The organism is Herbiconiux sp. 11R-BC (assembly GCF_049472555.1).
Taxonomy (GTDB): domain Bacteria; phylum Actinomycetota; class Actinomycetes; order Actinomycetales; family Microbacteriaceae; genus Herbiconiux.
The window spans coordinates 170,661-226,897 of the sequence record NZ_JBCEBO010000001.1 but is presented as its reverse complement, the minus strand read 5'-3'; the positions used below and the strand labels follow the sequence as shown (position 1 = coordinate 226,897).

The following is a 56,237-nucleotide window of genomic DNA, read 5'->3' as shown; positions in this document are numbered from 1 at the left end:
ATGACGTCGCCGAGGAGTACCTGGCCGTGTTGCGCGCGCTCTGGGACAGCTGGAGCGACGACGCCTTCGTGGCCGACGCCGCCTCCGCGACCCTCGTCGACCCGGCCGGTGTGTCGGCGCTCGACCACGCCGGCCGGTACTTCCGGGTCGCGGGCCCGGGGCTCGCGCCCCGCCCGCTGCAGGGGCAGGTGCCGATCGTGCACGCCGACATCTCCTCGCGCGCCCGGCGATTCTCCGCGGAGCACGCCGAGGTGCACATGATCTCCCCCGGAGGCCTGCGAGAAGGCGCCGCGATCGTGCGGGAGGTGCACGCCGCGGCCGCCGCGGCCGGGCGCGAGCCCGGCGCCGTCACCGTCGTCGTGCCCCTCCTGCCCGTGGTGGCGCCCAGCCGCGCGGAGGCCTGGGAGATCTACGACCGCCTGGTCGCTCTCGTGCCCGTGGTGGAGGCCGGCGCTCCGCCGGAGGTGCCGGCCGATCGCACGGCCTCGCACATCCGGCGCATCGTGGGCGTGCCCCTGCTGCCACGCGAGCTCGACGACGTGGTGAGCGCCGCGGATGCGGAACGCTTCAACGCGGCGGGGGCACGCCTTCTCGAGACGGCGCGTCGGCGCTCCGGGCGCACGCCGGGCGGCTCCCGGCCCGTGAGCTACCGGCACCTCCTGGTGGCGCGCCTGTTCGCCCTGCCGATCGTGGTCGGTTCCCCCGCCGACATCGCCGACCACATCGAGACCTGGTTCCGCGCCGGCGCCGCCGACGGATTCACCGTGCAGAGCGCCTACCTGCACGAGCAGTTCGAGGCCTTCACCCGTCTGGTGGTGCCGCTGCTCGTGGAACGGGGCCTCTTCCGCGCCGACTACGACACCCGCACCCTGCGCGGTCATCTCGGGGCGCCGCATCCGGAGCGCGTCGCACCGCGGCCGGCCGCAGGGTCCGCGACCGCCACGAACGAGACCCCGCCGAGGGCCGGTGCCTTCGACGGGGTCGTGGGGTTGTTCGCGAACTGACGAACGCTGCGCTCAGCTGTTGTCGAGCGGGAGTCCGGGCGGGTTCACGAGCGAGGTCTTGACCGCTTCGTTCTTGAGGTCGTAGGCCTCCAGCCACTGCTGGTACTGGCCGTTCTCGATCAGGTAGTTGATCGCGTCCGCGATCGGCTGCGCCAGACCCGAGCCCTTCTTGGTGGTCGCCGCGATGAGGCCGTCGAGGGTCTCACCGGCGCCGGAGAAGACGCCGGCCGTGCGGGTGGGGTTCGCGCCGCCCTGCGAGAGCGTGTTCTGGTAGGCGATGCCCGGGTTCGGGTTGAACTGGGCGTCGATCTGCCCCGAGTTCAGCGCCAGGGTGACGGAGTTTGCGTCGGGGAAGTACACGACGTTCAGCGTCTTGCCCTCGGCTTCGAGCTTGGACTTCCAGGCGAGCAGGATCTTCTCCTGGTTGGTGCCGGAGCCCGTGGCCACCGTGAGGCCGGCCAGGTTCTCGTAGTTCCCGTCGAACTCCCACTTGTTCGAGGCCAGCACCTGGAACGCGAGGTTGTCGCCGCGGTAGGAGGCGAAGTCGTACTTCTCCTTGCGCTTCTCGGTGACGGTGATGTTCGAGAAGCCGGCGTCGGTGGCGCCGGTGTCGATGCCCACGAAGAGGTTGTCCCAGGTGGAGTTGCTCACGACGGGCTTCAGACCCAGAACCGCGGCGACGAGTCGGCCGAGGTCGGGCTCCGAGCCCGTGAGGGTCTCGTTGTCGTCGCCCGTGAAGGCGAGCGGGGGGAAGCCGGCCGGGAGCGCGCCGACTCCGATCGTGAGCTCGCCGCTGTCGAGCACGGCCTGAGGGAGGGTCTTGCGGATCGAGTCGACGGTGGAGACCGAGATCTCGGTCTCGGTGGCGGCACCGTTGGAGTGCGCGCCGACGGTGACGGTGCCGGAGGCGGCGGCGGTCTCGTCGGTGGCCGAGGCCGAGCCGGAGCAGGCGGCGAGGCCGCCGGCCAGGAGCGCCACGGTGGCGAGCGCTCCGATCGTTCGGAGCCGGGAGGCGGTGACGATGGTCATGAGTGGTTCCTTGCTGTGTGTGGGGGATGGACGGTGCGCGCGGGCTCCGCGCGCCTTCAGAACACAGGGCTCAGGCGAGCACCTTGCTCAGGAAGTCTTGGGTGCGGCGGTGCCGCGGGTTCGAGAGCACTTCGTCGGGAGTGCCCTCCTCGACGATCACACCCTCGTCGACGAACACGACGCGGTCGGCCACCTCGCGGGCGAAGCCGATCTCGTGCGTCACGACGATGAGGGTCTTGCCGCTGCCCGCGAGGGTGCGGATGACGCTCAGCACCTCGCCGACGAGCTCCGGGTCGAGCGCCGAGGTGGGCTCGTCGAAGAGGATGACCTCGGGCTCCAGCGCCAGTGCACGGGCGATGGCCACGCGCTGCTGCTGGCCGCCCGAGAGCTGCCGGGGGTAGGCGTCCTCCTTGTCGGCGAGGCCCACGCGGGCGAGCAGCGTGCGGGCGTGCTCCCGCGCATCCTTCGCCTTCACGCCCTGCGAGATCGGAGCCTCGCTGACGTTCTCGATGATCGTCAGATGCGGGAACAGGTTGAAGTTCTGAAAGACGAAGCCGATCTTCGCGCGCTGTCGCAGGATGTCCTTCTCACGCAGCTCCTTCAGCCGGTCGCCGTGCACCCGCACGCCGATGAGCTCGCCGTTCAGGGCCACGTAGCCCTCGTCGAGCTTCTCGAGATGGTTGATCGCCCGCAGCAGCGTCGACTTGCCGGAGCCCGACGGCCCCAGGATGACGGTCACCGTCCCGGCGTCGACGGTGAGGTCGACGCCCTTCAGCACGGTCTTGTCGCCGTAGCGCTTGGTGGCGTTGTGGATGTCGATGGCGACGGTCATGCGAGGGTGTTCCCTTGAACGGTGCTGCGGATGCCGGCGAGCCTGCGGCGCACGCGCTGCAGCGGCGTGAGGGGCAGCTCCCGCACCGAGCCGCGGGAGTAGAACCGCTCGATGTAGTACTGCACGATGGAGATCGCGCTGGTGAGCACCAGGTACCAGATGGTGGCCACCACGAGCAGCGGGATGATGTCGGTCGGGTAGGTGCTGCCGAGGTTCTGCACCACGCCGAACAGGTCGAGCAGCGACACGTAGAACAGCAGCGAGCTCGCCTTGATCAGCCCGATGATCTGGTTCACATAGGCCGGCACGATGGAGCGCAGCGCCTGAGGCAGCACGATGCGCGAGAACTGCCGGCGGCTGGGGATCCCGAGGGCCTTCGCGGCCTCGAGCTGCCCTTGGTCGACGGCGAGGATGCCGGCGCGCACCACTTCGGCGCTGTAGGCGATCTCCGACAGGCTGAGCCCGATCACGCCGAGCACCAGCGGGGACAGCACCGTGAAGGTGGGCACGGCCCACTGCGGGCCGAACGGCACGCCGATGCCCACCGTCGGGTACAGGTTGCCGAGGTTGAACAGGAAGATCAGCACCAGGATCAGCGGCACGGAGCGGAACAGCCAGATGTAGAGCCAGCTCAGCGTGCTGAGCACCGGGTTGCCGGAGAGCCGCGCGAGCGCCACGACGATGCCGCCCGCGAAGCTCACGACGGCGCTGATCGCGGTGGCCAGGAGCGTGAGCTGGAGGCCCTTCAGGATGGCGGGGCTGAACAGCCACTGGCCGACCTTCTGCCACTCCCAGGACGGGTTGGTGAACAGTGTCTGGCCGAAGTTCAGCAGCAGCACCAGAACGAGCGCGGTCACCACCCAGCGCAGCGGATGCCGCAGCGGCACCACCTTGCGCTCGGCCAGTTTCCGGAGGTCGATGCCGGGAGGGACGGATGCCGCGGTGCCGGCCTCGGGCGGGGCGTCGGCGATCTCGGGGCGCTCGAGGGCGGAGGTCATGAGCGGTCTCCTTCCGGCCGGCCCGGGAGCGCGTCGCGGAAGCTCTCCTGCGAACCGGGCAGGCCGGCGTAGAACTCCGCGAGCGACTCGTCGTGGCGGCGCTGGATGCCGCTCACGTCGAGGGGCTCCTCGGTGAGGGACTTGGCGAAGCCGTGCACGATCACCTCGTCGGGGGTGAGCGTGATGTCGAACAGCGGCGTGTAGCCGGACTCGAAGTAGAGCCGCTGCGCCTCGGGCTGCCGCGGGCCGGTGGTGAGGTACACCACGCCGAAGCCGCGGCGCCGCGACTCCTCCTCGAGCTCGCGCACCACGCGCCGGGCCAGCCCCTGACGGCGGTGCTGCGCCGAGGTCCAGATGCGCTTGAGCTCGCTCGTGTTCTCGTCGAAGGTCTTGAACGCGCCGCCCGCGACCGGAACGCCGTCGCGCAGCAGCAGCAGGAAGGCGCCGCGCGGAGGGGCGAACTCCTCCACCGGATAGCGGTTGATCTCCACCGACGCCGGTTCACCCCAGGCGCTGCCGTAGCGGGAGTCGTACTCCTCGGCCAGCTGCTCGAGCAGGGGGCGCGCCAGCGGGTCGTCGGCGGCGACGTAGACGAATTCGTCGGTCACGGGCGGATGCTCCGGCTTCTCGGTCGGCGACCCGGCGTTCCGTGCCGGCCGGTTCTCAAGCAGCGACACGACCCGGCTCCTTCTCGCTCGCGACGCCCGTGGATTCCGCGCTCTCCGCGGCCGCCGCGGCGTCGCGGCGGGCGACCTCCTCGCGCACGAGCGGGATGACGTACCGTCCGAAGTCGATGGTGTCGTCGACGTAGTCGTAGCCGCGGGCCGAGATGATGTCGACACCGAGGTCGATGTAGTCCAGCAGTGCGGCGGCGACGGTCTCGGGGGTGCCGACGAGGGCGTTGGAGTTGCCCCGGCCTCCCGATGCGGCGGAGACCTTCGTCCAGAGCGCCCGATCGAAGCGGTCGCCGCGGTCGGCGATCGACAGCAGCCGTTGCGAGCCGGCGTTCTCGGGCGAGCGGAGGTCGCCGAGCTGAGCGGAGAGCGCCTGCGTGCGCCCTTCGATCCGGCCGAGGATGCGCTCCGCCTTCGCCCAGGCGAGCTCCTCGGTGGCGCCGAGGATGGGGCGGAAGGCAACCTGGATGCGCGGTCGCGACGGCCGGCCGGCCGCGAGGGCCGCATCCGTGATCGTGGCGATCTGCTCGGCGGTGTCGGCGAGCGGCTCACCCCAGAGGGCGTAGATGTCGCTCTCGGCGGCGCCGATCGCGTAGGCCGCGGCGGAGGACCCGCCGAACGACACCTGCGGTCGCGGCTGCTGCACGGGCCAGACGTCGCTCACGAAGTTCTCGAGCCGGTAGTGGGCGCCCTCGAAGTCGAAGGGCTCGCGGCTCGTCCAGGCCTGCTTGAGGATGCGGATGTACTCGCCCGTGCGGTCGTAGCGCTCGTCCTTGGGCAGGTGGTCGCCTTCGGCCGCCTGGTCCGCGGTGGATCCGCCGGTGATGATGTGCACGTTGACCCGGCCCGCGCTCAGCTGGTCGAGGGTCGCGACCACCTTGGCGGCATGCGTGGGCGCCGACACGTTGGGGCGGTGGGCGAGCAGGAGCTGGAGACGGTCGAGCTCGGTGGCGATGAACGCGGCGACGGTCGCCGGGTCGGGCGAGCCGGAGTGGTAGGCGAAGAGGATGCGGTCCCAGCCGTTGTCCTCGTGGGCCCGGGCGAGCCGCAGCGTGTAGTCCTTGTCGAAACTCGGGCCGCTGCGTGCGCGCGTCTCGCTTCCGTCGTTGGTCGCGGCGATGCCGAGGAATTCGATGGGCACGGTGCGCTCCTTTCCATGGGTGGCGACCGCCGGCGGGCCGAGGGGTCTGCGGCGGGATCGATTGCCCGACGCTAGGTCGGCGTCCGCCTCGGCGCCAACGGCGGAGGTTCACAATTCGTCATGCGCGTCACGCTCTGTCACATAGCCCACGCCGGGTGGAAGCAGTGACGACAGTTGTGGCATGCCCGACGCACTCTCGCCCTCGCTCGCCCCTGCCCCGCGCACCCCCTCCATCGCGGTCGTCGGCGCCGGTCCCCGGGGAGTGGGCGTGCTCGAGCGGATCGCGGCCAACCTGCAGGAGCTGTGGCCGAGCGGGCAGCCGCTCGCCGTGCACCTCATCGACCCGCATCCGGCCGGCCCGGGGCGCATCTGGCGCTACGAGCAGTCGCCGCTGCTCAAGCTCAACTCGATGGCCGCCGACGTGACGATGTTCACCGACGAGAGCTCGGTCATCGACGGCCCGGTGCTGCCCGGCCCCTCGCTCGTCGACTGGGCGGCCGAGGTGCGTGCCGGGCGCATCGGGATCCCGGCGGGAAAGCTCGACGAGCGCCTGCGGGCCGAGCTCGAGCACCTGCAGCCCTCGAGCTTCCCCACTCGCCGCCTGCAGAGCCTCTACCTCCGCTGGTTCCACGAGCACGCCCTCGAGCTGCTCGGCGACCGCGTCGAGGTGCACGAGCACCGGGCCTCGGCGGATGCCGTGATCACGGCGCCCGACGGCAGCCAGCTGGTCGAGCTCGACTCGGGGGAGCAGCTGAGAGTCGACCTCGTGCTCTACTCCCTCGGCCACACCGGCGCCGACCCCGAGCCCGAGCACGCCCGGCTGATCGACTTCGCGAGCCGGCACGAGCTCTACTATCTGCCGCCCGCCTTCACGGCCGATGCCGACACCCGGGCTCTCGCGCCGGGCCAGCAGGTGCTCGTGCGCGGCTTCGGACTCGCGGCGGTCGATCTGGTGGTGCTGCTCACCGAAGGCCGGGGCGGGAGCTTCGAACGCGAGGGCGGCCGGTTGCGCTACCGGCCGTCGGGCGCGGAGCCGCGGATCGTCGTGGGGTCGCGGCGGGGAGTGCCCTACCACTCGAAGATCGGCTCCTCCCTGGCCGGTGCGCCGCCGGCGCCCCGTTTCTTCACGCCCGCCGTCGCCGCGCGGCTCGAGGACGAGCTCGACTCGCTCGACTTCGCCGCCGACGTGTGGCCGCTGATCGCCCAGGAGATGCTCTGGGGCTACTACCGCGAGCTGTTCACGGGCCACCCCGAGCGGGTCTCGCTCGGCTGGGAGGAGTTCGCCGCCCGCTTCGAGCGCCTCGACCCCCGAGCGGCCATCCTCGCGCAGGCCGGTCCCGCCTCCAGCCGGTCCGAGGCCCCGGGCCCGCGCCCGCGCCGGGCGACGCGGGGCCACGCCCTGCCCGAGCTCTCCGACGGCGAGCGGGCGAGGGTGCTCGCCGATGCGGCTGTGCTCACGGCGCTGATCGAGGAGTCCGTCACGCACGAGATCGACCGCCTCTTCCTGCCGGAGCTGGACCGCCCTCTCTCCGGTGCCGTGTTCGACGGCGTCGACGCCCTCCAGTCCGCGGTGCGCGAGTACATCGAACGCGACCTCGAGCTCCGCACCCTCCCCGAGCACAGCGCCACCCTGGGGCTGTTCATCGCCCTGCTGAACGCCCTCTTCGCCTTCGCCGACCTCGTGGCCTCGCCCAAGTGGACGGCCCGCTCGCGCGTCGAGGACATCCACGGCTGGTGGCTCGGCTACTTCAGCTTCATCGCGAGCGGGCCGCCCGCGCACCGGCTCGAGGAACTGCTCGCGCTCTCCGAGGCCGGTGTGGTGCGCTTCCTCGGCGGCGAGATGACGGTCGAGACCGATCCGCAGAACGGATGCTTCCGCGCACGCAGCGCGAACCACGGCGAGGTCGTCACGGCTGCCGCCCTGGTCGATGCGAGGCTGCCCGACACGAGCATCGCCCGCAGCGACAACGCCCTGCTCCGGGTGCTGGTTGAATCGGGGGCCGCCCTCGAGGAGATCGCCCGCGACGCCGAGTACGCCGTGCCCACCGGGCGCCTCACGGTGCGGCAGCGGGATCGCCGGGTGGTGCAGGGCTCCGGCGACGCCGCCGAGCGCAGCTACGCCGTCGGCCCCTACACGAACTCGCCCTTCGTGGGCGCGTTCTCGCGGCCGCGCACGAACGCCGTGTCCTTCCGTGAGAACGACCGGGTCGCGCGTGCCCTCCTGACCCGGCTCGCCGGACTGGCGAGCGACGGCAGCGACCGCGACCCGCAGGCCGAGCCGGCCGGGTTCCGCGATCCCCGCCCGCTCGAGTTCGCGGGGCAGCCGGCGCTGGCCGGCTCCGAGCCCGGAGACGACCGACGATGACGCAGTACCTCGACACCATCGTGGTCGGCGGCGGAGCCATGGGGTCGGCCGCGGCCTACGAGCTCGCGCGCCGCGGAATCGAGGTGGCGCTCTTCGAGCGCTTCGCCCCCGGGCACCGCCAGGGGGCGTCGCACGGTGCCTCACGCAACTTCAACCTCTCCTACCCCGATCCGGTCTACCTGCGGATGCTCGCCGAGGCGCTCCCGGCCTGGCGCGAGCTCGAGGCGGAGACGGGCACGCGGCTGCTCGAGCAGGTCGGCATCGTGAACCACGGGCACCTGCCGGAGTTCGACCGCGTCGCGCGATCCCTTCCGGGGTTCGGCTTCGACGCCGAGGTCCTCGATGCGGTGGAGGCCGGCCGACGGTGGCCGGGCATCCGCTTCGACGGGCGCGTGCTGCACACCCCGCAGGCCGGGCGCCTCGACGCGGATGCCGCCGTCGCCGCCTTCCAGAACGCGGCCCGGGCGCAGGGGGCCGACGTCCACCATCTCGCGCGGGTGACGAGCATCCGCATCCTCGGCGACGAGCTGGCGCGCATCGAGGTGCAGCGCACGGATGCGCGGGGCGAGCTGCTCGGCGAGCCCGAGGCCTACGAGAGCCGCCGGCTGGTCGTGACCCTCGGCGCCTGGACCACCCGGCTGCTCGGGCGACCCCTCGTCCTGCCGCACCTCACCGTCACCCAGGAGCAGCCCGCGCACTTCGCCGAGCGAGACGGCGGCGCGTCGGTCTGGCCGGGGTTCAACCATGCTCCGCGTCCCGACGACGCCTCCTACGGGTACTGGCGCTCACCGGTCTACGGCATGCAGACCCCGGGCGAGGGGATCAAGGCCGGCTGGCACGGCAGCGGGCCCATCACCGATCCGGATGCGCGCACCTTCACGAGCGAGCCGCGGCAGCTCGCGGCCCTCCGCCGCTACGTGCGGGAGTGGCTGCCGGGCGCCGACCCCGACGCGTTCAGCGAGATCAGCTGCACGTACACCACCACACGCGACGGCAACTTCGTGATCGATCGAGTGGGCCCCGTGGCCGTCGGTGCGGGCTTCTCCGGGCACGGGTTCAAGTTCACCCCGGTCGTCGGCCGCTACCTCGCCGACCTCACGGAAGGCGTGCGGGCCCCGGCGCAGTTCTCGTTGCGGGCCGAGCGCCGCACACCCGAGCCTTCGCGCTCCTGACCCTGGCGACCCCGTGGAGGGGTCGGGACTACGTACCCATCCTCGATGCACTACGTATTCCGACGGTGGAAGCCGCATCGCGGTGCGATTCGTGAGTAGAACCTACTCAGGAGTACGCGTCGACCCGACGGCCCGACCGACGAGCTCCTCCGCCCGATGGGTCGCGACGAACCCGGTCGCGACGTGAAGAGAAAGAACTCATCCCATGTCCCACCGACCCATTCCGAAGATCTCCTGCGGGCGCCGGCTGCACGGCCGCGACAAGCAGTTCAAGCAGGCACTCGCGTGCCTTGACCGCACCTCGCCCCGGGCGGTCGTGCTCGTGTCGGGGCGCCCCGGAGTGGGCCGCACGGCCTTCGCCGAGGCGCTCGCCGCCTCCCTCGCCGACCGCCGGGAGATCGTCTGGGTGCGCGGCAACGCCGATCTGGCCGAGCTGCCGATCGGGGCGCTGGCGCCTCACCTCGCCTCGCTCGGCGGCAGCGAGATCGACGGGCCCGCGATCGTGCGGCTGCATCGCGCGCTCAGCCGCCCCGAGGTGCTGCTCGTGGTCGACGACGTCGAACTCCTCGACGCCGCGAGCCTCGGCGTGCTCGAGCAGGTGGCCGCCACCGGGGTGGCGGGCATGCTCGTGGTGCGCGCGACCCGCGGCATCGGCGGCGAGCCGTGCGCCAGCAGCTCCGCCCTGCTGCGCCACGCCGGCGTCACGATCGAGCTGCCGCCGCTCGCCGCCTCGGATGCACACGCCGTCATCACCGACCGGCTCGGCCCGAGCGTCGGCCCGCTCGCCGCCGACGAGATGGTGCGACTGGCCGCCGGCAGCACCCGCACGCTCGTGCATCTGGCCGACGCCGCCGTCGGCGCCACCGACCTCTGCGACGACGCGGGCGCCTGGCGGGAGAGCTGGCCCTACGTGTCGGAGGCCGTGGTGGAGTCGCTGCCGGGAGATCCGCTGCGCACGGCCCCGCTCGTGGCCGACCTCATCACGGTGCTCGCCGTCGCCGGCGATCTGCCGGTCGAGCAGGGCGGCACCTCGGGCGTCTCGGAGCGCGGCACCCAGCAGGCCGAGGCGGCCGGCTTCGTCACCACTCGCCTGGAGGACGGCCGCGTCTGGGTGAGCCTCGCGCATCCGCTCTACTCGCCCGTGGTGCTCGCCACGCTCTCCGCGCTCTGGCGGTCGAACTTCTGCGCCGCCGGCGCCGACATGCTCGACGGCTACCCGGAGCACCGGGTGCGCCGTTCGCTGCTGCAGCTGAACGCCGGCCAGCGGGTTGCGCCACGCCTGCTGCTCGACCTCGCCCACGGCGAGCTGCGCGACCGCCGCTACACCACGGCGATCGCGCTCGGCCGGCACGCCGTCGGCGCCTGCGACGACGACGCGATGCTGCGTGCCGCCGGCGAATACGTGCAGGCTCAGTCGCTCTCGCAGGTGGGCCGCGCGGGCGACGCCTCGGAGCACTTCACCGCCGCCTGGGCGGCGCTCGCCGCGGCCGGAGACAAGCCCGACGAGGGCTTCCTCGCCCGGCTCGCGCAGGCCGAGGGCAACCACCTCGCGTTCCGCATGCTGCGGCCCGACCTCGCCGTGGCGCGGATCGAGCCGATGCTCGACGAGATCGCTGACACGGCGCTGCGGGCGCAGCTCGAATCCGACCTGGTGAAATGGCGGCTGATGGCCGGCCACGGGGTGCCGGCCGACGTCGGCGAGCTCTCGGTGCTCGGCCCGGTCGCCACGGCGGGCGACCTGAACCTGCTGATCATGACGGCGACCATCCACACCATGGGCGGCAACCTCGCCCTGGCCGGGCAGGCCGTCGAGCGCGGCCTCGGCGAGTGCGACCGCTTCCTCGACGTGCTGCCGAACGCGCGCGACCTGCTCGAGCTCTCGGAGGTGCTCGTGCTCTCGTTCACCGGCCGCTTCTCCGAGGCGCGGGCCGAGGCGCGGGAGAACCTGCGCCGGGCCGACGACGTGAACCCGAGCGCCCGCGGCATGTGGAAGTTCGTGCTCGCGATGATCGAGCTGCACACGGGCTCGCCCGCCCGCGCCTGGAAGCTCATCTCCGAGGGGCGCCGCGACCTGGTCTGGCGCGACATCGCCGGGCTGCTGCCCTCGGCGGATGCGCTCTCCGCCGCGATCGCGGCCCGCACCGGCCGGTTCGCCATCGCGCGCAGCTGGCTCGACCAGGTGACGCCGGCCGAGACGGGCGATCCCAAGGTCGAGCTCTACGCGGCCCTCGCCCGGGCGTGGGTGTCGGCCTCGGCCGGCCGGCCGGGCTTCGCCATCCGGAGTCTCGGGCCGGCGCTGCACCGCGCGGTCGAGAACGGCCACCTCTACCTCGCGGCTCTCACGGCCTACGAGGCGGTGCGCATCGACCCCGCGGTCGGAGCCGCGGTGATGCTTCCCCACCTGATGGCCGCCGGGCACGCCTTCCCGCTGTGCGAGTCGCACGCCCGCGCGATCGTGGCCCGGCAGGACGTGCTGCCGATCGCGAAGCAGCTCGCCGAGGCAGGCCTGCTCGGCCCCGCGATCGACGCCGCGCGCTGGGTGGCGGAGCATTCCGGCGCCGATCTGGTGCGAGCCTCGCACGCGCACCGGCTGGCCGACTCCTGGACGGTGCGCACCGGGGTCTCGATGTCGCACCGGCGCGGCTCGTCGCACCCGCGGGTGATGCCGCTCACCGACCGGGAGTGGCAGCTCGCCTCCGGTGCGGCGGCGCACCGCACGAGCGCGGAGCTGGCCGCGGAGTACGGCATCTCGGTGCGCACCGTCGACAACCATCTGGCCCGCATCTACAAGAAGCTCGGCATCACCGGCCGGCGCGAGCTGATGGCGGAGCTCACCGAGCTGCGCGTCGCTGAGTAGCAACTACTCATCACGGTGGGCGGCGCGGGGCGCGGAGAATGAGATCGGCCTTGTGCCAGATCATCACGGTTCCGGGAGTTCGTCGCGTTCGGTTGGTTCACTCGTCAGTTCCTCCTGCCGGCTCCCGAAGTGATGATCAGCGAGCAGGGGCGGCCTTCGGGTGGTCGCCTCTGCTCGTGCTCCGAGCCGGCCCGACGGCCCGTCCGCGTGTTCACCCGTCGGTCTTCCCGGCTGGGCTACTGTGACAGCTATGACGCAACGGGTCGACACGCTCCTCATCTTCGGCGCGAGCGGAGATCTCACCGCCCGCCTTCTGCTCCCCGGTCTCGGGCAGCTGCTCACCGCGCAGCCCGAGCGCACCCTCGAACTCATCGGGGTCGGTGGCCTCGACTGGACCGACGAGCAGTGGCGGGCGCTCGTGACGAAGTCGTTCGGCGAGTGCCAGGCATCCGGCCCCGCGGTCGACGCTTTGCTGACGTCGACCCGCTACGTGAACGCCGACGTCACCGACCCGGCCGAGCTCGAGAAGGTGCTGGGCCTGGCATCCGGAACTCCCGCGATCTACTTCGCCCTGCCACCTGCGGTGGCCGCCGAGGTGGTCGTGACGCTGCAGAGCGTGCCCTTCCCGGCCGGAATCACCCTCGCTCTCGAGAAGCCGTTCGGTATGGACGTGCCGAGCGCCGAGAAGCTCAACGCCGAGCTCGCGAAGCTCGTGCCCGAGAACCAGATCCACCGCGTGGATCACTTCCTCGGCCGCTCGACGGTGTTCAACATCCTCGGCCTGCGCTTCGCCAACCGCATCTTCGAACCGGTGTGGAATGCCTCCCACATCGCCTCGATCGACGTGATCTACGACGAGGAGCTGGGTCTGGAAGGACGCGCCGGCTACTACGACAAGGCGGGTGCGCTCGTCGACATGATCCAGAGCCACCTGCTGCAGGTGATGGCCGTGCTCGCGATGGAGCCGCCCTCGACCCTCGGACAGGCCGATCTGCGCGACGCGAAGGAGATCGTGCTGCGGGCGACACACCTGTACGACGACGACCCGAAGGCCTCGAGCAAGCGCGCGCGCTACACCGCGGGCACGATCGACGGCCGCGAGCTGCCGAGCTACGCCGACGAGCAGGGCGTCGACCCGGCGCGCGAGACCGAGACCCTCGCCGAGGTCGTGCTCGAGATCAACACCTGGCGCTGGAAGGGGGTGCCGTTCCTGCTCCGCTCCGGAAAGGCGCTCGGCCAGCGCCGCCGCGAGATCGTCGTGACCTTCAAGCCCTCGCCCCAGCTGCCCGTCGGCCTCACCGGCGCGAACACGCCCACGGTGCTCCGCATCTTCCTGGCGCCCGACGCGATGTCGCTCGAGCTGGACATCAACGGCCCCGGCGACCCCTACGAACTCGAGCGGGTGAGCCTCGACGCCACCTTCGGCGACGGTCAGCTCCTGGCCTATCGAGAAGTGCTCGCGGGCATCCTCGACGGCGACCCGACCCTGAGCGTGCGCGGCGACTCCGCGGTGGAGGGTTGGCGCATCCTGGCCCCGGTCATCGCGGCCTGGCAGGCCGACGAGGTGCCGCTCGAGGAGTATCCCGCGGGCAGCGAGGGGCCGGATGCCTGGGGTGCGGTCGGCTGAGCCGCCGGTGGTGAGCGCGGTGCGCCGCGCCGCCAGGCTGCAGCGTGCCGTGCTGCGAGTGCTGTCCTGCGAGACCTCGGGGCCTCAGATGGCGATGTCGGAGGCGGCGGCCTTCTGAGCCATCGCCTCGGTCACCTCGGCGTGGTGGGCCACGAGCGAGCGCAGCGCGTCGTCGTCGCGCGGGTCGGGGCCGTCGATGAGTGGGGCCGCGCCGATCGCGATGCCGGGCGCCACCGCCGGGTAGGCCGGCACGGCTCGCGAGACGGCCCGGGCCAGCTGGCGCGGCACGAAGACGTTCTCGACCGGCGCGAGCGGGAGCGGGGCCGGCCCCGCGTGGGCACTCGCTGCGCGCATCGCGATGCCGTGCTCGGCGAGGTTCGCCACGATGTCGTGGGAGACCGACTTGGCGAGCGCGGTGTGGAAGATGTCGTCGGTGTCGCTGACGCTGCGCATGGTGATGGCGTAGGAGCCGAGCGGCCCGAAGTTCTCCATCAGCGTCTGGTTCACGAGCTCGTAGAGCCGCTCCGGGCTGACCGTGCTTTCACGAGCCGCTTTCGCGCGCCGCCTCCAGCCGATCATCGCCGCTCCTCTCGCAACCCCGCCGTGTGAACAGTGTGCGTCCTGGGGGTTGCCTGCGGGGAATCGACACGCCGCGTTGCGATGAGCAATGCGCTGATTAGGCTGGAATTTCGGTCACCGGCGCCCGCGTCGTCATCCGCCCTCCCGGAAAGGACACCATGCCCGTCGAACGAACCTGGCTCGCCCTCGCGATCGCCGCCGCCCTCGCCCTCGTGCTCGCCCTGGCGGTGACCGCGCTCGTCGCCCTGATCGTGCGGCTCGCCGCGCGCAAGACGAAGTGGCCGAACGCCCTCATCCGGCGGGCGCGGGTGCCGTTCCGGCTGTTCCTGCTCGTGGTGTTCCTCTGGTCGGCGGTATCGGTCACCCTCCCGGATGGCGACTGGCTGCCGGCGGTGAACCAGGCCTTCCTCATCGTCACGATCGCCATCGGCGCGTGGCTGCTCTGCGCGCTCGTGCTCTTCCTCGAAGACGTGGCGCTCGTGCGGTACACCATCGACCGACCCGACAACCGCATCGCCCGGCGCCTGCGCACGCAGGTGCTCATCCTGCGCCGCCTCGCGATGGTGGTCGTCGTCGTGCTCGCGCTGGGCGCCATCCTGCTCACCTTCCCGGGAGCCCAGGCGGTGGGCACGAGCGTGCTGGCCTCGGCGGGCCTGGTGTCGATCATCGCGGGCCTCGCGGCCCAGTCGACGCTCGGCAACGTCTTCGCCGGCATGCAGATCGCGTTCAGCGACGCCGTGCGCGTCGACGACGTGGTGATCGTCGAGGGGGAGTGGGGCCGCATCGAGGAGATCACCCTCACCTACGTCGTCGTGCACATCTGGGACGACCGGCGCATGGTGCTGCCGAGCACGTACTTCACCTCGAAGCCGTTCCAGAACTGGACCCGGCGCAACTCCGAGCTGCTCGGCTCGGTGGAGTTCGACCTCGACTGGCGGGTGACGCCGGGGGAGATGCGGAGCGAGCTCGAGCGGGTCCTCGCCCGCACGGAACTGTGGGACCAGCGGGTCTCGGTGCTGCAGGTGACGGATGCGGTGGGCGGCTTCGTGCGCGTGCGCATCCTGGTGACCGCGGTCGACGCCCCGACGCTCTTCGACCTGCGCTGCTTCATCCGCGAGGAGATGATCGCGTGGCTCTACCGCAGCTCGCCGCAGTCCATCCCGCGGCAGCGGGTGCGGGTGATCGACGAGGAGCCCGACATCGCGCGTCGGGCGCACGCCGGCGACCCGGATGCCTCGGGCCTGTTCCACGGAGACCGCGACGCCGACAGGCGCGCGACCCTGTTCACCGGACCGATCGAGACGGCCGGGCGCGACGAACGGCGGCCGTAGCGGCTGCTACGCGCCAGGCGTCTCCGGCGACTCGCCGGCTTCCGGCGCCGCCTTCGGCTTGCGCGGGGCACGGGCGGGGGAGCCCGGCGCTGCCGCCGGGGGAACCGGCGCCGCGTTGTCGGGAACCGGGGGCGCTGCATCCGCCACCGGCCCTGCGGCGCCCGTCTCGGCGGGTGCTTCTGTCGTCTGCTCGCCCACGGGCGTCACAGGCCACTGGAACTTCGCCGGCTCGCCGTTCTTCAGCAGGTAGAGCTGAGCGGCGCGGGTGCCGAACCAGAGGAAGCGCACGAGGAGGAACAGCAGCCCCACCACCACGATGAACGCCACGGCGGCCGCGACCACGGAGATGACGCCGCCGACGACGCTGAGCAGGAGCTGCAGGACGCCGGGCCCGCCCCCGTACATCATCAGGCCTCCTCGAGCTCGCGGGCGTCGTCGTCGGCCTGGAGGACGCTGCCGACGGCGAGGGCCACGGTGATGCCCCAGCTCACCCACATCAGGATGAGCCGCCAGTCGCGCGGCCCCTTGCGTGTGGCCTGCACGGCGGAGAACCCGCCGATGACCGCTCCGATGATGCTGCTGTTGAGGATGTACTTGCGCACGATCTCCCCGTCCTCTCGCGTCGTTGCCACTACGGTACCGCGCTCGGCCCCCGATCGCGCCGGAGCGTGCCCCTGGTAGACTCGGGGCTGGACGCTCGGGCCGGAATCTCCGCGAATCCGCCCTTCACCCGGGCTCAGCCGAACGGAAACATGCCTTCTTCAGACAGTCAGTCCGCCTCCTCCGACACCCCCGCCGCGCCGATCGGGGGCGAGTTCCCCTTCGTCGTCGTCTCGAACCGCCTTCCTGTCGACCGCATCACGGATGACGACGGCAATCCGTCGTTCCGCACCTCGCCCGGGGGTCTCGTCACGGCGCTCGAGCCGGTCATGCGCGAGGCCGACGGCGCCTGGATCGGCTGGACCGGTTCGGCCGACGACCACGTCGATCCCTTCGAGAACGACGGCATCCACCTCATCCCGGTGGCCCTCTCGGCCGAGGAGATCGAGCTCTACTACGAGGGCTTCTCGAACGACACGCTGTGGCCGCTCTACCATGACGTGATCGCGCCGCCGGCCTACCACCGCGAATGGTGGGACAGCTACGTCATCGTGAACCAGCGCTTCGCCGACCGCGCGGCCGCCGTGTCGGCCGAGGGCGGCACGGTGTGGGTGCAGGACTACCAGTTGCAGCTCGTGCCGCGGATGCTCCGCGAGCAGCGGCCCGACCTCACCATCGGCTTCTTCAATCACATTCCCTTTCCGGCATACGGCATCTTCTCGCAGCTCCCGTGGCGCCGGCAGATCATCGAGGGGCTGCTCGGTGCCGACGTCATCGGCTTCCAGCGCACCGCGGATGCGGGCAACTTCACCCGCGCGGTGCGCCGGCTCACCGGGTTCCAGACCCGCGGCACCGTCATCGACGTGCCGGTGACGGCGGAGGCCGAGGTCGCGAGCGCGAAGCACCGTATCGCCACGGTGCGCGACGACAAGCTCGTGCGCGCCGTCGTGGCGAAGGCCTTCCCGATCTCGATCGACGCGGCGAGCTACGAGGAGCTCGCGCGCCGCCCCGACATCCAGGAGCGGGCGCGCCAGATCCGGGAGGACCTCGGCAACCCGGCCGTCGTGATGCTCGGCGTCGACCGCCTCGACTACACCAAGGGCATCGGCCACCGCCTCAAGGCCTTCGGCGAGCTGCTGGCCGACGGCGCCCTCAAGGTCGAAGACGTCACACTGGTGCAGGTGGCGAGCCCGAGCCGCGAACGCGTGCGCACCTATCAGATCCTGCGCGACGAGATCGAGCTCACGGTGGGCCGCATCAACGGCGACTACTCCACCATCAGCCACACCGCCATCAGCTACCTGCACCACGGGTACCCGCGCGAGGAGATGGTGGCGCTCTACCTCGCCGCCGACATCATGCTCGTCACCGCCTTGCGCGACGGCATGAACCTCGTGGCCAAGGAGTACGTGGCCTCCCGTTTCGACAACGACGGGGTGCTGGTGCTGAGCGAGTTCGCGGGCGCCTCCGACGAGCTGCGCACGGCGCTGCGGGTGAACCCGCACGACATCGAGGGCCTGAAGGAGGCCATCCTGCAGGCGCAGGCGATGCCACGCAGCGAGCGGGCCCGCCGGATGCGCGCCATGCGCAAGCGGGTGCAGGAGAACGACGTGGCCCGCTGGTCGTCGACGTTCCTCGCGACGCTGGCCACGCCGTCGGACGACCTGGCGCTGCCGCGGGTGAGTTCGCGGGTCACGCGCAGCGAAGCGCGGGCCGAGGAACGGGCCGAGGCGCGCGCGGTGGAGGAGGCGCGGTGACCGGCGTCGAGGCGCAGGGCCACGCCACCGAGGCCGGCCCGGAGCTCGAGCCGGCGCTGACAGAGGCACTGCGGATGCTCGCGGGCACCGACATCCTGCTCGTCGCGCTCGACTTCGACGGCACGCTCTCGAACGTCGTCGACGCCCCGGGCAGTGCGCGGGCCATCCCCGAGGCGCGCTCGGCGGTGCTGCGGCTCGCCGCGCTGCCGCGCACGCGGGTGGCGCTCGTCTCGGGCCGCTCGCTCGCGAGCCTCGAGCACGTGGCCGAGGTGCCTGACAGCATCCTGCTGGTGGGGTCGCACGGCGTGGAGGTGCGGCTCGACGGCCCGGCCTCGCTCGAGCTCGACGACGCCGAGCGGAGGAGGGTGGATGCGCTCCGCCGGCTCCTCGACGACGTCGCCGCCCCGTACGAGAAGGTCTGGGTGGAGGAGAAGCCCGCGGGCTTCGCGCTGCACACCCGGCTCGCGACGCCGCACGACCGCGAACGCGCGGACCAGGCCGCGCTCGACGCCCTCGCCGGCGACGACGAGCTGGCCGGGCTCTCCGTGCGCCGCGGCAAGAACGTGCTCGAGTTCTCGGTGCGGCACGAGACCAAGGGCGAGGCCGTGAAACGCCTGAAGGACTACACCGGCGCGACGGCCGCGCTCTTCGCGGGCGACGACGTGACCGACGAGGACGGCTTCGCGTCCCTCGTGCCCGGAGATCTCGGGCTGAAGGTCGGGCCGGGCGACACCCTCGCGGGGTTCCGGGTGGGGGAGCCGCGGGAGGTCGCATCCGCTCTCCATCTGCTCGCCGATCTGCGCGGCTGAGTTCTGCACAGCCGGGCGTTCGCCGGGTGTTGTCCACGGCCTTCGCCGGCAGTGCATGAGCACCCTCCGGGCGGCTCTAAACTCGTAACATGCCGGAAATAGACATGAAGCCGCGGAGCCGCACCGTCACCGATGGAATCGAAGCCCTCACCTCCCGCGGAATGCTCCGCGGCGTCGGCATGGGCGACGGCGACTGGGAGAAGCCCCAGATCGGTATCGCGAGCTCGTGGAACGAGATCACCCCCTGCAACCTCTCGCTCGAGCGCCTCGCCCGGGCCTCGAAGGAGGGCGTGCACGCCGGCGGCGGCTACCCGCTGCAGTTCGGCACCATCTCGGTCTCCGACGGCATCTCGATGGGCCACGAGGGCATGCACTTCTCGCTCGTCTCGCGCGAGGTCATCGCCGACTCGGTCGAGACGGTCATGATGGCCGAGCGCCTCGACGGCTCAGTGCTGCTGGCCGGCTGCGACAAGTCGCTGCCCGGCATGCTGATGGCGGCGGCCCGCCTCGACCTGGCCTCGGTGTTCCTCTACGCCGGCTCGATCGCGCCCGGCTGGGTGAAGCTCTCCGACGGCACGGAGAAGGACATCACGATCATCGACTCCTTCGAGGCCGTCGGCGCCGTGCGCGCCGGGCGCATGTCGATGGAAGACGCACACCGCATCGAGTGCGCCTTCGCCCCCGGCGAGGGCTCCTGCGGCGGCATGTACACCGCGAACACCATGGCGAGCGCCGCCGAGGCGATGGGCATGAGCCTGCCCGGCTCCGCCAGCCCGGCCGCGGCCGACCGCCGTCGCGACTACTTCGCCCACCGCTCCGGCGAGGCCGTGGTGAACATGCTGCGCCTGGGCCTCACCGCGCGCGACATCATCACCAAGAAGTCGCTCGAGAACGCGATCGCCGTGGGCATGGCCTTCGGCGGCTCCACCAACCTCGTGCTCCACCTGCTCGCCATCGCCGCCGAGGCCGAGGTCGAGCTCACGCTCGCCGACTTCAACAAGATCGGCGACAAGGTGCCCCACATCGGCGACCTCAAGCCCTTCGGCCGCTTCGTCATGAACGACGTCGACCGCCACGGCGGCGTTCCGGCCGTCATGAAGGCCCTGCTCGACGAGGGCCTGCTGCACGGCGACGCGATGACCGTCACCGGCAAGACCATCGAGGAGAACCTCGCCGAGATGGACATCGCGCCGCTCGACGGCGAGGTGCTGCGCCCCCTGAACAACCCGATCCACAAGTCGGGCGGGCTCACCATCCTGCAGGGCTCCTTCGCCCCCGAGGGCGCCGTGGTGAAGTCGGCCGGCTTCGACGCCGACGTGTTCGAGGGCCCCGCGCGGGTGTTCGAGCGCGAGCGCGAGGCGATGGATGCGCTCACCGAGGGCCGCATCAACGCCGGCGACGTCGTGGTCATCCGCTACGAGGGCCCCAAGGGCGGCCCGGGCATGCGCGAGATGCTCGCCATCACCGCGGCGATCAAGGGTGCGGGGCTCGGCAAAGATGTACTACTCTTGACCGACGGCAGATTCTCAGGCGGCACAACCGGCCTGTGCATCGGCCACATAGCACCCGAAGCGGTCGACGCAGGTCCGATCGCCTTCGTGCGCGATGGTGATCTAATACGGGTCGATATCGCCGCTCGCTCGCTCGATCTACTTGTCGACGACGCTGAGCTTGCAGCTCGCCGAGACGGCTGGGCTCCACTTCCCCCGCGCTATACCCGTGGCGTTCTCGCGAAGTACTCGAAGCTCGTGCACTCTGCCGCAGAGGGCGCGATCACCGGGTAATCCGCGCATCCATCAACCGCGCTCTCTCATCTGAGGAAAACACACATGTCCACGGACGCTTTCCCCGTGCCAACCAAGAAGAATCCACCGACCGCTGAGCCAGAGATGCTCACGGGCTCGGGCGCCGTTCTCCGTTCGCTCAAAGAGCTCGGCATCACCGACGTCTTCGGCCTGCCAGGCGGCGCCATCATCCCGTTCTACGACGAGCTGATGGTGCAAGACGACATCCGGCACATCCTCGTGCGCCACGAGCAGGGCGCCGGCCACGCGGCCGAGGGCTACGCCGCCGCATCGGGCAAGGTCGGCGTCGCGATCGCCACCTCGGGCCCCGGCGCCACGAACCTGGTGACGGCGATCGCCGACGCCTACATGGACTCGGTGCCGCTGCTCGCGATCACCGGCCAGGTCTTCTCACACCTGATGGGAACCGACGCCTTCCAGGAGGCCGACATCGTGGGCATCACGATGCCGATCACGAAGCACTCCTTCCTCGTCAAGCGTGCCGAAGACGTGCCGGCCACCATCGCGGCGGCCTACCAGATCGCCACCACCGGCCGCCCCGGCCCGGTGCTCGTGGACATCACGAAAGACGCCCAGCAGAACTCGGCGCCCTTCGTCTGGCCGCCGAAGATCGACCTGCCCGGCTACCGGCCCATCACGAAGGCGCACGGCAAGCAGATCCAGGCCGCCGCCCAGCTGCTCGTCGAGGCCAAGAAGCCCGTGTTCTACGTGGGTGGAGGCGTCATCCGCGCCGGTGCGACCGCCGAGTTGCTCGAGCTCGCCGAGGCCACGGGCGTGCCCGTGGTCACCACGCTGATGGCGCGTGGCGCGTTCCCTGACTCCCACCCGCAGCACCTCGGGATGCCCGGGATGCACGGCACCGTCCCCGCGGTGCTCTCGCTGCAGGAGAGCGACCTGCTCATCTCGCTCGGCGCCCGCTTCGACGACCGCGTCACCGGCAAGGCGAGCGAGTTCGCGCCCAACGCCAAGGTCGTGCACGTCGACGTCGACCCGGCCGAGATCTCGAAGATCCGCATCGCCGACGTGCCGATCGTGGGCGACGCGAAAGACGTGATCGCCGACCTCATCAAGGCCTACGCCGATGCCTCGGCGGGCGCGAAGCTCGACCTCGACGCCTGGTGGGAGTACCTCCACGGACTCCAGGCCGAGTTCCCCCTCGGCTACTCCGAGCCGACCGACGGGTTGATGGCGCCGCAGTACGTCATCCAGCGCATCGGCGAGCTCACCGGGCCCGAGGCCGTCTACGCCGCGGGTGTCGGCCAGCACCAGATGTGGGCCGCGCAGTTCATCAAGTACGAGCGCCCGCACGCCTGGCTCAACTCCGGCGGCGCCGGCACCATGGGCTACGCGGTTCCGGCCGCGATGGGCGCCAAGGTGGCCGAGCCCGACCGCGTGGTGTGGGCGATCGACGGCGACGGATGCTTCCAGATGACCAATCAGGAGCTCGCCACCTGCACGATCAACGACATCCCGATCAAGGTCGCGATCATCAACAACTCCTCGCTCGGCATGGTGCGCCAGTGGCAGACCCTGTTCTACGACGGCCGTCACTCCTTCACCGATCTGAACACGGGGCACGAGACGCGCATGGTGCCCGACTTCGTGAAGATGGCCGACGCCTACGGCGCCCTGGGCATCCGGGTCACCAAGGCCGAAGACGTCGACGCGGCCATCAAGCTCGCGCTCGAGACGAACGACCGCCCCGTGGTGATCGATTTCGTCGTGTCGGCCGACGCCATGGTGTGGCCGATGGTGCCGCAGGGCGTCAGCAACAGCTTCGTGCAGTACGCGAAAGAACGCGCACCCGAGTGGGATGAGGAGTAGGCCATGTCGACACACGTTCTGAGCCTCCTCGTCGAGGACAAGCCGGGTCTGCTCACCCGCGTCGCCGGCCTGTTCGCACGCCGCGGCTTCAACATCGAGTCGCTCGCGGTGGGTCACTCCGAGATCGACGGACTTTCGCGCATCACCGTGGTGGTCGACGTCGAAGAGCTCCCGCTCGAGCAGGTGACGAAGCAGCTGAACAAGCTCATCAACGTCATCAAGATCGTGGAGCTCGATCCGGCGCAGTCGGTGCAGCGCGAGCACCTGCTCGTCAAGGTGCGCGTCGACAACACCACGCGCTCGCAGGTGCTCGAGGCCGTGAATCTCTTCCGGGCCCGCGTGGTCGACGTGTCGACCGACGCGCTCGTGATCGAGGTCACGGGCGACTCCGGCAAGATCCAGGCGTTCCTGCGTGTGCTCGAGCCCTACGGCATCAAGGAGCTGGCCCAGTCGGGTCTGCTCGCGATCGGCCGCGGCAGCAAGAGCATCACCGAGCGCGTCTTCAAGAGCTGACCCGCGAGGCCGGCCGGCCCCGCGCATCCGATTTCCGCAATTTCAGCACAACAACAAGGAGAGAAACACGTGACCGAGATCTTCTATGACCAGGACGCCGAGCTGTCCCTGATCCAGTCCAAGAAGGTGGCCGTCATCGGCTACGGCTCGCAGGGCCACGCCCACGCGCTGAACCTTCGCGACTCCGGCGTCGAGGTCGTCGTCGCGCTCAAGGAGGGGTCGAAGTCGATCGCCAAGGCCGAAGAGGCGGGCTTCACCGTGCTCTCCGTGGCCGAGGCCACCTCGTGGGCCGACGTCATCGTCATCCTCGCGCCCGACCAGCACCAGCGCGGCATCTACGCCGCCGACATCCAGCCCAACCTCACCGAGGGCAAGGCGCTGCTGTTCGGCCACGGCTTCAACATCCGCTTCGGCTACATCCAGGCGCCCGAGGGCGTCGACGTGATCATGGTCGCCCCCAAGGGCCCGGGTCACACCGTGCGCCGCGAGTACGAGGCCGGCCGTGGCGTCCCCGTCATCGTCGCCGTCGAGAAGGATGCGACCGGTTCGGCCTGGGACCTCGCCTGGAGCTACGCCAAGGGCATCGGCGGCCTCCGCGCCGGCGGCATCAAGACGACCTTCACCGAAGAGACCGAGACCGACCTGTTCGGCGAGCAGGCCGTGCTCTGCGGCGGCGTCTCGCAGCTGGTGCAGTACGGCTTCGAGACCCTCACCGAGGCCGGCTACCAGCCGCAGATCGCCTACTTCGAGGTGCTGCACGAGCTCAAGCTGATCGTCGACCTGATGTGGGAGGGTGGCATCGCCAAGCAGCGCTGGTCGGTCTCCGACACGGCTGAGTACGGCGACTACGTCTCCGGCCCCCGCGTGATCGACCCGCACGTGAAGGAGAACATGCAGGCCGTGCTCGCCGACATCCAGTCGGGTGCGTTCGCCGAGCGCTTCATCACCGACCAGGACGCCGGAGCCCCCGAGTTCCTCGCCCTCCGCGAGAAGGGTGCCGCGCACCCCATCGAGGCCACCGGCAAGGAGCTGCGCGCCCTCTTCGCCTGGAAGCAGCAGGACGCCGACTACACGGACGGCTCCGCCGCCCGCTAGTCTCGCGCCCTGAAACGACGGAGCCTCGCACCCGAGACGGTGCGAGGCTCCGTCGTTTCTGGGTTCGGGGCCGAAAGCCCGTCGTTTCCGGCGCCTCTGCGTAGGTTCCGGCGGGCGGACACGGCCGGGTGCGCGTCGGTGAGGTGGACGGACGCGCGCGGTAGGGTGAGGGGATGAGCGACTCCCGCGACCGCGACGCCCTCGGGTGGGCGGGCGACGACGACCCGACGCTCGACCCGGTGGGGGTGCCGGGCGACGACGAGCTCGACGCCGTCGACGAGGTCGACGAGACGGATGCGCGGGGCGCCGCCTCGGCCACCCGCACGGCACCCGGGGCGCCGGCCACGCCCGCGACGGCCACCTCCGCGCGCGCAGAGCCGGCCCCGCCCGCTGCGACACGGCATTCCGGCCCCGACGCGCGCGCCGCGGCGGTCGCCACCACCGCGGCGGCCCCGCGCCCCACCGTGCTCGACGAGGCCGAGGAGGCCGACGACCGCGCCGCCGAGAAGGAACTCGAGGAGGCCGAAGCCGCCGCCGCGCAGATGAGCTCGGTGGCGTTGATCTCGCTGGGTATCCTCGGTGGGATCTACCTGCTCTACACGATCGGCTGGATCATCAGCTTCGCCCGCTACTCCGTGCCGATCACCGTCGACTTCACCGTGGTCAGCGCCCGCATCGCGCAGTCGCTCGCCGTCGCCGCCGCGCCGCTCTGGTTCGTGGCGACCCTGCTGCTCACGCAGAAGCGGCACGCGGCCTACCGCTTCCTGTGGCTCGTGGTGGGCGTGCTCGTGCTTGTGCCCTGGCCGTTCCTGAGGGGGTTCTGACGTGACGACCGCATCCGGTGCCACCGCCAAGCCGGCGAAGCCCGCCAAGACCGACCCGGCGACCGGCTCGCCCAAACGCGGTTTCCGCACCTACGGCCGCTCCGGCTGGGCCGTGGCACTCGTCTTCGCGTTCCTCTACGCCTATCACCTGTGGGGCGGGGTGGCGAACCTGCTCGGCGTGGTCTCGAGCTTCTCGAGCTTCGGGGTCGACGTGACCGGGGGCATCTGGGCGCTGCTCATCGCCTACGCCGCTGTGCCGCTGCTGGTGTACGTCGCGGCGCTGCTCGTGGGCCGCACGCTCTCGACCGGTGCTCGCATCGTCGTCTTCGCCGTGGGCTTCGCGGTGGTCTCGGTGATCTCGCAAGACCTGCTCACGCTCAGCTGAGCGGCAGCGCCACCAGCAGCACGAGCGCGGCGAGCACGACCTGCCCCGCCAGGCGCGGCCAGAACGGGATGGCGAGCGCTCCGAACCTGTCGCGCCGCCCGGCGGCGTAGGCGTTCGCCGGGAACACGCAGGCGAGGAACAGCACGAGCGCGATGCCCGCCGCGAGCCGGGTCTGCGGCACGAGCAGGCCGATGCCACCCGCGATCTCGCACACGCCGGTGATGTACACGAGCGTGAGCGGCGTCACGCGGCCGTCGGGCCGCAGCCAGGGCGGGATCATCGCCGCCATCGTGCGCGCCGAGCGCGGCACGAAGTGGTTGACGCCCATGCCGATGAACACCAGGGCGATCAGGATGCGCAGAACCGTGAGGATGACGTCGAGCGTCGCGGGGGACATCCGTTCATCCTGCACCCAGTACAGTGGATTCGTTCCCCCCACGCAGAACCAAAGGATCCGTCCGTGTCGAAGCCGGTCGTGCTGATCGCCGAAGAACTCTCACCCGCCACCGTCGACGCCCTTGGGCCCGACTTCGACGTGCGCAACGTCGACGGCACCGACCGCCCGGCTCTGCTCGCGGCGCTCGCCGACGCGAACGCCGTGCTCGTGCGCTCCGCCACGAAGGTCGACGCCGAGGCCATCGCCGCCGCACCCAAGCTGCAGGTGGTCGCCCGTGCGGGCGTCGGCCTCGACAACGTCGACATCAAAGCGGCCACGACCGCCGGCGTGATGGTGGTGAACGCGCCCACCTCGAACATCATCTCGGCCGCCGAGCTGACCGTGGGGCACATCCTGAGCCTCGCCCGTCACATCCCGGCCGCGCACGCCGCACTCGCGCAGGGCCTGTGGAAGCGCTCGGCCTACACCGGCGTCGAGCTCTACGAGAAGACCGTCGGCATCATCGGCCTCGGCCGCATCGGCGCGCTCATCACCGCGCGCCTGCAGGCCTTCGGCGTGAACGTGATCGCCTACGACCCCTACGTCACGAGCGCCCGTGCCCAGCAGCTCGGCGTCACCCTGGTGACGCTCGACGAGCTGCTCGCGCAGAGCGACTTCATCACCATCCACATGCCGAAGACCCCCGAGACCACGGGCATGATCTCGGATGCGCAGCTCGCCCTGATGAAGCCCACCGCGTTCATCGTGAACGTGGCCCGCGGCGGTCTGATCGACGAAGACGCCCTCTACCGCGCCCTCACCGCGAACGTCATCGCCGGCGCCGGCCTCGACGTGTTCGTGAGCGAGCCGCCCAAGGACTCGCCGCTGCTGGCGCTGCCGAACGTCATCGTGACGCCGCACCTCGGTGCCTCGACCGACGAGGCCCAGGAGAAGGCCGGTGTCTCGGTGGCCAAGTCGGTGCGTCTCGCGCTGTCGGGCGAGCTGGTCCCGGATGCCGTCAACGTGGCCGGCGGGGTCATCGACCCCTACGTGCGCCCCGGCATCCCCCTCGTCGAGAAGCTCGGCCAGGTGTTCTCCGGTCTCGCCGGCAGCCCGCTGACCTCGATCGACGTCGTGGTCAAGGGCGAGCTCGCCGACTACGACGTGAGCGTGCTGAAGCTCGCCGCCCTCAAGGGCGTGTTCACCAATGTCGTGAGCGAGACGGTCTCCTACGTGAACGCCCCCCTGCTCGCCGAGCAGCGCGGTGTCACCGTGCGCCTCATCACCGAGCCCGTCTCGGAGGAGTACCGCAACGTCATCACGCTCTCCGGCGCCCTGAGCGACGGCTCGCAGATCTCGGTGTCGGGCACGCTGACCGGCACCAAGCAGATCGAGAAGATCGTCGAGATCAACGGCTACGACGTGGAGGTGCCCTTCGCCGAGCACCTCATCGTGATGCTCTACACCGACCGCCCCGGCATCGTGGCGATCTACGGCAAGGAGTTCGGCGAGGCCTCCGTCAACATCGCCGGCATGCAGATCGCCCGCCACGAAGCCGGCGGCAAGGCGCTCAGCGTGCTGACCGTCGACTCGCCGGTGCCCGACGGCCTGCTCGAGACCGTGCGCGTGGCCATCGAGGCCGACCTCCTGCGCGAGATCGACATCGTCGAGGAGTAACCGCCCGGCTCTCCCGCGCGAAACGACGGAGCTTGTGCGCCTTGACGGGCGGACGCTCCGTCGTTTCTGTTTCTCGGCCTGAAACTCCGTCGAGCCCGAGCCGATCAGGAGATCGGAAAAACTTCTTCCCGGCTGTCGATTGCGGCGGCTACCGTTCGTCGTAGGGGTGTCGCATGACACAACACCTCGAAACCAGGAGAAGACATCATGACCAAGGAATACATCATCCTCATCCGCGAGCCGGAGTGGAACTCCTCGGAGGTCACCGAGGAGCAGTGGGCCGAGGCGATGCAGCAGCACGGCGCCTTCATGCAGGCCGTCGCGGCCGCCGGAGCGCAGCTGCTCGGCGGCGACGCGCTCGAGTCGAGCGACAAGGCCGTGCGCATCGAACCCGCCCGTGACGGGCGACCCGCCGTCTACACCGACGGGCCGTTCACCGAGACGAAGGAGGTCGTGAGCGGCTTCTACAAGATCGGCGTCGAGAGCGAGGCGCAGGCTCGCGAGCTCGCGGCGCTCGTGCCGACGGGCGGGTGGCTCGAGCTGTTCCCCGTGATGGACACGGGCGGCCAGGCCAACCAGGGCTGACACGCGGATGCCGCAGGGCCGGAGCGAGCTGGAGGCCGCCTTCCGGGAGGAATGGCCGCGCATCCTCGGGAGCGTGCTGCGCTTCACGGGCGACCTCCAGCTCGCCGAGGACTGCGTGCAGGAGGCCTTCGCGCGTGCCGCGGCGGAGGCGGGCCGGCGCGCTGCCGAGCGCGCCGAGCCGCTCCGCAATCCCGCGTCGTGGATCACGACCACCGCCAAGCACCTCGCCGTCGACCAGCTGCGCCGCGAGGCGAGCCTGGCCCGCAACTTCGGCAGACTCGCGGCCGAGGCGGCCGAAGCCTCCGCCCGGGCCGCCGAAGAGTCCGGCGCCGATCCCTTCGCGGTCTCGCTCGACGACGACCGTCTGCACCTGCTGTACATGGTGTGCCACCCGGGCCTCAGCGAGGAGGCCCGGCTGTGCACGGCGCTGCGCGCGGTGTGCGGCGTGCCGACCGCCGAGATCGCCGAGCTGTTCCTCGTGAAGGAGTCCACGATGGCGGCGCGCTTGACGCGCGCGAAGAAGCGCATCCAGGGCGGTTCCGAATCTTCCGCGGATGCCGGAGCAGCCCCGGTCCCGGGCATCCGACTGGAAATGCCGGATGCGGTCGAGCTCGCCGAGCGCACCGGCGACGTGCTCACCACGATCTACCTGCTCTACACCACGGGTCACACGGCACCGGCCGGGCACGAACTGAGCCGCTCGGTGACCACCCGCGCCGCGGTGTCGCTCGCCCGCTCGGTGGTGCGACTCGTGCCGCGCCATCTCGAGGCGCGCGGCCTGCTGGCCCTGCTGCTGCTCTCGGAGGGGCGGGCGCCCGGCCGCGTCGACGCCGACGGGGCCGCCGTGAGCCTCGAAGACGCCGACCGCTCGCTCTGGAACCGTGCCCTCATCGACGAGGGCCTCACCCTGGCCACCATCGCGCTCGCCGGCCGTGGGCGCTTCGCCCTGCAGGCCGGCATCTCCGGCCTGCACGCCGAGGCGCCGAGCTGGGAGGCGACCGACTGGGTGTCGATCGTGTCGCTCTACGACGTTCTCGCCGCATCCTGGCCCTCGCCCGCCGTGCTGCTCAACCGCCTCGTAGCCCGCAGCTATCTGCCCGCCGTCGGCCCCGCCGCTGCGCTGGCCGAGCTCGAGGTCCTTGCCGCTGCGGCCGGCAGCGGTTCGTCCGAGGGGGCCCTCCGCCGTCAGACGCACGCGGTACGCGCCGACCTCCTGCGCCGCTCCGGCCGCCCGGATGCGGCCCGCACCGCCTATGAAGCGGCCCTCGTCGGCGAACCCAACGCCGCCATCCGCGCATTCCTCGAGCGCCGCGCTGCAGCCTGCCGTGAGTGAAAGCCGCGGGCCGTACTCGACGACCCACGGTGAGCGCGCGGCCGCGACAGCGACCGCACGGGAACATGTCGCGCGGCGCCGGGCGGGGACCGGCGCCGCCCGGGCCGGCCGCGCGCAGCACGGCTGGCCCGGCAGTCAACACGGCTGGCCCGGCAGCCAACACAGCTAAACTCGACCCATGGCACGAACGATCAAGCTCGCACTCATTCCCGGCGACGGGATCGGACCCGAAGTCGTCACCGAGGCCGTGAAGGTGCTCGACGCCGCCACCGCGGGGAGCGACGTGGAGTTCGCGAAGACGCCCTTCTCGCTCGGCGCGGCCCGCTACCTCGAGACGGGCGACGTTCTCACCGACGCCGACCTGGCGGCCATCGCCGAGCACGACGCCATCCTGCTCGGCGCCGTCGGCGGAGTGCCCGGCGACCCGCGCCTGAAGAACGCGAACATCGAGCGCGGTCTGCTGCTGAAGCTGCGCTTCTCGCTCGACCACTACGTGAACCTCCGCCCCACCACGATCTACCCCGGTGTGCCCAGCCCGCTCGCCCAGCACGGCGACGTGGACTTCGTGGTGGTTCGCGAGGGCACCGAGGGCCCCTACGTCGGCAACGGCGGCGCCATCCGGGTGGGCACCCCGCACGAGATCGCCAACGAGGTCTCGGTGAACACCGCCTACGGGGTGGAGCGCGTCGTGCGCTACGCGTTCGAGAAGGCCGCGAGCCGGCGCCAGAAGCTCACCCTCGTGCACAAGACGAACGTGCTGGTGTTCTCGGGCAGCCTCTGGCAGTCCACCGTGAACCGGGTGGCCTCCGAATACCCCGGAATCGCCGTGGACTACCTGCACGTCGACGCCGCCACGATCTTCTTGGTCACCGATCCTGCTAGATTCGATGTGATCGTCACGGACAACCTCTTCGGCGACATCCTCACCGACCTCGCCGGCGCAATCAGCGGCGGAATCGGATTGGCGGCCTCGGGCAACATCAACCCCGACGGCACGTTCCCCTCGATGTTCGAACCGGTCCACGGATCCGCTCCCGACATCGCAGGACAGCAGAAGGCCGATCCCACCGCCGCGATCCTCTCCGTGGCCATGCTCCTCGACCACCTCGGTCTCGCCGGCGCGGCAACTCGCGTGCGAGACGCCGTGGTCGCCGACATCGCCGCCCGAGACGGCTCGGCCCGCACCACGGCGCAGATCGGCGACGCGATCGCCTCCGCCATCGGCGCTCCTGCACTCGACTAGCCACTCTCGACGAAAGACAGACCCATGACCATCGCACCGACCTCCACCTTCCCCCTCCAGTTCGAGCTCACGCCGTCACAGGATGCGCGTGCGGAGGCGGAGCGGGAGGTCATCCTCGCCGACCCCGGGTTCGGCAAGCACTTCACCGACCACATGGTGCAGATCGACTGGACCGTCGCCGAGGGCTGGCACAACGCCCAGGTGATCCCCTACGGGCCGCTGCTGCTGGACCCCTCCGCCGCGGTACTGCACTACGCGCAGGAGATCTTCGAGGGTCTGAAGGCCTACCGGCACGCCGACGGCTCCATCTGGACGTTCCGCCCCGAGAAGAACGCCGAACGCCTGCAGCGCTCCGCCCGTCGCCTCGCCCTGCCCGAGCTCGCGGCGGAGGACTTCGTGGAGTCGCTCAAGCAGCTCATCGCCGTCGACGGCGCCTGGGTTCCGGATGCGCCCGAGACGAGCCTCTACATCCGCCCGTTCATGATCGCCAACGAGTCGTTCCTCGGCGTGCGCCCCTCGCAGAAGGTGGGCTACTACGTGATCGCGAGCCCCGCCGGCGCCTACTTCACGGGCGGCGTGGCCCCGGTGTCGATCTGGCTCTCGACCGAGTACTCCCGCGCCGGGCGTGGCGGAACGGGCGCGGCCAAGTGCGGCGGCAACTACGCCGCCTCGCTGCTGCCGCAGCAGGAGGCCTACGAGAACGGATGCGCACAGGTGCTCTTCCTCGACGGCGAGACCGGCGAGCACGTCGACGAGCTCGGCGGCATGAACATCTTCTTCGTGCACGCCGGCGGCAAGATCGTCACTCCCCGGCTCACCGGCACCATCCTCGAGGGCATCACCCGCGACAGCATCATCCAGCTGGCCAAGGACCGCGGGCTCACCGTGGAGGAGCGCGACGTCACCATCGACGAGTGGCGTGACGGTGTGGCATCCGGCGACATCACCGAGGTGTTCGCCTGCGGCACCGCCGCCGTGATCACGCCCATCTCGGCCCTCAAGTCGCCCGACTTCACCATCGGCGACGAGAACGCCGCCGCGGGCGAGCTCACCATGTCGATCCGTCAGGAGCTCACCGACATCCAGTACGGCCGCACCCCAGACCGTCACGGCTGGCTGACGCGGCTCGACGCCTAGGCAAGAAGGGCTTCCATGAAGATCGCACGGTTCAGTCACAACGGCGCCATCAACTTCGGCATCCTCGACGACTCCGAGGGCGGCGCCACCGAACTCGTGGTGCTGAACGGCGACCCGATGTTCGCCGGGTTCGACACCACGGGGGAGCGCGTGCCGCTCGCGCAGGCGACCCTCCTGGCTCCGGTGATCCCGCGGTCGAAGGTGGTGGCGGTGGGCAAGAACTACCGTGACCACGCCGCGGAGATGGGCGGGGAGGCGCCGGCCGAGCCGCTGCTCTTCCTGAAGCCGAACACCGCCGTGATCGGCCCGGGCGACCGCATCGTGCGGCCGCCGCAGTCGAACCGGGTCGACTACGAGGGCGAGCTCGCCATCGTGATCGGCTCGATCGCCAAGAACGTGGCGGCGGCGGATGCGTCGAGCGTGATCTTCGGCTACACCATCGCGAACGACGTGACCGCTCGCGACCTGCAGAAGAGCGACGGCCAATGGGCGCGCGCCAAGGGTTTCGACACCTTCTGCCCGCTCGGGCCCGTGATCGAGACGGAGTTCGATCTCGCCGCGGCGAACCTCGAGACGCGACTCAACGGCGTGCTCAAGCAGAGCGCCCCGCTGACCGACATGATCCACTCGGTGGCCGACATCGTGGCCTACGCCTCGGCAGTGTTCACGCTGCTGCCGGGCGACGTGATCCTCACGGGCACCCCGGCGGGCATCGGTTTCATGGAGGCCGGCGACACCGTCGAGGTGGAGATCTCGGGCATCGGAGTGCTCTCGAACCCGGTGCTCTGACGCGCGTCGAGCGGTCGCGCGGGGGTGCCGGTGGGTACACGGGCGAGCAGCGCGGCCTGCCAGCCGCCGGAGACCGGTGCCGGGGCGGTGACCGGTGCCGAGGCGACGTCCGGTGCCGATGAGCGGGTTGCAGAGGCGGAGACGCCGGATGCGGGCGCTCCGGATGCCGTGACGACCGGCGAGACCGTCGCGCGCTCCGAGGCCGGGTCGGCCAGCGCATCCCGCACGATGCGCCGCGGGTCGTATCGGCGCGGGTCGAGGGCCTCCCAGTCGGTGTCGTCGACCCCGATCTCGGCCACCACCCGCTCCCGGGCGGTGTCGGCGAAGCCGCGGACCGCTCTGACGATCGCGGCCAGCTTCGCGGCGTAGCCGGGGAGGCGCTGCGGCCCCACGAGGAAGGCCGCGATGACGCCGATCAGCAGCAGCTTCTCGAAGGTCAGGCCGAACACGGCGAGCTCCGGCGTGCGGGGCGTCGGCTATGCATCGCGCGCTCCGGCAGGCGCCGGCTCCGGGTCGAGCGCCTCGGCGCGCGCCGGCTCCTCGGCCGCCACCTCGGTGCGGAGGATGCGGGCCGACTGCCCGAGGCTCCGGGCCAGGGTCGGCAGCTTCGTGGCGCCGAAGAACAGCAGCACGACGGCGAGCAGGATGAGCGCGTGCCATCCGGTGAGGTTCTGGAGGATTCCCATGGGGGTCTCGCTTTCTGGGGGGAGTAGGGGAGTGCTGGACGGGTCAGGCGCCCGGCGGGTTGCCGCCGGGGGCGCCTCCTGAGGGTGCGCCGCCCCCGCTGGGCGCCGAACCCGCGGTCGGCGTCGTGGAGGTGTCGACGCGCACGGTGAGCGACACCTGGTAGCCGGATGTCGCATCCCCGCTCACGGTCGCGAGCTGGAGCACCCCGCCGTCGTCGCCGAACACGTTGTCGCTGGTCAGGCTCACCTGGGCGAGGTTGGCGCTCGACCCTGCGTAGTCGGAGAGCGCGTACACCGTCTCGCAGACATCCTGCGGGAGGGCCACCTGCGAGGTGGCGATGGCGTTGGCGGAGTCGGAGATGTCGTTCACCGTGGGGTAGACCTCGAAATGGATGTGCGGCCAGCGCCCGGAGTAGCAAGCGGGGAAGATTGAGGTGTACGACACCGAGCCGTCGCTGCCCGCCACCTGCACGCCGCGCAGGTAGGTCTCGTTCTCGATCCCCGAGGAGTACATCGAGTACCCGCCGGCCGCGTTGCAGTGCCACACGTAGACGGCCGCGTCGGTGAAGGGCGCGTCGCCGTTCGCCATGTCGAGGATGGTCAACGTGAGCGCCATCGGCACTCCGGCGGCCGTGGTCCCGCCGCCGATGCTCGAACGGATGTCGCTGCGCACGATGCCGGAGTCGGCCAGGGCGTCCGCGCCGTTCGAGCCGTCGCCCGGATAGGGGCCGGCGGTCTCGTCGGGGATCTCGGCCGACGGCAGCGTTCCGGATGCGGTCGATCCGCTTCCCGTCGCGGCGGGCGAGGGAGTGGCGGTGGTGGCCGCGGCGCCGCCGGCCGCAGCGGTGCTCCCACCGCCGGTGGTGCACGCGGCCAGCGCCACGGCGCCCACACCGAGGCCCACGAGGCTCAGCACGGTGCGCCGGTTCACCAGGGTGCGGATGTCGAACGCGACGCCCTGGTCGACCACCTCCTCGTCGGCGCGGTCGAGAAGGCGGCCTTCGTAGGCGGGCCCATCGGGGGTCTGGTCGGGTTCGGGGATTCTGCTCATTCTGGCCTCCGTTGTCGGTCGCGGAGAGGCCAGTCTCTGGGCGCGATCAGTGGGGTTCCCCTGACCCACCTACGAGGAGTCTATGAAGGCGGAGCGTTCAGCCCTCGCCCGGCCCCGACATCCCGGCGGCCTTCTCGAGCCCGTCGAGCGCGGCGGCGAGCCGGTCGATCTGCTCGGGCTCGAGGTCTTCGAAGAGTTCGAGCACGCGGTCGGCGCGTTCGGCCCGGGCCCGTTCGATGGCCTCGGCCCCCGCCGCGGTGGCACCCACGAAGAAGGAGCGGCCGTCCTCGGGGTCGGCCGTGCGCGCCACGAAGCCGCGCGTCTCGAGGTCGGCGAGCAGGCGGGTTATGGTGGGGGCGGCCACTCGTTCGACCCGGGCGAGATCGCCGGGCCGGATGGGGCCCTGCCGCACGATGGTGGAGAGCGCAGACACCTGCCCGGGGGTGAGCGTGTCGCTGGTGGCGCGGATGCGACGGTTCAGCCGGCCCACCGCAAGGGCGAGGCGGGCGGCGACGTCGGCGCGTTCAGAGCCGGTAGGTGAGGTCATCGAGGCTGGCTTTCGGTCAGCTGGTGCGTGGGTACCGACGAGTCTTCCACATGCACGTACTTCTTGCCCCGGCTGAACGAGGCGACGGCGGCGATCACCGACATCGCCGCTGCCGCGAGGAACACCACGACGAGCCCGGAATGGAAGGGTCCCGAGATGAGCTGGGGGAAGAACTCCTGCCCGGTGAGCGCCGCCGCGTTCGAGGGCGAGAGGTGGTCGAGCACCCCGCTGGGGCCGAGCAGGCTCTGGATGGGGTTGTACCCGAGGAAGGCGGCGAACAGGCTGCCCACGGGCGGGAGCGACGCGATCTGCTGGGCCGAGGCATCCGGAACGCCGTGCGCGATCAGGCCGTCGTGCAGCGTCTGCGGCAGCGTGGCGGCGAGCCCCACGATCATCAGCGAGAAGAAGATGCCGATCGAGAGCGAGGTGCCCGCGTTCTGCACGGTGCCGGCCATGCCCGAGGCCGAGCCGCGCTGGTTGGCGGGCACGCTGTTCATGATGGCGGTGCGGTTCGGGGCGCCGAACATCCCGGAGCCGATGCCGGAGACGCCCGTGATGATCGCGAACTGCCAGTACTCGAAGTCCACCGGGATGAGCAGCAGCGCCACGAAGCTCGCGGCCGTGAGCAGCAGGCCGAAGGTGGCGAAGAAGCGCGCGCCGAAGCGGTCGGAGAGCACGCCGGAGAGCGGGCCGGCGATGAGGAAGCCGATGGTGATCGGCAGCAGATAGATGCCGGCCCAGAGCGGGGTGTCTTCGTAGGCGTAGCCGTGCAGCGGCAGCCAGATTCCCTGCAGCCAGATGATGAGCATGAACTGCAGGCCGCCGCGTGAGACCGAGGCGAGCAGGCCGGCGAGGTTCGCCATGGCGAACGCCCGGATGCGGAACAAGCGCATCTCGAACATCGGCGCCTTGCTCCGCAGCTCGATCACCACGAACAGGGCGAGCACGGCGATGCCGCCGATGATGGCCGTGAGCACCCAGGGGTTGCCCCACCCGGTGGAGCTGTCGCCGTAGGGCTGGATGCCGTAGGTGATGCCGGCCAGCACGGCGGTGAGGCCCACCGCGAAGGCGAGGTTGCCCGGCCAGTCGAGCTTGCCCGGGTTGCGGGCGCCCACCTCGTGCAGCGACTTGTACGACCAGATGGTGCCGATGATGCCCACGGGAACGCTCACGAAGAACACCGCGCGCCAGTCGATCACCGAGAGCAGGCCGCCCACGATGAGGCCGATGAAGCTGCCCGCGATGGCGGCGACCTGGTTGATGCCGAGCGCCATGCCCCGGCGGTTGGCGGGGAAGGCGTCCGTGAGGATGGCGGTCGAGTTGGCGAACAGCATCGCGCCGCCGACGCCCTGCACGAGCCGCCAGACGATGAGCCACATCGCGCCCGCGCCGCTCTGGAAGGGGTCGAGGGCCAGGGCGATCGAGCCCACCGTGAACACCACGAAGCCGAGGTTGTAGATCTTCACTCGCCCGTAGATGTCGCCGAGGCGCCCGAAGCTCACCACCAGCACCGCGGTGACGAGCATGTAGCCCATCAGCATCCAGAGCAGGTAGCTGATGTTGCCGGCCTCGAGCGGATCGAGGTCGATGCCCTGGAAGATGGCCGGCAGCGAGATGATCACGATCGAGGAGTTGATGGTGGCCATCAGCATGCCGAGGGTGGTGTTGCTGAGGGCCACCCACTTGTAGCGCGGGTGGTCCTTGCTGAGGAAGCGGGAGGGGGTGCGGGCGGATGCGGTCACCCAGTTAGTTTACATCGGCTAACTATATGACCGCATCCGCTCGTGCGATCCCGTGCTAGTCGTTCGCGGTCTGCTTCGTGAGGAAGACGAGGGTCTCGTCGGCCACCTCTTTCCAGCCGCTGTCGATGGTGAGGGAGTGGCCGCGGCCGGGGATCACGAGGTACTCCGTGGTGCCCGGGTTCTTGGACTGGATCTTGTAGGCGGCCTCGGTCATGGCGGGCGGCACGGTGTTGTCGCGCTCGCCGGCGATGATGAGCAGGGGGCCGCGGGCGGGGTTCTTCGAGTCGACTTTGGTCTCGGTGAACGGGTTGAAGTTCGCCGTCGCCGCCTGGAACAGCGGCACCCCGGAAGCGGCCACGTGGTACTTCGTGTACAGCTCCTCGGCCTCCGCGGCGTCGAGGTTGTTCGCCCAGCCGAAGGTGAACTGCTCGAGCGTGAGGGCGACGGCCTTGCCGAAGTTCAGCGGGTTGGCGAGCACCGGGGCCGACGACTTCAGCGACGAGACCGGCAGCGGCAGCACGCCCTGGAACGGGGCCGGGTCGATGGCCACCGTCGCCTCGGAGGCGCCGGTGCCGGCGATCTTCTGGGCGATCAGGCCGCCGAAGGAGTGGCCCACCACAGCGGGCGCGAGCGTCAGTGCGTCGATCGCCTCGAGGTAGTGGTCGGTGACCTGCTTCACCATCTTGTGGGCGAAGACGTCGGGGTCCTTGCGGGCCTCCTCGACGCTCTCCGGGTCGTCGGGCCAGCCGGGGGCGATGGTGCTGAAGCCGTTCTCCTCGAAGAGGGCGCGCCACGGCGCCCAGCTGCTGGAGAGCAGCCAGAGTCCGTGAATGAAGACGACGGGCTGGAGACCCGAGGCGTTGGCCTTCTCGATCTCGCTGATCTCGGTGTCGGTGAGGGTGCTCATGGTGACCTTTCGAACTGTTCGGTGGAGCAGGGCGGCGAAGTCGGGTCGGTAGTCGTGACGCTATCCGCGCCGGTGGCCCCGCACAAGTGGGAGAACGAATGTTCATTCAACGTTGTGGTGAGGCAGGCTGAGGGGATGTCGTCGCACGCGGGCCCCGCCTCCGGCTGGCGCGGCTTCGAACGGGGCGAACGCGAGTACTCCCGCATCGTGCTCGCCCTCTTCGCCGCCGGCTTCGCCACCTTCGCGCAGGTCTTCGACGCGCAGGCCGTGCTCCCGGCGGTGCGCGCCGAGACCGGGCTCCCCGCGGCGACGGCGGCCCTCATGGTGTCGGCCACCACGATCGGCCTGGCGATCTCGGTGCTGCCCTGGGCGAGCGTCGCCGACCGCGTCGGGCGCATCACGGCCATGAAGGTCTCGCTCGTCTCGGCCACCGTGATCTCGTTGCTGGTGCCCCTCCTGCCGGGTTTCGAAGCGGTGCTCGTGGCGCGCGGGCTGGTGGGCCTCGCTCTCGGGGCGGTTCCCGGGGTGGCGGTGGCCTACCTCGCGGAGGAGCTGCACGGCCGATGGGTCTCCGTCGCAGCCGGAACCTACGTGGCCGGCAACACCATCGGCGGCGTCTGCGGCCGTCTCCTCGCGGGCCCGTTGTCGGAGGTGGCCGGCTGGCGGGTGGGTATGCAGGCGGTGTCGCTCCTCGGTGTCGCCGCTGCCGTGCTCTTCCTGCTCCTGGTGCCGGCGCCGCGCGGCTTCCTGCGGGCGCCGCGAGGCGGGCCGGGCGTGCGCACGCGCATCCTGTTCCAGCTGCGCGACCCGACGATGCTCGCCCTGTTCGCCCAGGGGTTCCTGCTCATGGGCGCCTTCGCGGTCGTCTACAACTACCTGGGCTTCCACCTGGCGGGAGCGCCGTTCTTCGTGCCCGAGGCCCTGGTGAGCCTGCTCTTTGTGGCCTATCTGGCCGGCACGGTCGCCAGTCGCGCGTCGGCCTCGCTCGCCGTGCGCTTCGGCCCGCTGCGGGTGGTGCTTGCGGGCATCGGCGTGATGATGCTCGGCCTGGCCCTGATGTTCAGCGCGGCGCTCGCGGTGGTGATTCTGGGGCTGATGGTGTTCACCGTCGGCTGCTTCAGCGCGCATCCGGTGGCCAGCGGGCTGAGCGGGCGCTGGGCGCAGCTCGGCCGGGCCCAGGCCACGGCGCTCTACCAGCTCTCCTGGCTGGGAGGAACGGCCTTCTTCGGCTGGCTGATCGGGCTGGTCTACGACGGGTCCGGCTGGAACTCCACGCTGTATTCCCTCTTGGGCATGTGCTTCGCGTCGGCCGTTCTCGCCGTGGTGGGCATCCGGATGCTCGCGCGGCATAGACCGGCGCCCCCGGGCTGAGCAGAATGAGGGGATGACCCCGTCGCCTGAGTCGCCCGCCTCGCCCGAGTCCGTCACGCGTGAGTTCACCATCGTGGTCGAGGCGCCCCCCGCTCGCGTCTGGGAGGCGCTCCTCTCGCCGGAGTACACCACGGAGTGGTGGTTCGCGAACACGGTCGAGTCGAGCTGGGAGGCGGGCGCGCCCGTGACCTACCTCGATGAGGACGGCCTCGCCTCCGTGGCCGGGGTGGTGCTGGAGTGCTCGCCGCCCGAGCACCTCGCCACCACGTTCCGGCCGGTGTGGTCGGAGGAGGCTGCCCGGCACGTCGAGACGCGCGTGGACTGGATGCTCACCGTCGCCGACGGGGCGGCCGACCCGGAGAGCACGAGGGTGAGGCTGCGGCACTCGGGTCTCGTGCCGGGCAGTGTGCTCGACCACGAGACGGCGCCGGGGTGGGAGTACCTGCTCGAGAGCCTGAAGGCGCTCGCCGAGCGCTGACCCCTCGTGCCCGTCACCGTCGATGTGTACACTGTTCACATCGATGAGGGCAGCGGGGGATCTCCTCTGTCGGTGGAATACGCAAGACTCGTTCCGACGTTGACCTCGAGGTACGCCGCTTCGCGCCTCGCGCCGACCGTCTCCTCCTTACCTCCGCACATTTCGCCACTACGCCGACGGGATCCTCCGTGACCGAAACCTCCTCACTCACCGCTGCGGCCGCCCCGGCCGAGGGCGGGGTCGAGCGCCGCAACTCGCTCGTCATCAACCTGCTGCTCGTCTCGGCCTTCGTGGTCATCCTGAACGAGACCATCATGGGTGTGGCCATCCCGCACCTCGTGGTCGACCTGAACATCACCGCGGTGGCCGCGCAGTGGCTCTCGACCGCGTTCATGCTCACGATGGCCGTCGTCATCCCGATCACCGGCTTCCTGCTGCAGCGGTTCAACACGCGGCCCATCTTCATCGCGGCGATGTCGCTGTTCTCCCTCGGCACGCTCATCGCGGCGATCGCCCCCGGCTTCGAGATCCTGCTGGCCGCCCGTGTGGTGCAGGCCAGCGGAACCGCCATCATGATGCCCCTGCTCATGACCACGGTCATGACGCTCGTGCCGCCGGCGATGCGCGGGCGCAAGATGGGCAACATCTCGATCGTCATCTCGGTGGCCCCGGCCATCGGCCCCACGATCTCGGGGATCATCCTGAGCACGCTCTCCTGGCGCTGGATGTTCCTGATCGTGCTGCCGATCGCCGTCGGCGCCCTCGTGCTCGGCGCCATGCGGGTGCAGAACGTCACCACGCCCCGCGCCGTGCCGATCGATGTCGTGTCGATCATCCTCTCGGCCTTCGGCTTCGGCGGGCTCGTCTACGGGCTCAGCAACCTCGGCGGGGCCTCGGCCACCTTCCTCTCGAGCTGGATGCCGCTGCTGGTCGGGCTGGTCGCCCTCGCCGTGTTCGTGCTGCGCCAGCGGGTGCTGCAGCGCGGCGACCGGGCGCTGCTCGACCTGCGCACCTTCCGCTCGAGCACCTTCACGCTGTCGATCGTGCTGATGGCCATCAGCATGCTGGCCCTGTTCGGCACCATCATCGTGCTGCCGTTCTTCATGCAGAACGTGCTGCGGCTGGATGCACTGACCACCGGCCTGCTCCTCCTGCCCGGCGGCCTCGTCATGGGCGCTCTCGCCCCGCTCGTGGGCCGTCTCTACGACCGGTTCGGCCCGACGCCCCTCGTGGTGCCCGGCGCGATCGTCGTGAGCGCGGCGCTGTGGGGCCTCACCATGGTGAACGAGTCCACCTCGATGTGGTTCGTGCTCGCGGCTCACGTGACGCTCTCGGCGGGTCTCGCCTTCATGTTCACGCCGCTGTTCACGGCGAGCCTGGGCTCCCTGCGTCCCAAGCTCTACTCGCACGGCTCGGCGATCGTCGGCACCGTGCAGCAGCTGGCCGGTGCGGCCGGAACGGCCCTGTTCATCGCCGTGATGGCGGGTGTCACCGCCTCTCAGCAGGCCGCGGGCGCGGCACCGATCACGGCGGCCGCCTCGGGCATCCAGGCGGCCTTCCTCTGCGGGGCGATCATCTCGACGATCGGCGTCGTGGCGGCCTTCTTCGTGCGCCGTCCGGCAGGGGTCTCAGCCGACGACGAGCACGCCCTCGAGGGCGAGGCCGGCGTCGCCGCCGAGGGGGCGCCGTTCGCGGGCCACTGAGCCACCGGTGAGCTTCTGTTCGACTGTCGCGTCCGCCGATCCGATCCGTCAGATCTGCGGACGCGGCGGCGTCGGAGGTGCTTCGGGCAACCCGATGTCGAAGATGCGATCGATCAAACGCACTGTTCGCTCGGTCAGCGAGTCGCCGGGGTAGTACGCCTCGAATAGAGCTTCGGCGCCCGCTGTCGTGGTGATGCCGACGAGGGCGAGCAGGCGGGCGATGTCGTCGGTGTCGCGCCCTGGGCGACCGGCGAGCAACTTCATCGCGAGCAGAGCTTCGACCGGTGCGACGGAGATCGAGACCGTCCCGTCGTCGTAGAGGGTCAGCCAATCGACCTCCTTTCCCCAGCGCGGGATGAACATCGCCGCGTCCGCATTGAGCCAATCAGGCGGCCAATGGCGGTCGGCGCCGATCGCGGCGGCGATCTTCCGGATGTCGTCCAGCGGAGTGATCTCTGCGTCGATGTCGGCCGTCGTGTCGCGCTCGAAATAGGCGAGACGGAGAGCCGCGCCGCCGATGAGGCGGATACTCGTCTGAGCCAGCCCGGCCTCGTGGGCGCGGAGCACCACCTCGCGGAGCCCGGTCACGAGGTCGTCGCGATCGAGGAGCCCGGCCATCAGACGCTAGCCAGCGTGGCGTACTCGAGCAGCACGTTGCGTCGGAGCAACTCCCGAGGGATCTGCTCCGTCTTCGGCTCGAGATCGTAGTGCGAGAGATGCGGAGCTGTCGGGGACGCGAGCGTTCGGCTGCCGTCCGTCAACCATGACGCGGCGGGCAGCGCCTCCTCGTTGAGCCAGTGCTCGGCCACGCCGGCGATCGCGGCATCCCAAGCGACCGATCCGGTGGGGAATGGTTCGGTGATGGTCAAGGCCACCCGATTCACCCCGTGCGCTTTGCGGAGCCCGTCGGAGTAGTCGAGGAGTCGTCGGAGGGCGCTCTCGCGCTCGTCGACGCCCGAGCGCAGAGAGCGGGAGATGCCCTCGGCGGTCGTCGGTGCATCCGGCGCGATCACGGGAACGGCGATCAGTGAGTATCCCGCGGTGTTGAGCAGGCGCTCGAGCGTGCTGACGCTCGGGTTCTTCGCGCCGCGTTCGATGTGCGAGATCTCCGCCTGGCTCGTCTGCGCTCGCGCGGACAGTGCGGCCTGGGTGATCTTGCCGCCGTGCCGGCCCGCGCGCAGGAGGGCAGCTGCGGTCATGATGTGCTCCTTGGGTTGGTCAGACTATATCTGATCAGACATATATTCGATAGCGAAGTTCCAATGAAAGGCCAGATTATGCGGCGGCCGGAAGCGAAACGGGCCGTCCGCGCGATCTGTGGAGAGCGCATCCGTTGTCCACAGGAGGTGGGGGCGAGGGCCCGTGTCGGCGGGCGGCGCTAGGTTGGCTGAATGAGCGAAGCGATCTCCCGTGACGACGTGCTCCAGGTGTGCCAGGAGCTGCCGGCGACCACCGACGAGCGGCCGTTCGGCCCCGAGACGGCGGTGGCGAAGGTCGTGGGCAAGGTGTTCGCCATCACACCGCTCGACGCCGAGCCCGCGAGCGTGACCCTCAAGGCCGCTCCCGCCCACGCCGAGGCGCTCGTGCGAGACCACGCCTGGATCACCCCGGGCTATCACATGAACAAGCGGCACTGGGTGACGGTGACCCTCGGCCCGGATGCGGATGCCGAGCTCGTGAAAGACCTCGTCGTCAACTCCTACGACCTCGTCGTGGCCGGCCTCCCGCGCCACCAGCGGCCCTGAGGCAGCAAGAGGAACGGGGTGCCGGCCCGATCGGCCGACACCCCGTTCCTCAGACGCGAGTGGTCACTGGCATTCGTTCGCCTGCTCCGAGACCCCGAGTCCCAGGCTGTTGAGGCCGCCCAGGAGGATCAGGATGTCGGGGTCCAACGAACTGTTGAAGATCCCGTCCCAGGAGGGCTGCGGGTAGCAGTACTGCCGGGCGAGGAAGAGCGGTGCGCCGATCGCTGCAGCGACCGGGCCCCCCGAGAGAGCATCGGCGAAGCCGCTGCCGGACGCGACGAATGCGAACTTGTGGTACCCCGGGAAGAAGGACGCGTTGATGGCGGCAGCGACCGCGAAGCGGTCTTGGCCTCCGAACCGGAGGACCTGCTGCGAGAAGGCCTCATCGAGAGCCGCTTCGATTCCGGCGCTCACGGTGTTCACTCCACCGGCGATGAACGCCGAATGCGCACCCAGCCGACTGATCGACTCGCGGGTGGCGAGGTCGAGGTCGCTGCTCGACCCGGGCACCAGCAGCACGGGACTGTTCGTCGTGCCCGCGGCAGGTCCTGCGGCGAGTGCGTCGGGGAAGTTCGATCCGGTGGCGACGAACACAGATTCGGCGCCGCCGACGCAGGCGCTTCTGGGGGCGTCGGGCGCCAGCCCGCAATACGCGTAATCGGCGATGTTGCGGGAGACCTCATAGCGGTCGGCGCCGCCGATGCGGAGGATCGAGGACTGGATGCCGGCCAGCTGGGTGAAGACGGCGTCGGAGATCGTGGCCGAGCCACCGACGACGACGATCTTGTGAGGTTGGAGGTAGTTCAGCGCATCGAGCGTGGTCGCCGGGATGCTGTCGTGCGTGACGAGGAGCAGGCCACCCTGTTCCTTGGCGGCGGCCGGTCCTGCGCTCAGCGCATCCGGGTACTTCTCGCCGCTGGCGATGTAGATCACGGGGACGCCCGGGTCGAAGACATCACGATCGAGCTGGGCGGCGACGTCGTAGCGGTCGGTGCCGGCGTACTGAACGTAGTAGAACGAGCCATCGGGCTCGATCAGCGGATGCACTCCGGATCCACCCGACGGCGACGTCGACAGGGGCGAGGGCGCCGGAGGGAACGAGTTGGCGACGACGGCGTTCGCGGGCGCGGGGATCGCCAGCAGCGTGCCGACCAGGATCGTCACCGCCCCGACGGCTGTGGCGCCGCGTCGAATTCGTGCTGTGATGGCGCGCGCGCCGGGACGTGTCTGCATGCATTCCCCCCAAGGGATCCGGCGCACCCGGGCACCGCGTGCCCTGTCGACAAGTGTCGCCAGGCAGAGTTTATGACATTCCTATGACCGGCAGATGACGCCGCCGTCAGAGCCGCGCGATGCGCGCGATGTCGTCGAGGAATTCCGCCGCCACCTCGTCGGAGACCGTGCGGCGGGTCGACCGCACGGCCTCGAGGTAGTCGCTCGTGAACGGCCCGTCGGCACCGGGCCCACCCGCCCCGCCGGCCCCGTGCAGCGCCCGCTCGAGCGCCGCCTGCGAGGCCTTGCGCGCCGCGAACTCGATGTCGGCGGGCGTGAAGCCCTCGGTGTGCGCCACGAGCTCGCCGACGTCGACCGAGGCCGCGGCCGCGACCTCCCGGGGCAGGTAGCCCGACCAGATGGCCCGGCGCGCATCCGCGTCGGGCAGGCCGATCGGCACCACGTAGTCGAAGCGCCCATGGCGCAGGAAGGCCGTGTCGACGGCCCGGATGAAGTTGGTGGCGCAGATCAGCAGCCGCCCCGACTGCTCGCGGAACTCGGGGATGAGCTTCAGCAGCTCGTTCGTCACCCCTTGCGTGGGCGACGGCGGCTCGCCCTGCCGGTGCGAGGCGATCTCCTCGACCTCGTCGATGAACACCACGGCGTGCTCGAGCTCCGAGATCTTCTGGAAGGTCTCGCGCAGCGCCCCGGCGAGACCCTTCGGGTCGCCGGCGAGCCGCGAGGGGAACACCTCCACGAACGACCACTCCAGACGCGAGGCCACGGCCTTCGCGAAGGTGGTCTTGCCGGTGCCGGGCGGCCCGAAGAGCATCACGGCGCGCGGCGGCACCACGCCGAAGCGCTCCGCGAGGCCGGGCTCGGCGAGCGGGGTCACCAGCCGCAGCTCGAGCATCTCCTTCTCGGTCTGCATGCCGCCGACGCCCTCCCACAGCCCGCGGGGCAGGATGCGGCCGCCGAGTTCGCGCAGCACCACCAGTTCTTCGCGCTGCACCGGGAGCTCGCGCTCGACGTAGCGCAGGTTCTTCTTCAGCTCGAAGCCCTGCGCCACGAAGTCGTCGAGCCGGGTCTGCGACTCCGGCATGAGGGCGGAGAGCTTGGCGAGGCCGAGCGGGGCCATGTGCCGTTCGAGCGCGGCGAGCATCCGGGCCCCGACGCCCGTGTCGCGCACCGAGTCGTCGGTCGCGAAGAAGACGATCCAGCCCTGAGCGTGTGCAGCGCGACCCACGGCGGCGCCCACCAGCCGGTCGCCCTCCACCGCCACGACCGAGTGGTCGAACTGGCAGGAGGCGATGACCTCCGAGAGCGCGTAGACGGGCTCGGCCCCGGATGCCCGAGCCTGCTCCCACAGATGCAGGATGCCGTCGAGGTCGTCGGGGTGGAAGTCACGGATGTTCGGGGTCGCCATTGATCCCTCTCCCGCGCGCGGCGCGCGGCGCTAGTGGTGGGTCAGGCGTACCAGACCTTGATCTTGCCGACGGTCGAGTAAAGCGGCGCGAGCAGGGCCAGGAACGGCACGAACATGCGCAGGAAGTAGACGAGCGCGGTGATCTCGATCAGGTCGCCCACCGCGAACAGTGCGATGGCGAGCACGCCCGCGATCAGCGAGTTGGTGAAGGCGCGCAGGCTCGTGATGGCCGTGGCGGCGAAGCCGACCGAGGCGAAGACGAGGCCGGTGTCGACCACGAGGGCGCCCCAGCGCGGGTCGGCGATGTGCGGCGCGATGATCCACAGCACGATCGCGATCACCCAGAACAGCACGAACACGCCGCCCTTCAGCGGCTTCGGCAGTTCTTTCACCGGCGGTTCAGGCAGAACAACGGTCGTCACGGCGGATGCTCCTTCTCGAGTGGCGCGACCGGGTGGGGTCACGCGTGTCTGAGACGACTCTACCGGCTCGTCAGCCGTCGAAACGGCTGCGGCTGTCGAGGATCTCCTGCTCGTGCGCCTGCGTCCATCGCACGAAGGCCTCGACGGGCGACATGAGGGTGCGCCCGAGCGCGGTGAGAGCGTATTCCACCCGCGGCGGCGACTCGGGGTAGCTCGTGCGCGAGACGAGTCCGTCGCGTTCGAGCGAGCGGAGCGTTCGGGTGAGCATCCGGTGCGAGATCCCCTCGATGGCGGCCATCAGCCCGGTGAAGCGCACCGGGCCGTCGCCGAGGGCCCGGATGACGAGCATCGACCATCGGTCGGCGGTCATGGTGAACACGTCTCGTACGAGGGTGCGGATGCCGGGCTCGAAGCAGAGGGCGCCTCGCGCGTGCCCGTCGGCGGTCGCCCCGACGGAATCCGGTTTCGGCGAGGTGCTCGTGGGGGCCTGCGTCATGGCGCGAGACGTCCTCTCGTGTTCGTGGGGCACATCGAAGTGCGCGACCGCGGGCGGGATTATTCCGCGCATCCGCTGGCTTCGCACTACTGACAACGCGCATCACGCACGAAAAGTTCCTTAGGAGAAGACATGACGAAGATCGGCATCATCCTCGGTTCGACCCGCCCCGGACGCAAGGGCGAGCAGGTGGCGAAGTGGGTGCTCGACATCGCCCGAAAGCGCAGCGACGCCGAGTTCGAGCTCATCGACCTGGCAGACTTCCCGCTGCCGCACTTCGACGAAGCCGGCTCGCCGAAGCTGGGAAGCTACCAGAACGCGCACACCAAGGCGTGGTCGGCCGAGATCGCGCGCTTCGACGGCTACGTGTTCGTGACGCCGGAATACAACCACTCCACCTCGGGCGTGCTGAAGAACGCGCTCGACTACCTGTACACCGAGTGGAACAACAAGGCGGCGGCCTTCGTGAGCTACGGCGGCGTCGGCGGCGCCCGGGCGGTGGAGCACCTGCGGCTCGTGGCCTCCGAGCTGCAGCTCGCCACCGTTCGCGCGCAGGTGGCCATCTCGTTGATGACGGAGTTCGAGAACTTCTCCACCTTCGCGCCCCACGACTACCTGCTGCCCCTGGTCGACGAGATGCTCGACCAGCTCGTGGCCTGGACGAAGGCGCTCGAGCCGCTGCACGCACCGGTCGCGGCCTGAGCCCCGTCCGCACTCAGCGCAGCGAGAGCGCCGTCCACGACACCGGGGGCAGCGTGACCGTGAGGGTTCCCTCGCCGAGTTCGACACTGTCGCTCTCGGCGAGGCCGACCCGCTCGGTGTCGCCCAGCACGTTCTTGGCGTAGACGTCGTCGTCGGCGAGGGTCAGCGCCTCGAGAACGGCGACCCCGCCGAGCGCGGCCGTGTCGATGGTGACCGTGGCGGCATCCGTCTGGCTGCGGTTGACGAGGAACACGGAGGTGAGCCCGGTCTCGCGGTCGTGCGTGGCCACCGCGTCGATGAGCGGCACCACGCCGTAGCCCGCGGTCTCGTAGCTGTCGGCCTCGAGCTTCACCGAGAGCGCCTCGCCGGTGGCGAGCCGCGAGGTGACGGCGAAGGGGAAGAAGGTGGTCTGGCGCCAGGCTGGGCCGTCGGGCTCGGTCATGATCGGGGCGATCACGTTAACGAGCTGGGCGAGGGATGCGCTGGTCACCCGGTCGGCGTGCCGCAGCAGCGAGATGAGCAGGTTGCCGAACACCACGGCGTCGGCCACGGAGTACGAGTCCTCGAGGAGGCGCGGGGCCACCGGCCAGTTGTCGACGCCTTCGATCTTGTCGACCTGGTGGTAGCGGTCGAGGTACCAGACGTTCCACTCGTCGAAGGAGATGTTGATCGTCTTCTCGCTGCCCAGCACAGCCTTCACGTGGTCGGCCGTCGCGACGACGGTCTCGATGAAGTGGTCCATGTCGACGGCCGAGGCCAGGAAGCTCCCGAGGTCGCCGTTCTTCTCCTCGTAGTAGGCGTGGCAGGAGATGTAGTCGACGTCGTCGTAGGTGTGGGTGAGCACCACCCGCTCCCACTCGCCGAAGGTGGGCATGTGCGCGCTCGACGAGCCGCAGGCCACGAGTTCGAGCGAGGGGTCGATCTGGCGCATCGCCTTCGCCGTCTGCGAGGCGATCTTGCCGTAGTCGTCGGCCGAGCGGTGCCCGAGCTGCCAGGGGCCGTCCATCTCGTTGCCGAGGCACCACATCTTCACGCCGAAGGCATCCTTCTGGCCGTTCGCCACCCGCTGGTCGCTGAGCGCGGTTCCCGAGGCGATGTTGGAGTACTCGAGGATGTCGAGCGCCTCGAGCGTGCCGCGGGTGCCGAGGTTGATGGCGAGCATGAGCTCGCTGTCGACCTTGCCGAGCCAGTTCGAGAACTCGTGCAGCCCCACCTCGTTGGTCTCGGTGGAGTGCCAGGCGAGGTCGAGCCGGCGCGGGCGGTCGGCGACCGGGCCCACGCTGTCCTCCCAGCGGAACCCCGACACGAAGTTGCCGCCGGGGTAGCGGATGGCCGAGACGCCGAGCTCCTTGACGAGGGCGATGACGTCTTCGCGGAAGCCGTCGGCATCCGCGGTGCTGTGCCCGGGTTCGTAGATGCCGTCGTAGACGCACCGGCCGAGGTGTTCGACGAACGAGCCGAAGAGGCGGCGGTTGACCTTTCCGACGGTGAAGTGGGGGTCGATGGTGAGGCGTGCGTTGACCATGGGTGTCTTTCGGAGTCGGCGCCGGGAGCGACGCAGGAGAGAAGAGGGAGAGGAGGGGACTGCTACTTGAGGGCGCCGAGCGAGAGGCCGCCCTGCCAGTACTTCTGCAGCGACAGGAACGCGATGATCAGCGGGATGATCGACACCAGCGAGCCCACGACGATCAGCGTGTAGAGCGAGGTGCCTCCGCCGTTGTTCGAGGCGGCGAGGGCCTGCCAGCCGCCGAGTCCGACCGTGACCGGGTAGAGGTTCTGGTCGCTCAGCACGGCCAGGGGCAGGAAGTAGTTGTTCCAGGTGCCCACCACCGAGAGCAGCAGCACGGTCACCACCGCGGGTCGCATGAGGGGCAGCCCCACGCGCAGGAAGGTGCGGAACTCGCCCGACCCGTCGACCCGCGCGGCGTCGAGCAGCTCGTCGGGGATCGCATCCGCGGCGTACACGCGCATCAGGTAGACGCCGAACGGACTGAGCAGCGACGGCAGGATGACGGCCCAGATGGTGTTGGTGAGGTGCAGCTGCGACATCAGCATGAAGGTCGGGATGACCAGGGCCGTGAGCGGCACCATCACCGAGCCGAGCAGGATGGCGAACGAGAAGTCGCGCCCCTTGAACCGGTACTTGGCGAAGCCGTAGCCGGCGAGCACGGCCAGCACGGTCGCGCCGACGCCCCCGACCAGCGAGTAGAGCGCCGAGTTGCCGAGCCAGCGCAGGTAGATGCCGCCCTTGTAGGTGAACAGCTCCTGCAGGTTGGCCCAGAGGTTGAAGTTCTTGTCGAACCACAGCGCCCCGCCGGTGCCGGTGAACAGGCCCTGAGGGTCTTTCGTCGAGGCCACGAACAGCCACCAGAGCGGCAGCAGGAAGTACAGGATGAGGGCCACCAGGAAGATGTGCGCCGTGATGTTGCGGCGGGGCTTCGGCCGGCGCAGCTCCCGGGAGCGTTCGCGGGCGGCGGTGAGACCGTCGGAGGACGGGGTGACGAGTGCGGCGGTCATGATGAGAACCCTCCCCGGCGCTTGCGGGTGGTGAAGAGGAAGATGTACACCGCGGCGAACACCACGATGCCGAGCGCGAACGAGATGGTCGACGCGTAGTTGAACTGCGAGAACTGGAACGCCAGGTTGTAGGCGTAGATGTTCGGCGTGAAGCTGGCGGTGATGGCGCCGTTGGCGATCGGCTTCAGCACCTGCGGCTCGGTGAAGAACTGCAGCGTGCCGATCAGGGCGAACACCAGGATGAGCACCAGGGCGCTCGAGATCATCGGCACCTTCACGCGCAGCGCGATCTGCCGCGGGTTGGCGCCGTCGATGCGCGCGGCCTCGTAGACGCTGGGGTCGATGCCGCGGAGCGCCGCGTAGATGATGATCATGTAGTAGCCGGCCCACTGCCAGACCACGACGTTGAGCAGGCCGCCGAAGATGTTGCCCGAGCTCAGGATGTCGGGCGCCGACTGGTTGAAGGCCCCGAAGATGCTCGTCAGCGGCCCGAACACGGGGCTGTAGAGGAAGCCCCACATGAGCGTGCCGATGACGGCGGGGATGGCGTAGGGCACGAAGATCGCGAGGCGCGAGAACTTCGCCAGCCGTGTGGTGAGGGAATCGAGCACCAGGGCGGCCGCGAGCGAGACCGCCATCTGGACGGGGATGAGCACGACGGCGAAGCGGATGACGAACCACACGCCGCCGAGGAACTCCGGGTCGCTGAACGCCTTCACGTAGTTGCCGAGCCCGCTGAAGACCGTGCCGGTGGCGAGGCCCTTCGAGAACAGGCTGAGGTAGAAGGCGTAGAGCAGCGGCGCCACGAGGAAGACGAGGAACACCACCCCGAAGGGGGCGATGAAGAGCCAGCCGATCCAGGCCCTTCTGATCGAGCGCCGGCGGCGCGGCTTCGGCGACGTCGCCTCGGCCTTCGTCGCGGCATCCGGGTGCGCCCGGGAGGAGGCGACCGCGGCGGCGGGGTTGGTCATGGTCAGTCCTTACTGTCGACCGGTGTGGGGAGGGGATGCTGCGGGGCGTCTGGGTCGACGCCCCGCAGCATCCGGTGCGGGATGCGCCGGGCTACTTGACGGTGAAGCCCTGGCTCTTCGCGTACTCCGTCATCGTGCTCTGCAGGTCGTCCAGCGCCTGCGGGCCGGTCTTGCTGCCGTCGATGATCGACACCATCGACTTCGTCAGCTCCGAGTAGTAGTACGTGGTGAAGGGGCTGTAGGTGTAGCCGGGGTAGGCGTTCTCCGCGGGGATGTAGACCTCGCCGTTGGCCTTCTGGCCGTTGAAGAAGGCGATCGGCGCATCCGCGAAGGACTGCGAGGTGAGCACCTGCTGGTTCAGCGGGAAGATGGTCTGCGTGTCGATGCCGTCCTGCAGCTCCTCCTGTGAGGCGTAGAGCTCCATCGCCACGGTCGAGGAGAGGTCCTTGTCCTTGGCCTGCGTGGTGACCGCGAAGGTCGATCCGCCCCAGTTCACCGAGACGGGCTTCGAGGCGTCCCACTGGGGGAGCGGGGCGACCTGCCACTCGGCGCCACCGGTCGCGGCGCCGCCGGCGCCGGTGAGGTAGCCCGGTGCCCAGGCGGCCGAGACGTAGGTGGCGTAGGAGCCGTTCGCGAGCCCGGCCACGTAGTCGGTGGTGAACTGGTCTTGCGTGTCGACGAGCTTCTTCGACACGAGGTCCTGCCAGTAGCTGGCGACCTTCTGGCTGCCCGCGTCGTTCAGCTTGATGCCGATCGACTGCGGGTTCGAGGAGTCGTAGTCCCAGGCGGTCTGGCCGTTCTGGGTCATCAGGGCGGTGAACCAGGCCGGCACGTTGCTGCCGAAGTCGCCCATGAAGGGGCCGCCGGCATCCTTGAGCTTCTGCGCGGCCGCGGCGTACTCGTCCCAGGTGGTGGGGATGGCGATGCCGTACTTCTTGAAGATGTCGGCACGGTAGATCATGGCCATCGGTCCGCCGTCGACCGGGATGGCGTAGACCGAGCTGCCGCTCGAGACGTCTTTCCAGGCGCCGTCGCTGAAGTTGCCCTTGACCTTGTCGGCGCCGTGCTGGCTGAGGTCGACGAGAGCGTTCTGGATCTCGAAGCCCGGCAGCACCTCGGCCTCGAGCATGATGACGTCGGGGGCTCCGGTGCCGGCGGCGATCGCCGTGGAGAACTTGGCGTACTCGTCACCGCCCTGGCCGGCGTTCGACCAGCAGACCTGCACGTTGTCGTGCGATTTGTTGAACATGTCCACCACGGTGTTGATGTTCGGGTACCACGCCCAGACCGACACCTGCGGGGCGTCGGGGTGCACGATCGTGTTGCTGCACGAGCCCGCGTCGCCACCGGCGGCGGAGTCGGTGCTCGTGCCGGAACCCACATCGGGCGTACATGCTGCCAGGGCGACGAGCAGGATGCCTGCACTCGTTGCGGCCAGCAGGTTCTTCATCGTCGAAGCCATCCGAATCCTCCTTGATTCTGTGTTTTACAACGTTGTACAGTAAACGTTGTAGCCACATCTTGCTGGAGGCCCCGCGACGCTGTCAAGTGCACGACCCGAATTGCCGACCGAGTCGTTACCGAGCCGCGCGGGGTGCCCCGGCGGGTCGTCGTCGACCCCTCAGGCGAAGGTCGTCGACTCGCGCTGCACCAGCCTGATCGCGGTCTCGTGCTCCCGCGGCGCGATCGATCCGGGCTCCGCGGCGATGCGCTCGAGCAGCCAGCCGACGGCCACCTCTGCGATCTCCGCGCGGCCGGGATCGATGGTCGACAGCGTGGGCAGCGAGTAGCGGGTCTCGTCGATGTCGTCGAAGCCGATGAAGGCCACGTCGTCGGGAACCCGCAGCCCCGCCTCCTGCACCACCCGCATCGCGCCGAGGGCCAGGGAGTCGTTGAAGGCGACCACGCCGTCGAAGGGGATGCCGGATGCCATGGTCGCGCGCATCGCCTCCGCCCCGTTGAAGCGGTGCCAGTTTCCGACGTTCACCACGAGCTCCGGGCGGAACGGCACGCCGGCCGCTTCGAGTGCCTCGGTGTAGCCCCGCAGACGCAGGCCGGCCGATCCGATCACCTCGTCCTCGTGGGCGCCCAGCGCCAGGATGCGCTGCCGGCCCAGCGAGAGCAGGTGCTCCGTCGCGCGCCTCGAGCCGTCGACGTTCGGCATGGTGACGTGGTCGGTGGGCCCGTTGTAGATGCGGTCGCCGAGCAGCACCAGGGGCGTGGAGATGTCGAGGAGGTCGGCATCCTCCTGGCCGAGGGCCAGCACGCTGTAGAGGATGCCGTCGACCATCTGCATGCGCGGCCCCCGCAGGATCTCGAGCTCGGCCTGCTTGTCGGCGCCGCCCATCTGCTCGATCAGCACGTAGAGCCCGCGCTTGTGCGCCGCGGTCATCACGGCGTCGGCGAGCTCGGCGAAGTAGGCGTTCCGCAGGTCGGGGATGATCAGGCCGATGGCGCCGCTGCGCCCCGAGCGCAGCCCGCGCGCCGAGAGGTTGGGGCGGTAGTCGAGCTCGGCGATCGCCGCGAGCACCTTCTCGCGGGTGTCGGGCCGGATGTGCGGGTAGTCGTGGATGACGTTGGAGACGGTCTTGATCGACACCCCGGCCAGTCGGGCGACGTCGTGGAGCGTAATCGACATGGCGGAAGACTACAACGATGGAGAACGACAACGAGTGTGGCTGAACGCGGCGCGTTCGGTTGTCGTCGGCTGTCGACCACAGCAGAGTGGAGGCCATGACCGACATTCCCGTTCCGGCCCCCGCCCCGCAGTCTGCTGCGGCCCCGGTGGCCCCCGGCCAGCCGGCCCCTCCCGCGATGCAGCTCACCGGGCTCGTGAAGCGCTTCGGCGACAAGCTCGCCGTCGACCAGTTGAGCCTCACCGTTCCCGTCGGCTCGTTCTACGGGCTCGTGGGCCCGAACGGCGCGGGCAAGACCACCACGCTCTCGATGGCCACCGGTCTGCTGCGGCCGGATGCGGGCCAGTCGCTCATCCACGGCGTCGACATGTGGCAGGAGCCGCTCAAGGCGAAGGCGCTCGTGGGCAATCTCTCCGATGGCGTGAAGCTCTTCGACCGCCTCACCGGCGAGCAGCTGGTGACCTACAACGGTCTGCTCTTCGGCCTGGACCGCGACGAGGTGGCGCAGCGCGTGTCCGACCTGCTCACGCTGCTCGACCTCGAGCAGGCGGCCGGCACCCTGGTGGTGGACTACTCGGCCGGCATGACCAAGAAGATCGCTCTGGCCTGCGCCCTCGTGCATGCCCCGCGCCTGCTCGTGCTCGACGAGCCGTTCGAGTCCGTCGACCCCGTGTCGGCGGCGAACATCCGCGACATCCTCACCGGCTACGTGCAGAACGGCGGCACGGTGATCGTGTCGAGCCACGTGATGGACCTGGTGCAGCGCATGTGCGACCACGTCGCCGTCGTGGCGAACGGCCGCGTGCTGGTGGCCGGCACCGTCGACGAGGTGCGCGGCGCCTCGACCCTCGAAGACCGCTTCGTCGAGCTCGTCGGCGGCCGCACCCACGCAGAGGGGCCGGAATGGTTGCGACGCTCGTAAAGCTGCGCTTCCTGGTGCTCCGCAACTCGCTGAAGCGGAGCGTCTGGCAGCTGGTGGCCGTGATCATCGGCGGACTCTACGGTCTCGGCGTGCTCGGATTCGCCGTGATCGGGCTCGTGGCGCTGCGGTTCACGCCGGTCGAGCTCGCCTCGACCATCCTCGTTCTGGCCGGCTCGGCCCTCATCCTGGGCTGGATCGTGCTGCCGCTCGTGACCTTCGGCATCGAGCAGACCCTCGACCCGGCGCGGCTCATGGTGTTCCCGCTGCCGATGGGCAAGCTGCTCGTGGGGCTCACGGTGGCGGGCATCCTCGGGGTTCCCGGCATCGTCACCTCCATCGCCGCGCTCGCCACGGTCGCCACCTGGAGCGTCGACGTGCTCACGGCGATCGGCGCGTTCGTGGGGGCGGTGCTCGGGGTGCTCATCTGCGTGATCGGGTCGCGCACGATGGCCGCGCTCAGCACGAGCCTGCAGTCGCGGCGACGCTTCCGCGAGCTCAGCGGCATCCTGATCTTCATTCCGCTGATCCTGCTCGGGCCGCTCATCGCGGGGCTTGCTCAGGGCATCCGGAATTCGTCGGATGCGCTGCCCGGCCTTGCGCGCTCGCTGAGCTGGTCGCCGCTCGGCGCCCCGTGGTCGATCCCGGCCGACCTCGCGATCGGCGACTACGGGCCGGCCGTGCTGAAGCTCCTGATCGCGCTCGCCACTCTGACCGTGCTCGTTCTGGTGTGGCGCCGGAGCCTCGCGCTCGCGCTCGTGACGCCCAAGGCATCCGGCGGCCACCGCGTGGCCCGCGGCAAGACCGGCCTGTTCGGGGTGCTTCCGGCCACGCCGGCGGGCGCCATCGCCGCGCGCTGCCTCACCTACTGGCGGCGCGACCCGCGCTACGCGCGGCAGCTCATCATCGTGCCGCTCGTGCCGGTGCTGCTGTGGTTCTACTCGAACAACCTGCACTCCTTCGCGCTGTTCAACGCCACCGGGCCGATCGTGGCATTCCTGCTCGCGCTGGCCATCTACACCGACATCTCCTACGACGGAACGGCGTTCGCCACGCACATCGCCGACGGCGTGCGCGGGCGCGACGACCGCGTCGGGCGGGTGGCGGCGCTCGCCGTGATCGCGGTGCCGCTGGTGCTGCTGCTCACGATCGCCTCGGTCTGGCTGAGCGGGTCGTGGAACCTGCTGCCGATGCTGCTCGGGCTCTCGGCGGCGGCGCTGCTGGCGGGCTTCGGGGTGTCGAGCGTGTCGTCGGCACGGGTCGTGGTGCCGGTTCCAGCGGCGGGCGACAACCCGTTCCGTTCGGCGCCCGGTGCGGGCTTCACCACTATGCTGAGCGGTTTCGCCATCTGGGGCGTCTCGCTGCTGCTGGTGATCCCGGCGGTCGCCGTGGGCGTGCTGAGCCTGTTGTTCGACTCGGCGCTGCTCGGCTGGCTGACGCTGCTGGTGGGTGTCGGGCTCGGCGCGGTGTTCCTGGTGGCGGGCGTGCGGATGGGCGGGGCCGAGCTCGACCGGCGGGCGCCCGAGCTGCTCGTGCGTCTCAAGTCGCAGCGCGGCGCTGCGTAGCGTGCCCTCGATCCGCCGAACCGTCGAAACGACGTACAAACCCGGAAGGATGGACGTGATTTCGACGGCTCGGCACCATGGCAGAGCTCAGAGCTTGGCGAGGCGGGCGCGGGCTCCGAGGTAGACGCCGTAGGCGATGAGGCCGATGCCGACGGCCACGAGCACCACGATGCCGAATGGGAGCGAGGCGAGGGCCTTGAGGGCGCCGTCGAGCCCGGATGCCTTCTGCGGGTCGGCCGTGAGTGCCGCGACCACGAAGAGGACGCCCACGACCGCCAGCGCGATGCCCTTGGCGATGTAGCCCACCATGCCCAGCACGGTGACGGCCCGCCCGGCGGTGCCGGCGGGCACCCGGATCTGCTTGCGGAAGGTGCGCCGCACCCCGATCACCACGAAGCCGATGCCGCCGCCGAGCACCGCCAGGCCGAGCGCCACCAGCAGGAAGACGCCGCCCGGGGTGCTCAGCAGATTCGCGCTGAGGGTCTTGCTGGAGTCGGAGGAGTTCGACGAGCCGCCCAGCGCGAACACGAGCGCCGTGGCGCCGATGGCGAGATAGACGACGCCCTTGCCCGCCTCGCTCGCCCGTCGGCCCCACTTCTTCTTCGCATCCGGATCGCTGACGACGAACGCCTGCACGAGTTGCCACACCCCCAGGGCGAAGAGGCCGACCACGGCGGCCCAGAGAACGAAGAGGCCGCCGGGCGTCGCCGCGAGCTGCTTGAGGGCGCCCGACTGGTCGGCCTCGCCGCCTCCCGAGCCACTCGCGCCACCCACGGCGAC

Annotated in this window: 53 protein-coding genes (2 of these 53 cut by a window edge); 27 read left to right on the top strand and 26 right to left on the bottom strand. The window is 70.2% G+C overall.

All coding sequences use genetic code 11. The features are described 5' to 3' along the window. Positions 1-1,004, top strand: partial view of an NtaA/DmoA family FMN-dependent monooxygenase gene (locus VD659_RS01030; protein ID WP_423259244.1) — the 3' portion only. The gene continues 469 nt to the left of window position 1, outside the view; only the last 1,004 of its 1,473 coding nucleotides appear in the window; the start codon falls outside the window, past its left edge; the stop codon is at positions 1,002-1,004. Positions 1,005-1,016: 12 nt separating this feature from the next. Here the strand turns inward: VD659_RS01030 and VD659_RS01025 are convergent, their stop codons facing one another. The 5 genes from VD659_RS01025 to VD659_RS01005 all read right to left on the bottom strand — a co-directional run bounded on the left by VD659_RS01025 (position 1,017) and on the right by VD659_RS01005 (position 5,678). Continuing rightward, the gene (locus VD659_RS01025) at positions 1,017-2,033 is read right to left on the bottom strand and encodes a transporter substrate-binding domain-containing protein (RefSeq protein WP_423259243.1); all 1,017 of its coding nucleotides are present in this window, start codon (positions 2,031-2,033) and stop codon (positions 1,017-1,019) included. 70 nt (positions 2,034-2,103) lie between these two features. After that, positions 2,104-2,865, bottom strand: coding sequence for an amino acid ABC transporter ATP-binding protein (locus VD659_RS01020; protein WP_423259242.1), 762 nt, complete (start codon positions 2,863-2,865; stop codon positions 2,104-2,106). Beyond that, positions 2,862-3,863: an amino acid ABC transporter permease gene (locus tag VD659_RS01015; RefSeq protein ID WP_423259241.1), complete on the bottom strand. Its 1,002-nt coding sequence runs from the start codon at positions 3,861-3,863 to the stop codon at positions 2,862-2,864. Before VD659_RS01015 ends, VD659_RS01020 begins: the two co-directional genes overlap by 4 nt. Then, positions 3,860-4,471 (bottom strand): GNAT family N-acetyltransferase, encoded by a 612-nt coding sequence (locus tag VD659_RS01010; protein WP_423259240.1) that lies wholly within the window; start codon positions 4,469-4,471, stop codon positions 3,860-3,862. The genes VD659_RS01015 and VD659_RS01010 overlap by 4 nt, the downstream gene beginning before the upstream one ends. Before the next feature lie 55 nt (positions 4,472-4,526). Further along, complete coding sequence (locus tag VD659_RS01005) at positions 4,527-5,678, bottom strand: LLM class flavin-dependent oxidoreductase (protein ID WP_423259239.1); 1,152 nt, start codon at positions 5,676-5,678, stop codon at positions 4,527-4,529. Positions 5,679-5,859: 181 nt separating this feature from the next. Between VD659_RS01005 and VD659_RS01000 the strand changes: the two genes are divergently transcribed. From VD659_RS01000 to VD659_RS00985, 4 genes are all read left to right on the top strand, one after another. Then, positions 5,860-8,043, top strand: coding sequence for an FAD/NAD(P)-binding protein (locus tag VD659_RS01000; RefSeq protein ID WP_423259238.1), 2,184 nt, complete (start codon positions 5,860-5,862; stop codon positions 8,041-8,043). Further along, the gene (locus VD659_RS00995) at positions 8,040-9,215 is read left to right on the top strand and encodes an FAD-dependent oxidoreductase (protein ID WP_423259236.1); all 1,176 of its coding nucleotides are present in this window, start codon (positions 8,040-8,042) and stop codon (positions 9,213-9,215) included. Before VD659_RS01000 ends, VD659_RS00995 begins: the two co-directional genes overlap by 4 nt. A gap of 205 nt (positions 9,216-9,420) precedes the next feature. Next, positions 9,421-12,072 (top strand): AAA family ATPase, encoded by a 2,652-nt coding sequence (locus tag VD659_RS00990; protein WP_423259235.1) that lies wholly within the window; start codon positions 9,421-9,423, stop codon positions 12,070-12,072. Positions 12,073-12,322: 250 nt separating this feature from the next. Next, positions 12,323-13,699, top strand: a complete 1,377-nt coding sequence (locus tag VD659_RS00985; RefSeq protein ID WP_423259234.1) for a glucose-6-phosphate dehydrogenase — start codon at positions 12,323-12,325, stop codon at positions 13,697-13,699. An 84-nt stretch (positions 13,700-13,783) separates the two neighbouring features. Here the strand turns inward: VD659_RS00985 and VD659_RS00980 are convergent, their stop codons facing one another. Further along, a complete protein-coding gene (locus VD659_RS00980) occupies positions 13,784-14,278 on the bottom strand; it encodes a hypothetical protein (protein ID WP_423259233.1) in 495 nt (164 codons plus the stop codon). Between the two features lie 158 nt (positions 14,279-14,436). On the opposite strand from VD659_RS00980, the gene VD659_RS00975 reads away from it, so the two are divergent. Next, entirely contained in the window at positions 14,437-15,609 is a 1,173-nt protein-coding gene (locus VD659_RS00975) for a mechanosensitive ion channel family protein (RefSeq protein ID WP_423259232.1), read from the top strand. 6 nt (positions 15,610-15,615) lie between these two features. Here VD659_RS00975 and VD659_RS00970 read toward each other — a convergent pair whose 3' ends face one another. Beyond that, positions 15,616-16,017: a hypothetical protein gene (locus VD659_RS00970; protein ID WP_423259231.1), complete on the bottom strand. Its 402-nt coding sequence runs from the start codon at positions 16,015-16,017 to the stop codon at positions 15,616-15,618. Beyond that, the gene (locus tag VD659_RS00965; RefSeq protein WP_423259230.1) at positions 16,017-16,241 is read right to left on the bottom strand and encodes a hypothetical protein; all 225 of its coding nucleotides are present in this window, start codon (positions 16,239-16,241) and stop codon (positions 16,017-16,019) included. Before VD659_RS00965 ends, VD659_RS00970 begins: the two co-directional genes overlap by 1 nt. Before the next feature lie 120 nt (positions 16,242-16,361). Between VD659_RS00965 and VD659_RS00960 the strand changes: the two genes are divergently transcribed. The 8 genes from VD659_RS00960 (at position 16,362) to VD659_RS00925 (ending at position 25,221) form a co-directional block, all read left to right on the top strand. Beyond that, entirely contained in the window at positions 16,362-17,966 is a 1,605-nt protein-coding gene (locus VD659_RS00960) for an alpha,alpha-trehalose-phosphate synthase (UDP-forming) (RefSeq protein ID WP_423259229.1), read from the top strand. After that, positions 17,963-18,775 carry a trehalose-phosphatase gene (otsB, locus tag VD659_RS00955; protein WP_423259228.1) on the top strand — a complete coding sequence of 271 codons (813 nt, stop codon included), beginning with the start codon at positions 17,963-17,965 and terminating at the stop codon, positions 18,773-18,775. The genes VD659_RS00960 and otsB overlap by 4 nt, the downstream gene beginning before the upstream one ends. 89 nt (positions 18,776-18,864) lie before the next feature. Further along, a complete protein-coding gene (gene ilvD, locus VD659_RS00950; protein ID WP_137836771.1) occupies positions 18,865-20,559 on the top strand; it encodes a dihydroxy-acid dehydratase in 1,695 nt (564 codons plus the stop codon). Between the two features lie 45 nt (positions 20,560-20,604). Continuing rightward, complete coding sequence (locus VD659_RS00945; RefSeq protein ID WP_423259227.1) at positions 20,605-22,404, top strand: acetolactate synthase large subunit; 1,800 nt, start codon at positions 20,605-20,607, stop codon at positions 22,402-22,404. 3 nt (positions 22,405-22,407) lie between these two features. After that, positions 22,408-22,917: an acetolactate synthase small subunit gene (gene ilvN, locus VD659_RS00940; protein ID WP_423259226.1), complete on the top strand. Its 510-nt coding sequence runs from the start codon at positions 22,408-22,410 to the stop codon at positions 22,915-22,917. 69 nt (positions 22,918-22,986) lie between these two features. Further along, positions 22,987-24,012 (top strand): ketol-acid reductoisomerase, encoded by a 1,026-nt coding sequence (gene ilvC / locus VD659_RS00935; protein WP_423259225.1) that lies wholly within the window; start codon positions 22,987-22,989, stop codon positions 24,010-24,012. Between the two features lie 173 nt (positions 24,013-24,185). Continuing rightward, positions 24,186-24,836: a hypothetical protein gene (locus VD659_RS00930; protein ID WP_423259224.1), complete on the top strand. Its 651-nt coding sequence runs from the start codon at positions 24,186-24,188 to the stop codon at positions 24,834-24,836. Between the two features lies 1 nt (position 24,837). Continuing rightward, on the top strand, positions 24,838-25,221 hold the full coding sequence (locus VD659_RS00925; protein ID WP_423259223.1) for a hypothetical protein: 384 nt from the start codon (positions 24,838-24,840) through the stop codon (positions 25,219-25,221). On the opposite strand, the gene VD659_RS00920 is transcribed toward VD659_RS00925, so the two are convergent. Then, positions 25,214-25,618, bottom strand: a complete 405-nt coding sequence (locus tag VD659_RS00920) for a DoxX family protein (protein ID WP_423259222.1) — start codon at positions 25,616-25,618, stop codon at positions 25,214-25,216. The two genes, VD659_RS00925 and VD659_RS00920, sit on opposite strands and share 8 nt — an antisense overlap. A gap of 63 nt (positions 25,619-25,681) precedes the next feature. On the opposite strand from VD659_RS00920, the gene serA reads away from it, so the two are divergent. The 6 genes from serA to VD659_RS00890 all read left to right on the top strand — a co-directional run bounded on the left by serA (position 25,682) and on the right by VD659_RS00890 (position 32,361). Continuing rightward, positions 25,682-27,274 carry a phosphoglycerate dehydrogenase gene (gene serA / locus VD659_RS00915; RefSeq protein ID WP_137836764.1) on the top strand — a complete coding sequence of 531 codons (1,593 nt, stop codon included), beginning with the start codon at positions 25,682-25,684 and terminating at the stop codon, positions 27,272-27,274. Between the two features lie 207 nt (positions 27,275-27,481). Continuing rightward, complete coding sequence (locus VD659_RS00910; RefSeq protein ID WP_423259221.1) at positions 27,482-27,859, top strand: YciI family protein; 378 nt, start codon at positions 27,482-27,484, stop codon at positions 27,857-27,859. A 7-nt stretch (positions 27,860-27,866) separates the two neighbouring features. Continuing rightward, complete coding sequence (locus tag VD659_RS00905) at positions 27,867-29,192, top strand: RNA polymerase sigma factor (protein WP_423259220.1); 1,326 nt, start codon at positions 27,867-27,869, stop codon at positions 29,190-29,192. Between the two features lie 178 nt (positions 29,193-29,370). Then, positions 29,371-30,435 carry a 3-isopropylmalate dehydrogenase gene (locus VD659_RS00900; RefSeq protein WP_423259219.1) on the top strand — a complete coding sequence of 355 codons (1,065 nt, stop codon included), beginning with the start codon at positions 29,371-29,373 and terminating at the stop codon, positions 30,433-30,435. Between the two features lie 24 nt (positions 30,436-30,459). Further along, positions 30,460-31,572, top strand: a complete 1,113-nt coding sequence (locus tag VD659_RS00895) for a branched-chain amino acid aminotransferase (RefSeq protein WP_423259218.1) — start codon at positions 30,460-30,462, stop codon at positions 31,570-31,572. Positions 31,573-31,587: 15 nt separating this feature from the next. Next, positions 31,588-32,361 carry a fumarylacetoacetate hydrolase family protein gene (locus VD659_RS00890; protein ID WP_423259217.1) on the top strand — a complete coding sequence of 258 codons (774 nt, stop codon included), beginning with the start codon at positions 31,588-31,590 and terminating at the stop codon, positions 32,359-32,361. A gap of 476 nt (positions 32,362-32,837) precedes the next feature. On the opposite strand, the gene VD659_RS00885 is transcribed toward VD659_RS00890, so the two are convergent. The 5 genes from VD659_RS00885 to VD659_RS00865 all read right to left on the bottom strand — a co-directional run bounded on the left by VD659_RS00885 (position 32,838) and on the right by VD659_RS00865 (position 37,294). Continuing rightward, entirely contained in the window at positions 32,838-33,047 is a 210-nt protein-coding gene (locus tag VD659_RS00885) for a twin-arginine translocase TatA/TatE family subunit (RefSeq protein WP_423259216.1), read from the bottom strand. A gap of 43 nt (positions 33,048-33,090) precedes the next feature. Continuing rightward, positions 33,091-34,098 carry an intradiol ring-cleavage dioxygenase gene (locus VD659_RS00880; protein WP_423259215.1) on the bottom strand — a complete coding sequence of 336 codons (1,008 nt, stop codon included), beginning with the start codon at positions 34,096-34,098 and terminating at the stop codon, positions 33,091-33,093. Between the two features lie 97 nt (positions 34,099-34,195). Next, positions 34,196-34,645 (bottom strand): MarR family transcriptional regulator, encoded by a 450-nt coding sequence (locus VD659_RS00875; protein ID WP_137836757.1) that lies wholly within the window; start codon positions 34,643-34,645, stop codon positions 34,196-34,198. After that, positions 34,642-36,387: an MFS transporter gene (locus VD659_RS00870; RefSeq protein ID WP_423259214.1), complete on the bottom strand. Its 1,746-nt coding sequence runs from the start codon at positions 36,385-36,387 to the stop codon at positions 34,642-34,644. Before VD659_RS00870 ends, VD659_RS00875 begins: the two co-directional genes overlap by 4 nt. Before the next feature lie 55 nt (positions 36,388-36,442). Next, positions 36,443-37,294: an alpha/beta hydrolase gene (locus VD659_RS00865; protein WP_423259213.1), complete on the bottom strand. Its 852-nt coding sequence runs from the start codon at positions 37,292-37,294 to the stop codon at positions 36,443-36,445. 135 nt (positions 37,295-37,429) lie between these two features. On the opposite strand from VD659_RS00865, the gene VD659_RS00860 reads away from it, so the two are divergent. From VD659_RS00860 to VD659_RS00850, 3 genes are all read left to right on the top strand, one after another. Further along, complete coding sequence (locus VD659_RS00860) at positions 37,430-38,665, top strand: MFS transporter (RefSeq protein WP_423259212.1); 1,236 nt, start codon at positions 37,430-37,432, stop codon at positions 38,663-38,665. 13 nt (positions 38,666-38,678) lie between these two features. Then, a complete protein-coding gene (locus VD659_RS00855) occupies positions 38,679-39,143 on the top strand; it encodes an SRPBCC domain-containing protein (RefSeq protein WP_423259211.1) in 465 nt (154 codons plus the stop codon). A gap of 188 nt (positions 39,144-39,331) precedes the next feature. Continuing rightward, positions 39,332-40,846 carry an MDR family MFS transporter gene (locus VD659_RS00850; protein ID WP_423259210.1) on the top strand — a complete coding sequence of 505 codons (1,515 nt, stop codon included), beginning with the start codon at positions 39,332-39,334 and terminating at the stop codon, positions 40,844-40,846. 48 nt (positions 40,847-40,894) lie between these two features. Here the strand turns inward: VD659_RS00850 and VD659_RS00845 are convergent, their stop codons facing one another. Next, positions 40,895-41,434 (bottom strand): hypothetical protein, encoded by a 540-nt coding sequence (locus VD659_RS00845; RefSeq protein WP_423259209.1) that lies wholly within the window; start codon positions 41,432-41,434, stop codon positions 40,895-40,897. 29 nt (positions 41,435-41,463) lie between these two features. Continuing rightward, a complete protein-coding gene (locus VD659_RS00840) occupies positions 41,464-42,045 on the bottom strand; it encodes a helix-turn-helix domain-containing protein (protein WP_423259208.1) in 582 nt (193 codons plus the stop codon). A 192-nt stretch (positions 42,046-42,237) separates the two neighbouring features. Between VD659_RS00840 and VD659_RS00835 the strand changes: the two genes are divergently transcribed. Further along, entirely contained in the window at positions 42,238-42,591 is a 354-nt protein-coding gene (locus VD659_RS00835; protein WP_423259207.1) for an MmcQ/YjbR family DNA-binding protein, read from the top strand. Between the two features lie 63 nt (positions 42,592-42,654). On the opposite strand, the gene VD659_RS00830 is transcribed toward VD659_RS00835, so the two are convergent. The 4 genes from VD659_RS00830 to VD659_RS00815 all read right to left on the bottom strand — a co-directional run bounded on the left by VD659_RS00830 (position 42,655) and on the right by VD659_RS00815 (position 46,147). Continuing rightward, the gene (locus VD659_RS00830) at positions 42,655-43,824 is read right to left on the bottom strand and encodes a cell wall-binding repeat-containing protein (RefSeq protein ID WP_423259206.1); all 1,170 of its coding nucleotides are present in this window, start codon (positions 43,822-43,824) and stop codon (positions 42,655-42,657) included. A gap of 106 nt (positions 43,825-43,930) precedes the next feature. Further along, positions 43,931-45,229, bottom strand: coding sequence for an ATP-binding protein (locus VD659_RS00825; protein ID WP_423259205.1), 1,299 nt, complete (start codon positions 45,227-45,229; stop codon positions 43,931-43,933). Between the two features lie 41 nt (positions 45,230-45,270). Beyond that, positions 45,271-45,651 carry a hypothetical protein gene (locus VD659_RS00820; RefSeq protein ID WP_423259204.1) on the bottom strand — a complete coding sequence of 127 codons (381 nt, stop codon included), beginning with the start codon at positions 45,649-45,651 and terminating at the stop codon, positions 45,271-45,273. Between the two features lie 70 nt (positions 45,652-45,721). Then, the gene (locus VD659_RS00815; RefSeq protein WP_423259203.1) at positions 45,722-46,147 is read right to left on the bottom strand and encodes a winged helix-turn-helix transcriptional regulator; all 426 of its coding nucleotides are present in this window, start codon (positions 46,145-46,147) and stop codon (positions 45,722-45,724) included. 132 nt (positions 46,148-46,279) lie between these two features. On the opposite strand from VD659_RS00815, the gene VD659_RS00810 reads away from it, so the two are divergent. Continuing rightward, positions 46,280-46,849: an NADPH-dependent FMN reductase gene (locus tag VD659_RS00810; RefSeq protein WP_423259202.1), complete on the top strand. Its 570-nt coding sequence runs from the start codon at positions 46,280-46,282 to the stop codon at positions 46,847-46,849. A gap of 13 nt (positions 46,850-46,862) precedes the next feature. Here the strand turns inward: VD659_RS00810 and VD659_RS00805 are convergent, their stop codons facing one another. From VD659_RS00805 to VD659_RS00785, 5 genes are all read right to left on the bottom strand, one after another. Further along, entirely contained in the window at positions 46,863-48,374 is a 1,512-nt protein-coding gene (locus tag VD659_RS00805) for an alpha-N-arabinofuranosidase (RefSeq protein ID WP_423259201.1), read from the bottom strand. A gap of 62 nt (positions 48,375-48,436) precedes the next feature. Continuing rightward, positions 48,437-49,366 (bottom strand): carbohydrate ABC transporter permease, encoded by a 930-nt coding sequence (locus VD659_RS00800; RefSeq protein ID WP_423259200.1) that lies wholly within the window; start codon positions 49,364-49,366, stop codon positions 48,437-48,439. Further along, on the bottom strand, positions 49,363-50,337 hold the full coding sequence (locus VD659_RS00795) for a carbohydrate ABC transporter permease (RefSeq protein ID WP_423259199.1): 975 nt from the start codon (positions 50,335-50,337) through the stop codon (positions 49,363-49,365). Before VD659_RS00795 ends, VD659_RS00800 begins: the two co-directional genes overlap by 4 nt. A gap of 91 nt (positions 50,338-50,428) precedes the next feature. Next, on the bottom strand, positions 50,429-51,799 hold the full coding sequence (locus VD659_RS00790; protein WP_423259198.1) for an ABC transporter substrate-binding protein: 1,371 nt from the start codon (positions 51,797-51,799) through the stop codon (positions 50,429-50,431). Between the two features lie 159 nt (positions 51,800-51,958). Then, the gene (locus VD659_RS00785; protein ID WP_423259197.1) at positions 51,959-52,975 is read right to left on the bottom strand and encodes a LacI family DNA-binding transcriptional regulator; all 1,017 of its coding nucleotides are present in this window, start codon (positions 52,973-52,975) and stop codon (positions 51,959-51,961) included. Between the two features lie 176 nt (positions 52,976-53,151). Here VD659_RS00785 and VD659_RS00780 point away from each other — a divergent pair, with 176 nt between their 5' ends. Then, complete coding sequence (locus tag VD659_RS00780) at positions 53,152-53,895, top strand: ABC transporter ATP-binding protein (RefSeq protein ID WP_423260031.1); 744 nt, start codon at positions 53,152-53,154, stop codon at positions 53,893-53,895. Then, complete coding sequence (locus VD659_RS00775) at positions 53,877-55,457, top strand: transporter (RefSeq protein ID WP_423259196.1); 1,581 nt, start codon at positions 53,877-53,879, stop codon at positions 55,455-55,457. Before VD659_RS00780 ends, VD659_RS00775 begins: the two co-directional genes overlap by 19 nt. Before the next feature lie 87 nt (positions 55,458-55,544). On the opposite strand, the gene VD659_RS00770 is transcribed toward VD659_RS00775, so the two are convergent. After that, on the bottom strand, positions 55,545-56,237 hold the 3' portion of the coding sequence (locus tag VD659_RS00770) for a DUF1206 domain-containing protein (protein WP_423259195.1). Its footprint extends 126 nt past the window's final position; 693 of the gene's 819 nt are visible here — the last part of the coding sequence; the start codon falls outside the window, past its right edge; its stop codon occupies positions 55,545-55,547.

Coding starts and splice junctions, on each gene's coding strand:
- VD659_RS01025 (WP_423259243.1), bottom strand. CDS start 2,033: ATGACCATCGTCACCGCCTCCCGGCTCCGAACGATCGGAGCGCTCGCC.
- VD659_RS01020 (WP_423259242.1), bottom strand. CDS start 2,865: ATGACCGTCGCCATCGACATCCACAACGCCACCAAGCGCTACGGCGAC.
- VD659_RS01015 (WP_423259241.1), bottom strand. CDS start 3,863: ATGACCTCCGCCCTCGAGCGCCCCGAGATCGCCGACGCCCCGCCCGAG.
- VD659_RS01000 (WP_423259238.1), top strand. CDS start 5,860: ATGCCCGACGCACTCTCGCCCTCGCTCGCCCCTGCCCCGCGCACCCCC.
- VD659_RS00995 (WP_423259236.1), top strand. CDS start 8,040: ATGACGCAGTACCTCGACACCATCGTGGTCGGCGGCGGAGCCATGGGG.
- VD659_RS00990 (WP_423259235.1), top strand. CDS start 9,421: ATGTCCCACCGACCCATTCCGAAGATCTCCTGCGGGCGCCGGCTGCAC.
- VD659_RS00985 (WP_423259234.1), top strand. CDS start 12,323: ATGACGCAACGGGTCGACACGCTCCTCATCTTCGGCGCGAGCGGAGAT.
- VD659_RS00980 (WP_423259233.1), bottom strand. CDS start 14,278: ATGATCGGCTGGAGGCGGCGCGCGAAAGCGGCTCGTGAAAGCACGGTC.
- VD659_RS00975 (WP_423259232.1), top strand. CDS start 14,437: ATGCCCGTCGAACGAACCTGGCTCGCCCTCGCGATCGCCGCCGCCCTC.
- VD659_RS00970 (WP_423259231.1), bottom strand. CDS start 16,017: ATGATGTACGGGGGCGGGCCCGGCGTCCTGCAGCTCCTGCTCAGCGTC.
- VD659_RS00960 (WP_423259229.1), top strand. CDS start 16,362: ATGCCTTCTTCAGACAGTCAGTCCGCCTCCTCCGACACCCCCGCCGCG.
- ilvD (WP_137836771.1), top strand. CDS start 18,865: ATGCCGGAAATAGACATGAAGCCGCGGAGCCGCACCGTCACCGATGGA.
- VD659_RS00945 (WP_423259227.1), top strand. CDS start 20,605: ATGTCCACGGACGCTTTCCCCGTGCCAACCAAGAAGAATCCACCGACC.
- ilvN (WP_423259226.1), top strand. CDS start 22,408: ATGTCGACACACGTTCTGAGCCTCCTCGTCGAGGACAAGCCGGGTCTG.
- VD659_RS00930 (WP_423259224.1), top strand. CDS start 24,186: ATGAGCGACTCCCGCGACCGCGACGCCCTCGGGTGGGCGGGCGACGAC.
- VD659_RS00920 (WP_423259222.1), bottom strand. CDS start 25,618: ATGTCCCCCGCGACGCTCGACGTCATCCTCACGGTTCTGCGCATCCTG.
- VD659_RS00910 (WP_423259221.1), top strand. CDS start 27,482: ATGACCAAGGAATACATCATCCTCATCCGCGAGCCGGAGTGGAACTCC.
- VD659_RS00905 (WP_423259220.1), top strand. CDS start 27,867: ATGCCGCAGGGCCGGAGCGAGCTGGAGGCCGCCTTCCGGGAGGAATGG.
- VD659_RS00900 (WP_423259219.1), top strand. CDS start 29,371: ATGGCACGAACGATCAAGCTCGCACTCATTCCCGGCGACGGGATCGGA.
- VD659_RS00895 (WP_423259218.1), top strand. CDS start 30,460: ATGACCATCGCACCGACCTCCACCTTCCCCCTCCAGTTCGAGCTCACG.
- VD659_RS00890 (WP_423259217.1), top strand. CDS start 31,588: ATGAAGATCGCACGGTTCAGTCACAACGGCGCCATCAACTTCGGCATC.
- VD659_RS00885 (WP_423259216.1), bottom strand. CDS start 33,047: ATGGGAATCCTCCAGAACCTCACCGGATGGCACGCGCTCATCCTGCTC.
- VD659_RS00880 (WP_423259215.1), bottom strand. CDS start 34,098: ATGAGCAGAATCCCCGAACCCGACCAGACCCCCGATGGGCCCGCCTAC.
- VD659_RS00875 (WP_137836757.1), bottom strand. CDS start 34,645: ATGACCTCACCTACCGGCTCTGAACGCGCCGACGTCGCCGCCCGCCTC.
- VD659_RS00865 (WP_423259213.1), bottom strand. CDS start 37,294: ATGAGCACCCTCACCGACACCGAGATCAGCGAGATCGAGAAGGCCAAC.
- VD659_RS00860 (WP_423259212.1), top strand. CDS start 37,430: ATGTCGTCGCACGCGGGCCCCGCCTCCGGCTGGCGCGGCTTCGAACGG.
- VD659_RS00855 (WP_423259211.1), top strand. CDS start 38,679: ATGACCCCGTCGCCTGAGTCGCCCGCCTCGCCCGAGTCCGTCACGCGT.
- VD659_RS00840 (WP_423259208.1), bottom strand. CDS start 42,045: ATGACCGCAGCTGCCCTCCTGCGCGCGGGCCGGCACGGCGGCAAGATC.
- VD659_RS00835 (WP_423259207.1), top strand. CDS start 42,238: ATGAGCGAAGCGATCTCCCGTGACGACGTGCTCCAGGTGTGCCAGGAG.
- VD659_RS00830 (WP_423259206.1), bottom strand. CDS start 43,824: ATGCAGACACGTCCCGGCGCGCGCGCCATCACAGCACGAATTCGACGC.
- VD659_RS00825 (WP_423259205.1), bottom strand. CDS start 45,229: ATGGCGACCCCGAACATCCGTGACTTCCACCCCGACGACCTCGACGGC.
- VD659_RS00815 (WP_423259203.1), bottom strand. CDS start 46,147: ATGACGCAGGCCCCCACGAGCACCTCGCCGAAACCGGATTCCGTCGGG.
- VD659_RS00810 (WP_423259202.1), top strand. CDS start 46,280: ATGACGAAGATCGGCATCATCCTCGGTTCGACCCGCCCCGGACGCAAG.
- VD659_RS00805 (WP_423259201.1), bottom strand. CDS start 48,374: ATGGTCAACGCACGCCTCACCATCGACCCCCACTTCACCGTCGGAAAG.
- VD659_RS00800 (WP_423259200.1), bottom strand. CDS start 49,366: ATGACCGCCGCACTCGTCACCCCGTCCTCCGACGGTCTCACCGCCGCC.
- VD659_RS00795 (WP_423259199.1), bottom strand. CDS start 50,337: ATGACCAACCCCGCCGCCGCGGTCGCCTCCTCCCGGGCGCACCCGGAT.
- VD659_RS00790 (WP_423259198.1), bottom strand. CDS start 51,799: ATGGCTTCGACGATGAAGAACCTGCTGGCCGCAACGAGTGCAGGCATC.
- VD659_RS00785 (WP_423259197.1), bottom strand. CDS start 52,975: ATGTCGATTACGCTCCACGACGTCGCCCGACTGGCCGGGGTGTCGATC.
- VD659_RS00780 (WP_423260031.1), top strand. CDS start 53,152: ATGCAGCTCACCGGGCTCGTGAAGCGCTTCGGCGACAAGCTCGCCGTC.
- VD659_RS00775 (WP_423259196.1), top strand. CDS start 53,877: ATGGTTGCGACGCTCGTAAAGCTGCGCTTCCTGGTGCTCCGCAACTCG.